Source organism: Membranihabitans marinus, assembly GCF_021729155.1.
GTDB classification, from domain to species: domain Bacteria; phylum Bacteroidota; class Bacteroidia; order Chitinophagales; family Saprospiraceae; genus Membranihabitans; species Membranihabitans marinus.
Window position 1 is genome coordinate 2,872 of sequence record NZ_JAJQYA010000039.1, and the last position, 47,999, is coordinate 50,870.

Below are 47,999 nucleotides of genomic sequence, written 5' to 3' on the forward strand. Positions count from 1 at the left end.
GCTCTAAGCGCATGCTGTAGGTCTGTGAAAGCATTCGTCCAGGAGGTACCATCGTTCGCACCGCTAGCAGAAATATCAACATAAGCCTTACCCATAAAAGAATTACAATCGATGACCGTCGAACACCCCATTACATTTAGGCCAATGGCCGCAGTATCAGTACACAGACTATTATCATCACTCACTACTACATAAATCGTCGTGCCATCCATCGCCGTATATGGACTGCTAATTCCTGAAGTGGCCATTGCATCGCTGTAATAATCATAACTGATGTCAGCATTGCCATTTACATCACTTACTGCATCTTCTAGATTAAATTCGCCATTCCCCCCTGAAGTCTCACATTCGGTCAACATCGCATCGTTGGCCGTTGGGGCCGCCGTCACATTCAGGGTAATGGCTGCAGTATCACTACACATACTATTATTATCACTCACTACCACATAGACCATAGTGCCATCCGTTGCTGTATAAGGATTACTAATCCCCGTCATGGCCAATGCATCACTATAATAGGCATAACTGATATCCATACCTCCATTCACATCACTTTCTGCATCTTCCAAGGTAAATTCTCCATTCCCTCCTGAAGTCTCACATACCGTCAACATCGCATTGTTAGCTATCGGGGCTGATGTTACATTTAGTGTAATGGCTGCTGTATCGGAACACATCGTAATATCATCCCTTACTACCACATAAATCGTTGTCCCTGTTGTCAAATAGGCTGAACTATTTACAATAGGTAAAGTAGCATCTTCATCGGTAAAATAGGCATAGGAGACGCCCATTCCTCCATGAACTGAAGATTCTGTGCTTTCTAGGTCAAATTCTGCTTCACTATTGGACAACTCACAGGCTGATAGCTGGGCATTGCTTGCTGTGATATTGCAACTTTCCATCTCATAAACCCCCATATCTATGATTATATTTTGCACACGTGGGTTTCCATCAAGATCAACGGGCCCAGCATTTTCCATAAAAAATCCGGACAAATCTGTTCCCGGATCACCCATATTTATGGCTGGTGAACTCGGCATCAAATGAAAATCTCCAGCTGTGGTCGGCGCAGAAGATGTGGGTGGCGCATTGACAAATTGTGGATCCGTCGAAAATTGATTATTCCCGTTATCGCTTACAATAGAAGCGTGATTAACCGTGATATAATCCACATCAAATATAGAATGGGATATACCAGGAACAGAAAATCCATTATTATAAAAAACTGGGCCATCAGGGGCATCGTTTTGATACAGGATGCAATTCGTCAATTGCGGTGAAGAATTAACATTATAAATAGAACCTCCAGCAGCAGTACCAGAAGATGAGACTGTATTACCCGAAATTACACAATTGATCAATAGTGATGAAGAATTTTTATAATATAAAGCGCCGCCAATAGCAAAAAAAGAATTAGAAGATGAAGCTATGTTGCCCGATAGCAGGCAATTTGTCAAAACCAATGAAGAATTATCATTAAATATAGCACCAGCAATAGCATCACCAGTAGATGAAGCCGCGTTGCCAGATATCACGCAATTTGTCAAAATAGGAGAAGAACCGGAATTATACATAGCACCACCATGAGAAGCACCAGTTGTACCAGAAGATGAAGCCGTGTTATTCAAAAATTCACAATTTGTCAAAATAGGAGAAGAACCGGAATTATATATAGCACCGCCAATAGCAGCAACAACAGAACTAGAAGATGAGACCGAATTGCCCAAAAATTTACAATCTGTTAAAACCGGAGAAGAACTAACATTATATATAGCACCACCATAAACACCGGAGGAAGAAGAAACCATATTATTCAAAAATTCACAATCCATCAACTCCATAAAAGAATGATCATTATATATAGCACCGCCATTAGTTAAAGCCGTGTTGTACGAGAAATCACAATTGCGAATCCTCGGGTTGGAGCTATTACCTGTACCTACTCCAATATTATACCAACCTCCACCTGAATTATTGGGGGTTGATCCATTCGCATTCCCCCCAGTGATAGTAAAGCCATCCACTAATGTAGCCGAGCTTACATTCTCCGTCCTTACCACATGATAGCTATTCCCGGTGGGCATATTATCTCCATTTATATCCCCGCTGAGTATGGTTTGATAAAGATCCCAATTCCGTGCTGATAACGGACTGCCTCCTGCGGGAAATCCACCCAAAACCACCACTCCGTCTGGAATCCAAAATGAAGTATCTCGGTTTATACCACCTGGTGTAGGATAATAAGTCCCCTCTGCCACAAAAATAGTATCGATAGCTCCGAGACAGTTTTCCCGGGCACGGAGAGCATGTTGCAAATTTGTAAAAGCATCAGTCCAGGAGGTGCCATCGTTTGCACCACTGGCAGAGATATCTACGTAGGCTTTACCACTATATAGATTACAATCTATGGCCCTCCATTCAAAAGCTCCTATATCAATCGTGGCGTTATATACCCTGGCAAAACCATCTAGGTCTGTAGCTTCCGTATTCACACCATTCTGCCCCATATCTATAGCTGGAGAAGTCGGCATCAAATGAAAATTACCAGCTGAGGTCGGTGCGGAGGAAGCGGGTGGCGCATTGACAAACTGGGGATTGGTAGAAAATTTATTATTTCCATAATCGATTACAAGAGAAGCGTGATTAACCGTGGCAAAATCTTCATCAAATATAGAATGGGAAATGGTGGGTATAGCCATTCCAACATTAAAAAAAACTGAACCATCTGACGCTTCATTCTGATACATGATGCAATTCGTCAATACCATAAAGCTTATACCTGAATGTGCCGAACTCATTATGGCACCACCATTGTTAGTTGCGGCATTCCCTGACAAAACACAATTATTCAATATCGGAGTGCTCTCTCCAGAATTATTAGCATCATTATAAATAGCACCACCATCGTTAGTTGCGGTATTTCCTGACAAAACACAATTATTCAATATCGGAGAGCTCTCTCCAGAATTATTAGCATCATTATAAATAGCACCACCATCGTTAGCTACGGTATTTCCTGACAAAACACAATTATTCAATATCGGAGAGCTTTCTCCAGAATTATTAGCATCATTATAAATAGCACCACCATTGATAGTTGCAGAATGCCCAGACAAAATACAATTATTCAATATCAGAGAACTCTCTCCAAAATTATTAGCATCATTATAAATAGCACCACCATTGCTAGTTGCGGTATTCCCTAATAAAACACAATTATCCAATATCAGAGAACTCTCTCCAAGACTAGTAGCATCAATATAAATAGCACCACCATTAGACGCAAAATTACCAGTAAATGAGCAATATCTTAATTTTTGCGAACTTTCTGTATAAAGACTAGAGGCATAATTATACAAGGCACCGCCCTTTAAAGTCGCAGAATTGCCCGAAAATAAACAATCATTTAATTGAATTCCTACAGAATTATGATTAAAAATCCCACCACCATTAAGATTAGCAAAGTTGTTCATAAATGCACAATCCGACAATTCAAGAGAATATTCTCCACCAAAATTATCATTATACATACCCCCTCCTTCACCAGCTTCATTGCCTATGAAATCACAATAAGTCAATTTAACAGAAAATTCTCCACCAAAATTATCATTATATATACCCCCTCCTTCACTAGCTTCATTGCCTATGAAATCACAATAAGTCAATTCAACAGAAAATTCTCCATCAAAATTATCATTATACATACCCCCTCCATAAAGATTAGCAAAGTTGTCCTTAAATGCACAATTCCGGATCGCCATGTTGGAGCTGCTTCCCAACCCAGAAGCAATATTCATCCATCCACCACCAGAATTATTCGGAGACGATCCATCTGCATTCCCCCCGGTGATGGTAAAGCCATCCACTACCGTAACCGAGCTTACATTCTCCGTCCTTACCACATGATAGCTATTCCCTGTGGGCATATTATCCCCGTCTATATCCCCGCTGAGTATGGTTTCATATAGATCCCAATCCCGAGCCGATAATGAACTGCCTCCTGCTGGAAAACCACCCAGTACCACCACTCCGTCCGGGAGCCAGAAAGAAGTATCCCGGTTTGTACCGCCCGGTGTAGGATAATAAGTTCCCTCCGCTACAAAAATAGTATCGATGCTTCCTGAACCGGGGCAATCCTCACGGGCACGGAGTGCATGCTGCAGGTCTGTAAAAGCATCCGTCCAGGAGGTACCATCGCTTGCACCGCTTGCGGATAAATCAACATAGGCTACACCGCTAAAGTTATTGCAATCAACAGTTGGCAGTAAATCCTTTGTATTTAATGATGTATTTGAAAACAATTGAGAAGTCGTAAACAAAAATAATAACAAACAAAAATTATGATATTTGGGGAATATAATTTTCATCAATATAAATATTACAGGGCTTAAAACTAAGACAAATATACCACCACGTGTAGGTTAAAACATACAATAAAAATAAAAATATAAAATAATTTATTTAATTAAATAGAACACAACTGATTAAAACACAGCATTTTACATTATTTTTAAAAATAAAAACTATAACAAAGCAAATTATTAATATGTAGAAAATAGAAAAATTTGATTAAAGTTAAATTTACACAAAACACATATTAAATATTTGTAATATCATTGACAAACAGGACATTCCACATAAAAAAAATAAATACAATCGAAAAAGAAGATGACTATTTAGGCAGCAATTGAAAAGCTATTCTATAATACAATAATGTATTTAATTATATTTTTTCATGATAATTAACATATAAGTATTAAGGCTATAGAAATATCATGACATATACAGCTAGTATATATACCACCGTCAATTATTACAAAATATAGTCAAGCTGCAGTGAGCATGTCGAGATTCCATAAATTTTGCTGTCGAATTAAAGTGCACGACTGAATAAAGTTACTCAAAGAGCAACCAGATGAACTAAATATGACCGAGCGAAGTGCGAAGCACCGATGGTCGTAAATCGACCTACGGAGAGAGAGCCGGAGCCACTGTGCTCCGGATGGGTATGCCAGGATGAAGGAGCCACGACCACTGTGTCGTGGGTGAACGACCAAAATGCAAAGCATCGTAGACCGTTAATCGGTCTACGGGGAGTGAAGTCGCAGCCACTGCGCTGCGACGAGATTCCATGAAATTCGCTATCGAATTACATTACTGTCACGCCGGAGCACAGTGGAAATCTGTATAAATCTTATTGATACCTAGCCGGAGCACAGTGGCCAACCCACCCGAAACACGGAGGTTTCGGTTCCTTCACCCAATCGACATTTAGTCGATTGGATACTTCGTATTTCGTTCAGTCATCCTCATCCGATGGACATTTAGTCCATCGGGTTGCTCTATAGAGCAACTGCATTCGGTCACCCCGCCAGCGGGGGACATAAGAGATACTGGGCAAAAAGTGTGACAAATCCGGAATCATCATAATCTCCCCCCCATTCAAATTATTCAATCTGTTCATGTCCGTGATTTAACCTGAGGTATGGATGATTCCTGCCGACAGAAATGAATTCCTTCGTCCCTTCAGGACTTTTTTCGTGGAAGGCATCCTTTTTATAGGGTTTCACCCTATGCTAATAGACTATGTCCACTTCGACCAAGCTCAGTGCGCCGCTTTCAGGACTTTTCTCTTGTTATATTAAATTGGTTTGCTCAAAGCCACTGGCTAAAAACCTATCTAATTACGTTGCAGTCATGCCGGACCACATAGATATTGGTGTAAAATAAAAAAAGACTGTCCCCAACACGGAAACAGTCTTCTATATTTATATCTAAAAGGCTTTTGCCTATCCAAAATCATCAAAGGCAATGTTCTCAGAAGGTACACCCAACTCATCAAACATCTTCATACATGCATCCAACATTGGTCCAGGTCCACAAAGATAGTACTCAATTTCTTCTGGCTCTGGGTGATTTTTTAAATAATTTTCATACAAAGCATTGTGGATGAATCCCGTAAATCCATCTCCTTCTTTGTCATCGATAGATTTCTTAACTTTCCAATTGTCTTCTTCCAAGGCTGCAGAAAGCGCAATATGATATTGGAAGTTATCGTATTCGTCTTCAATCTTTCTAAAGTGATCGGTATAGAACAACTCTCTTTTGGATCGACCACCATACCAGTATGAAATCTTTCTATCTCTTGTTTTCTCTGTGTGAAACAGATGGAATAAGTGAGATCTCAACGGTGCCATACCAGCTCCCCCACCAATGTAAATCATTTCTTTTTTAGTATTTTTAATAAAGAACTCTCCATAAGGACCGGAAATAGTTACCTTATCTCCAGGTTTCTGATTGAATACATAGGAAGAACAAAGTCCAGGATTAACGGCTTTCCAGTTATTAGTATTTCTATCCCATGGTGGAGTAGCAATACGAATATTTAACATCACTATATTTCCCTCTGCTGGGTGATTGGCCATTGAATAAGCTCTAAATTGAGGCTCAGGATTATGCATTTTCAAATCCCACAATTTCCAAGTATCCCACTCGCTTTTAAATTTCTCTGGACCAGCCGGATCATCGGGCAAAGGTGCAATATCGAAATTTTTGAAATCGACGTCGATTTTTGGTACATCAATTTGAATATATCCTCCTGATTCGAAATCCAGTGTTTCTCCCTCAGGCAATTTCACTACAAATTCTTTGATAAAGGTCGCCACATTGTAATTGGATACCACTTCGCATTCCCACTTCTTGATACCAAATATCTCTTCGGGAATACCAATCTCCATGTTGTCACGCACTTTGACTTGACAAGCCAATCTCTCATGGTTAGCCGCTTCTTTCTTTGACAAGTGATTCATTTCTGTAGGTAACACATCACCACCTCCTGTATACACCTTACACTTACACATGGCACAGGTACCACCACCTCCACAGGCCGAAGGCAAAAATATATTGCGATCAGATAAAGTAGACAAGAGTGAAGATCCAGGTTGAATTTCAATTGGATTTTCTTTGTCGCCATTGACAACAATAGAAACCAAACCCTGTGGCACCAATTTCTTTCTCGCAGCGATCAACATTATTGATAACAATAAAATGATGACGCTAAATACAATCACCGCATATACAATCGGCATAAAATCAAGCAAAATAAACATGTATTATACTTTTAAAATTTCTTAAAATGCATTTGGATCAATACCGAGCAAACTCAAAAACGCTATCCCCATCAAACCAGTCAACAAGAAAGCCATACCTAGACCTCTCATTGGAGCGGGAACCGCTGAATAGCTCATTTTTTCTCGAATAGCAGCAATTGCAATGATTGCTAAAAACCATCCAAAACCACCACCAAGACCAAAAGCCACAGACTCTCCAAAGTTATACTCACGAGTAACCATAAAGAGTGAACCTCCTAATATGGCACAGTTTACCGTAATCAACGGCAAGAATATACCTAGGGAATTATATAATGACGGTGAAAATTTTTCTATAACCATTTCGACCAATTGTACCATTGAAGCAATAACTGCTATAAATAATATCAATCTTAAAAATGTCAAATCAGTACCCAAAATACCATCGGGACTCAAAATATAATTGGCAATTAACCAGTTAACTGGCACGGTAAAACCCAATACAAAAATTACTGCCAATCCCAATCCAAAAGCCGTTTTTACAGATTTGGACACAGCTAGATAAGAACACATACCCAAGAAATAGGATAAGATTAGATTCTCAATAAAAGCCGATTTGATGAAAATATTAATATACTCCATAATATTCTTATTATTTATCGTTACGAAACGTCAATTAATTTCTTATTCCATGCTCTATGTACCCAAATCAAACCAGCAATTAAAAACATAGCTGCCGATGAAATAACCATTAGGTTGTTATTTTGATACCATGAAAACCATGTACCGATTCCTTCTGTAGCTGTTGTATTAATTAAATACTCAGGTGAGGCCCCAATTAACTTTAAAGTTCCAAAAGGACTTCCAGCAAACAATGTTCCCTTACCAAACAATTCTCTAAAAAAAGCAATGATTAATAAGATAGCACCATAGCCCAATCCATTACCAATACCATCCAAGAACGATCTCCATGGTTTATTGGCCATTGCAAAAGCTTCCAAACGTCCCATTACAATACAGTTGGTAATGATCAGTCCAATAAATACAGACAATTGTTTGTATACTGTATAATTCATTGCTTTTAAGGTAAGTTCCACAACAGTCACCAAAGCAGCTATTATCACTAATTGTACGATCATCCGTACAGCTTTGGGAATATAATTCCTCAACAATGAAGTCAATAAATTGGCGAATGCACATACGAAAACTACTGCCACTGACATAACCAAAGAAGGATAAATCAATGTAGTCACGGCCAATGCAGAACATATACCCAATACTTGAACTGTTATTGGATTGTCGTCATTGATAGGATCCGTTAATAATTTTCTTTCCTCCGCACCAAAAAGAGGTTTTTTCTCCTCTAAAGGCTTTTGTTTAACTACTGTTTCAGCCATAATATTAATTTTTCCCTAATGATTGCAAATAAGGTTCATAGTTTTTAATACCATCATATAGCATATCACTTACTCCGTTACAAGTAACGGTGGCACCAGATATACCATCTACTTCATGGTCAGGCTCTTTAATCACGCCTTTAATTACACTTACAGACTGATAGTTTCCAGCCTCATCATATATCTTTTTCCCTTGAAATTGTTTGGGGAATGCAGGATTATCTTTAATTTCTGCTCCCAAACCTGGTGTTTCACCTTGGTGATCAAAACTAGCACTTACGATGGTTGTTAGATCGTCTTCCACAGCGACATTAGCCCAAATAGCGTCCCATAGACCTTGACCGCGAATACTCATGATATAATATTTTTTCCCACCGTTGGTATAAATATACATCGGATACTCTTGATCGGCTGCTGGTTTTGCCAATTCATCTTTTAATTTTATACTCTCAGCCAACTTACCGTCAACCGTTTCTCCTGCACTATTGATAACAAAAGCATTAATCTTATTTTCAAAGATTTCCTGTACTTCATCATCGGTTAATTGATCAACCGGTTTATCTAAAACCGGATTTACAGCTAACAAAACACTTCTTTTATTATATACCGCTTCATTTTTGTCATGAATAGGCTTTAAAACCGTTTGCATACCTGCTAGAACAAATGCCACAATCACTGTCATGATTAGGACAAATTTTACAATGTAGTTAGTTGAATCACGCACGTTTCAATCTTTTTTGTATGTTACCAAGAACAGTATAATGATCAATAAGAGGAGCAAAAGTATTTAAAAATAATATTGCCAACATCCATCCTTCGGGATAAGCAGGGTTAATTACACGAATTATCATCCCTATCATCCCTATCATGATACCATAAATTACTTTTCCAAAATTTGTTGCAGAAGCTGTAACAGGATCGGTTGCCATAAACACGATAGCAAACCAAAAACTTCCCATTAACAACTGATTATACCAAGGAACTGTCATAAACTCAGTCGCTCCCCATGCATTGAATATCATGGACATAAGAGCCGCTCCAACGAGACCACTTAACATTATTCTCCAACTTCCTATTTTGGTTATTAAAAGAATAGCTGCACCAGCGATGATCAATGGTTTTGAGGTTTCACCCACTGATCCTGGTATTGATCCCCACAACATTTGTGCACTGGAATAAACATCGGTTACTGCAGACCAACCTCCCTCATAGGCCAAAGCCAAAGGAGTAGCTCCAGTAAATCCATCGACAATGGTGGCCCCGGGATCAAACTGAGCCCAGCCAAACCATTCAAATATTGTATTACAGAACGAAGTCTGCCACCATCCGTAATCCGTTACAGCTCCTGGCATTATTTGATCAAATCCAGCAACCCATACTTGATCACCTGATATGGTAGTAGGATAAGCAAAGAATACAAAAGCACGGGCCAACAAAGCCACATTCCATATATTCATACCTGTTCCTCCAAAAGCTTCTTTACCTAAAAATACGGCAAATGCCACAGCCAAACACAATATCCAAATCGGAAGATCTGGTGGCATAATTAATGGAATTAATGCTCCTGATACCAAGAATCCCTCTTCGATTGCGTGGCCTTTTTTCCATGCAAAATAAAACTCAATTCCAAGACCTACCAAGTGGGTCCAAATAAATAAGGGCAAGATTTTGGTCAAACCAAAAGCCAATTTCAAGTGAAATCCTTCAAAGAAAGATTCATACATTCCCAAAGCCACAAAATGTTGTTGACCGATATTATACATTCCGATCAAATAGCAGAATTGCAATGCTAAAACCACGATAACCATCGTCCTTTTTAGATCAATTCTATCTTTGATATGAACACCTCCATCAGCTGTCACTTCATTTGGAGCAAATAAGAATGTAAAAAGTCCATCATACAATGTATGACCCAGACTCCCCTTCTTTGGTTCTAAACTTTTAACAAAATTCAGCAGTTTTTTCATGCTTTACGTTAATTTCTTCTGACTATTTGTAAAAACTAATTTATTCCTAAACTTCCTTCATCATAAAATCCAGCCCTTCGCGCAAAATCTTCTGCAACGGCTGCTTTGATGTACACACAAACTCGCATAAGGCCACATCCTCTTCTACCAACTCATAAATACCTAATCCTTCCATATTCTCTACATGTCTAGTGATTATAGACTTAAATAAATATTGAGGATAAGTGTCTACTGGCAGTACAGATTCGTATTGACCTGTGACTACAAAAGCACGTTTCTCACCATGAGTATTGGTGTCTACTTGATATTTGAAATCCTTAAACAAGAAATTCGGATAGGTTCTAGACGCAGAAGGTCTCATAGTTTGTGGCAATAACCAACCAAACATTTCATAATCATCTCCTTCATCGATGCAAGTCACTTGATCTTTATAAAAATCTAAGAATGCATTGTCTTCGTTTTTAGCCAATCCATGGAGTACATTACCTGCTATTATACGTTTGCTTTTATCGGACAACTCTTCTCCGAGAATTTCCTTAAGATCAGCTCCACTATAACTTTGGTAGTAACCACCTTTTTCGGTAGCCAGACCTGCTATATTAAATACTCTTTCTGCTCTGTATTCATTCTTCAAGAACATATTACCTAAAGTAATCAATTCTTGTATTCCAATTGTCCAAACAACATCACCAGCATTAATTGGCTTGATATGGTGGATTTGAATACCGACTAAACCAGCGGGATGAGGTCCATCAAAATAGTGAATATCTACACCGTGCATATGATCCAACTCTGCTGGAATAGCAGCTCCTTCACGACCGTCTAAACTCATATACACCTTGCCATCAGTCAATTTATTCAACACATTGATACCTTCTTGAATAGCTTCAAATCGACCGTTTATTTTCATCGCCATATCTCCAGCCAAAGGGGCAGTATCAAAACCAGAAATAAAAATATCTCTTGGCTCTTCATCTACTCCAGGTAGAATATTAAATGGACGCTGTTTAAACAATGGCCATCCGCCATTGGCTTTTAAAAACTCTCTTAATTCAGCTCGATCTACTTCATCTATATTGGGGCTATTCAAAGCCTTGAACTCTACATCTTTATCAGCCAATATAACCACTTGAGCGATAGAACGCTTAGGTCCTCGCTTCACTTCTACCAGTTCTCCACTCACTGGAGCCACAAAATTGACATTGGGATGACCTTTATCGTAAAACAAGGGTTGACCTGCTTTTACTTCCTGTCCTACTTCTACAATCATTTTGGGGATAGGGGCAATATTGTTGAAGTTAAAAGGCATTACAGCATATCTACTGCTGTGAAACTTTTTGATTTCAGAACTACTCTCTCCTTTCAACTTAATGTTTAGACCTTTTTTCAAGACATGGTTCTTGGAAGCCAACAAATCTTCATCGACGACTTCGCCATTGGTGTGGTTTCCAACCTTAACTGATAATACTTGAACCATACTATTACCAACTACTGCCACAGCTCCCAATACTAAAGCCCCGAGAATTAAAATAACACCAATAGTAACCACGTTACCATCTTTGCCTGTCTGGGCTAGAGCCATCTGTGAACTAAGCACAACGATAGATAGTGCCGATAACATTTTGGTAAATAACTGAACGAAAGAGGATACAACCTTCATGAGCAATATTAAATTGACTATTTAATAAATTATTTCGCAAATATAGAAAGGATTGTACATACACCCCCTTCATTATTTCATGACAGATTTATTTTAGATTTAATCTAAATAACTGTCGCATTAATTCGTTTTTCTTTTCAGTCCGCAAATGTATATATTAACCTCCGGATATCATAGCATAATGGTAAACTTATATAATAAAAATAAATATATTAATATTGAAAATATATAAGTGATACTATATTCATGTAATACTGGTATTATTGCTCAATAGTCAATATTCAAGTCGGATATTGTCCAATAAAATTTCAGAAAACTTTCATCTCATCAATAGACAAGATGGAATATAATACGAAATACATTTAAAATTGAAGGTAATATTTGGACTTGTTTAAAGTTTTTACTTCGTTAAAATGATTAGGCTATTGGATAATACTTGAAAATTAAAATCCTCTGTCCTTATTTTAATACTATGAAAAAGTAGAAAAATCTGAAGGTAATTCAGTAATGCATTTTGAGGACGTAGAGACGCAATGCCTTGCGTCTCCCAAAACCACCTAATTGAGACGCAAGGCATTGCGTCTCTACGTTAAAACATGACTGGCCCTTAAATCAATAGGATTTTAGCCACTGGCCTCGGTTCCTTCATCATTGACCGATTTACGGTCAATGGCTCTCAGAGCTTCATTCAGTCATAATCAGTTATATCCGGTCTACTTTAGATCGATTAACTTTCACCTTGATAATTCGCGATAATATTTCCCTGCTTAATCGACCTCATAAACGGCCGATAGATTCATTTAATTGATCTGAACCTTGAATTGGATCGAAGTAATGGGAGGATTGGTATTGGCTAATACATCAATGGTTTTATCTTGCAAGCCTAAGGGTTGATCTGTGCTATCAAAAATGAGTTCAATCTTTCCGCTTTTACCGGGTAAAATCGGACTTCTCGTCCAATCAAGAGTAGAACATTCACAGCCACTAGCCACCTCAATCAACAATGGTGCATTTCCAGCATTGGTAAATGGAATTTCTGTAGTTATCTTATCCCCTAATTTCACCGAACCTAAATCATAGGATGGTTTTTCGAATTTCATTAAAGGTTGCCCTTTTTGAGGACTTAGACTTCCCTCATCCTCGTTGTCCCTTTTTCGAACTTTATCCTTTTCCTTTTTGATTTGGATGGTCTGCGGACCGGCAATGATCTTAAATTCCGTACGTCTGTTCAATAGATGTTCTTCATCGGAACAATCGACACCATTGGTACAGTGATTCAGTATTAGATTTTCCCCATAGCCGACTGCCTTAATCCGTCCCGACTCAATACCTTTTGCAACCAAATAAGATTTAGCAGAATTGGCTCTACGCTGAGACAAATCCAGATTATAAGAATCCGTTCCACGGCTATCTGTATGAGAGGACAACTCAATGACCATGGTTGGATATTCCAACAATAAATCATAGAGGAAATCTAAGTCAGCCTCAGCTTCCATCTTAATTTTATCATCGTCAAAATCGTAATAGATATTATTTAGCCTTATCGGTTCATTCATGGCAATAGAAGTACTTTCTTCAACTTCTGGCAATTTCTTTAGTTTAAACACACCGCGAAAATCTTTAGATTCCTTTACCCCCACAGTATTAAATGCCACAGTATCAGAAACATAACCCTCTCTACTTACCAAAACCTGATATGCTTTATCGGCGTCTATGGAAAAAGTAAATTCATGTCCATCGGCATTGTATTGCACATCAGGCGAACCCCATTCATTGTCCACAACTGGAAAAATGGATATGCTAGCTTGATTCAAAGGATTGTCTCCATCTTGAACACTGGCCAACAATCGAATGATAATTTCTTTGTTGTCCAATTGATAGATATCATCACAACAAGTAGAACTCTGCACCGACCTTGTACCCTCTCTATTAGAAACCAAATAGGCATGATTGCCATTGATAGAAGGGAAATAATAAGATTCATCTAATGTTGAATTTACCCCTTTGCCTATATTTTCCACTTTGGCCCAAGATTCTCCCGTCCACAAAGCACTATATATGTCGAATCCTCCAATACTGGGATGCCCATCTGTACTAAAATACAAGGTATTACTGTAAAAAATGGGAGATATTTCGTTACCGGAAGTATTGATTTCTTCCCCTAATGGCACAACTGAACTCGCTTCTGTAGGTGAGGCCAATGGGCTATAGAATATATCATAGCCACCTTTGCTACCTCCTCCGTTATAGGAGTAGAATAAAACTTCTTTACCCAATATGCTTCCCAAGGAAGGATTCTTTACTATACCATTGACCGGAAGGCCATTAACTCTCTTGGGTGAAGACCAACCTCGTCCGCTAGATGTAGAATGATAAACCGTACTCGATGCCAGTTTGGACCCGTGTAAGGTGAAATAGGTAAAATACATTCTGCGTCCATCTTCTGAAACGAATACATTCCCTATATGCCCCTCCTCTCCTTGCAATATGCCATCTACAGCTTGAGCTTTTTTGGTAAATTCTCCGCTGTCATTAATTTTAGAGGTAAATATTTTGGCTTGCATATTTAATTCATCATCTCCTCGCTGTAAGAGTTTATTTTCCCCAAAGGAAATAAAATACAATTGTCCGTTGGTTACTGGAACTGGACTGGTTTCAGAATTTCTAGTATTCAGTTTTGTCCCTACATTATTTACTTCAATATTATCTGGACGCTTCAAGGATTCGGCCAGGGTAATCCCTTTCAATTCCAATTTTGCTACCTGAAGTATGGAATCGGATTCAGGTTTGGCTTCGATTTCTTGAAATACGATGGCGGCCTCATTGTATTTGCCGTTGGCTTTTAAAATTTTGCCGTAATTCAATCGAGCGGTTTTATAAGAACCAGCTGCGTGTTTATCCAATAATCGTCTATGCCATTGTTCTCCTCGTTTGTAATCCCTAACCGTGTAATACAACTTAGCGATCAATGCCAAGTACTCATCCGACCTCGATTCACGGTATACTTCATTATACCATTCCAATGCATTGTAGTAATCGTGATTAGCATAAGCCGTATCTGCAGCTTCAATTTTAAATGCTAATGGTATTTCCGACAAAGGCTGTGCACTCACCGATAGAGCGCTAAAAAATAGACTACAAAAAAATAAATATTGAATACTTTTCATTTTTAAAGCTTTTCCACAAGAATTCAACGATAATTTTCCCCTCTTTTATATTCGTTTCGGTTATCGTTTTCCTTCTTATTTATATTATGATATCTTGAAAGCGTTTATTGAATTAAGAACATTTCTCAAAATCATTAAAATGGAGGACAGAAAATGACTTCCTTCACTTTAGGTCGCTTAAATATCTTTCCAATATAAGTTAAACCGATTTCAAAACTTTGCGCTGGTGAGAGTTGACTGGTGCCATAATCGTAAGCTATACCGAACCTCCAACTTTTATAATCTACTCCAGCTAATACCTGAACCGCATCTCCTACTCTATATCCCAATCCTCCTACCAATCGAAAATCACTCTCAGGAGTTACTTTGTATGCCAATCTAGCCTGACCGTATCCGAGGAATAAACTCTCTTTAACTTGAACCACAATAGCAGGTTCAATATCCATTTGTGGATTGACCATAAAAGACCCGTCTCCATGAATATTTATTTGCATGGATTCTTCTTCATTCCCATTGCTAGTCAATTGGTAATCAATCGGCAATATATGTCTTACCCCAAGTCCAAATCTCACCATGTCGGTTTTATTGACTTTTGAAGTAAACATTAAACCAGCTCCAAAATCTGTACCTCCAGAAGCATCAGTACTCAGACTTTGCTCTCCCTGACCTTGATCTTCAAAAATATATGAAGAAATATCTCCGATCTTTTTGCTGACAGATCCTCCACTTAAGCCGATGGTCAATACATTTTTTCTCTGTTTGTCAAGGGCTAGATGATAAGACAATGAACCACTAAACCCCGTAGTAGATAGTTTTCCTATCCCTGCTCTATCTTGATAAAAATTTACCCCTACTCCGATCCAATCCTCTTTTTTCAAACCTATCGCCAAAGGAGCATCCAAGGTAATGGCTGGTGTAGAAAACTGATTAGGTAGGATATTGGCCCATTGATCTCTGTAAATCGCCGTAACTCTTATCGAACCATTATAGGCACCAGTATGGGCAGGATTTAACATAACAGGTTGCAAATCATACCTGGTAAAATGAATATCTTGACCTTTAGAAGGTGTGATGATAAAAAGAAAAAGCGTAATAAAAACAAGTATAAATTTTAATTGCATACGATCATATATTACTTATAATTTCAAATATAGTATTTTACAGATTTATTCTATCCTCATTTATTCATAAAATTAAATCTTAACTAAGTAGACTCGGTTTTTAAGCCCTCTGCAAATTCCCTATTTCCAGTAAAATACTTGTTATTTCTGAAAATTTAATTAAAATAAAAAGATACGTTTTGTAATTTATGATTTGCTTTTGCTCAGTCGCTGGCCAATTGATCTAAAAAATCGATTCACCCTTGTCAAATCCAAAGACAACTTTGAATCATTAATAGCTTTGTACAACAGAAATATTGAAATGGGGAATAATATAAACAACGGTAGATAAGCCCCTAAGAAGGAAGAAATCCGGAAACTCTCTGCCGTCTTTCTAAAGGTTATACTCAACATGATAAAACTGATAAAAAATATAATGGCTATAAGCAAGGAATATCCAAATCCCCCCTTCCTCACAATAGACCCCATTGATCCACCGATCAATACAAATACAAGACAGGATAATGCCAATACAAACTTATAATGTAATTCATAGGTCGACTTTACGATCTTAATACGATCGGACGATAATTGCTTGGATCGGTATCCCAATTGATCTTTGGCGCTTTGAACACTGCTGCGCAAGGAACCTATCAAATCAACAGAATGTCGAGATGGTATAGTTTCTACCAGCAAACTATCCTTGGGTAGGCTGTCGATAAAACTAGGGGATAGATTTACCCATTTAAGTGCATACTCCGAAACAGTTCTTTTAGTGGAAGTAGCTTCTGACTTAGCTGATTTAGATGTTTTAACAGTTTTTGCATCCTCTTTCACTTCCTTATCGACCACTTTTTTAGCTTCATTCTGACTACTATCTCCGGTGTCGGTATCCACCACCATAGTGTTTAAAACTTCAGCCGTCGAAGTATCGAGATATTCCCCATTCATCTTTGTTCCATCGCGCTTAGCCAAACTATCTTCAGCCATCGCAGTACTATCCAATTTTTCCTCTGTATTTTGAGTTGAATCACTTTCCTCCAATGCTCTCTCCTTCAATATTCTAGACTCCAAAAATGGTAGATCATAAGACATTTCCAATTCTATGCGATCTTTTACAATTCGCATTCTGGATTCTGTAGAATCAATACTAGAGATTAACTCCCTAGTATTCATGGTTTTCTGATGATTTTTAAAATAACTTTCGTTTGTATTTTTTAATTCAAAAGCCGACAAATCAAAGACCTTTTGGTATTTATCAAAAGAGGTAACCATAAATGGTTCTTCAACTTGTTTTCCTCGGTTATATCTCTTTACTTCTTGGTATTGTTTTCCATCATTTAGGATTAAGACAAAATATTTTTGATCCGGGGTAATAATCATTTCCCCATCTTTGGCCAAGATCATATTCGAAGTTCCTTGGTATTGACTGTTGTAATCATAGAGAATGACATCTTTTATTTTTGAACCGTCTTCACTTTTTTCTTTTACTCTAATACCATAACCATCAAAAGCCGTGTTAAATATTCCCGCTTTGATATTTAAAGTGGGTTTCTTCTTAGAAATATCGTAGAGTCTACTTCTAGATTTGACATTGGCCACGGGAATAATGTACTCCGAGACAATAAAGGAAGAAATAGATACAAATAAAGCAAAGACGAAGGCAGGAAGCATCATGCGTTGAAAAGAGATGCCTGCGGACTTGGCGGTAGCCAATTCATATCGCTCGCCCAGTGCCCCGTAGACCATAACACTACTAATCAACACACTAATCGGCAATGCCATAGGCACAAAGGTGAGAGATAGATAGAATATCATTTCCAAAACCGTTAAAAACCCAACACCTTTCCCTGCAATTTCATCGATATATAAAAACATAAATTGCATCATCAAAACGAATACCGAGATGAGGAATGAAATTATAAATACCGGAAATATTTCAAATAATATAAGTCTATCTAACTTTTTCAAAAAAATACCTTTTTATTGTGTAACAAAAATAAGATAATGTTCGTCAAATTTATGTAAATGAATTACAACCAAATTTTTAATGAAGAAGTTTTTCCTCTTCGTGACAAATTATATCGATTTTCATTGGGCATCGTTAGAAAGAACGACATAGCCGAAGATGTAGTACAAGAGGTATTGATAAAGGTGTGGGACAAGCGTGAAGATTGGGTTAATTGGAAGAATATTAAAGCAATGACATATACCATCACAAGAAATTTGTCCTTGGACAAATTAAAAAGTAAGCACAATCAACTAAAACCCATGTTGGATGGTTTTGATACTGCAGCAGATGGAGACAGTCCAATGGGTGAATTGATATCGAAAGATGTCAATGCCATTGTCCAAAAAGCCATTTATCAATTAAACGATGTCCAGCGAATGGTCATCCAACTCAGAGATATGGAAGGCTATACCTATAATGAAATAGCCGACATAACCAATCTGACCTTGGCCCAGGTAAAAGTCAATCTGCACAGAGGTCGATTGGAATTGCGTAAAACACTACAAAATATTTTGTAATGACAACTAAAGAAATAGAACAAATCATCGAAAAATATCTCAACGCGGAATCTTCCATTCAAGAAGAAGAGTTATTGAGATCATGGATAAGTCAACAAAATGACCTCCCTGAAGAATACCGGTATTTAAAGGATATGTTTGGATATTTTGATGTTCAAAAAATAAATACATCTATACCTAATTTTGTAAATCCAAGTCAAGAAAGACCTGTTATTCAAAAAAATAAAAGAATAATAAATATACAATGGATAGGTATTGCCGCATCGATACTATTATTAATTGGTTATTTTACACTTTTTAATAATAGAAATCTACAACCATATACTAATGATACCTTTGAGGATCCAACTGTAGCCGCTGAAAATGCAGCAGAGGCATTGGAGTTAATTGCCTATCAACTCAACAAAGGCAGTGCGATAACCAAGGAAAATGTAAAAGATTTGGAAGTCATCAATAAATATATAAACATTTTTAAATAAAATTTTAATCCTAAAATAATGAAAAACAAGGTAATTGCTGTTTTTATTCTTCTTTTAAGTGTGGTATTTCTTCAAGCCCAAAATAAATCCGTCAACGATTTTTTTGAAAAATATAAAGCAGACTCCAGTTTCACCATCGTCAACATCAGTCCCAGCATGTTTTCCATCATTTCGGGAATGGATATAGAAAGTATGGATGCCGACGTCAAAGAATTGCTAAATAGCATTACAGGGTTAAAAATTCTGAGTAAAAATGATGGCAATAAATATTATAAAGAAGCACTACAAATGCTTAATAACAATCCTATGGAAGAATTAATGTCCATTAAAGAAGAGGATAGCGAAGTGCTGATCTATGGAAAAAACGATGGCAATCAGCATCTTTCCGAAGTTATTATGTTGACCTTAGAGAAAAACAACTTTGTATTAATGCAAATTATGGGTAAAATTTCATTGAGCCAACTTTCGAAATTAAGCTCTACCTTTAATCGTTAAAAATATTTAATTTTAATTTTCTATCTTAGATATACATTAGAATTCAGGAAAGCAAATCTATGGAATTTCAAAATTTAAAAGTTACTACACAGGATCAAATCGTTGTTTTAACCATATCTCGACCTCAACAATTGAATGCGTTAAATAATGTAACCATGAACGAATTAGAACAATTCGTCAACAGTATTGCATTGGATAAACAGATAAAAGGTTTGGTGATTACTGGCGACGGCAATAAAGCCTTTGTCGCTGGAGCAGATATCAAAGAGTTTACTGAATTGGATGTCAAAGGCGCTGAATCGATGGCTGAGAGAGGACAAAAAATTTTCCAATCCATTGAAGACCTCCCCTTCCCCGTAGTAGCAGCGATCAATGGATTTGCCCTAGGTGGCGGATTGGAGCTCGCCCTTGCTTGTCACATCAGAGTAGCTGGCAGCACGGTTCAAATGGGACTGCCAGAGGTAAAACTGGGAATCATTCCGGGCTATGGAGGCACGCAGAGGCTAACCAAAATCATCGGCAGAGCCAAGGCCATTGAATTTATTGCCTCGGGTGAAATGATTGAAGCCCGAAAAGCTAAAGAAATGGGTCTGATCTCCCATGTAACTATATTGGGAAATGAATTATTGAAATCTATTGAACTTATTCATTCCATCACAAAATATTCTCCCAATACCATGTCCAAAATCCTGAAGGCTACGGCTATAGCAGGTAGTAAAAACGGATATCAGTATGAAAGAGAAGCCTTTGGAGAACTTTTCAATACCCAAGATGCCAAAGAAGGTATTCAGGCTTTTATTGAAAAAAGAAAGCCGTCCTTTAAAGGATTTTAAAACTGGATATATGGTTGTGGATTAGCACCGACAACAATAATCTAGGTTATGCTATGTCATTCGGACGGCACCGTCGAGACGGATAACACTTCCATTGATCATGACATTGGTCAATATCGATATAACCAATTGACCGTATTCTGACGGCTTACCTAATCTATGTGGAAAGGGAATTTGTGCGGCTAAGTCGGCTTGAACCTTGTCGGGAAAACTATCCACCATGGCCGTCTTAAAAATCCCAGGAGCAATGGCATTTATCCTGATTCCGTGGCTAGCCAATTCTCTGGCTGCAGGAAGAATCATTGCATTGACTCCCCCCTTAGAGGCCGCATAAGCCACCTGACCTATCTGTCCTTCATAACTGGCAACACTAGATGTCAAAATAATACAACCCCGTTCTCCATCTGGGTATTCAGGCTCGTTCTCTAAAAGAATAGGGGTGATAGCATTTACAAAGTAAAAACTACCTAGGAGATTGATCGATATCACCTTTTCAAACAGAGAACCGGAATGAGAACCTTTAGTCTTGCTATAAATCTTGGCCGCTGGTGCTATTCCCGCACAGTGAATACCTCCGTGAATATGGCCCCAATGTTTCTGTCCCTGCCTTAAAGTTGTAGTCAATAAATCATTTTGAGATACATCACAGAGGTGTTTTGACAATACTCTAGGGGAGTGATCCAATAAATCGAGGCCTTCCTTAGAATGGTCTATTGCCATAACCATTCCTCCCCTACTCAATATATGTTCCACCGTTGCCATACCCAATCCAGATCCTGCTCCAGTAATGGCAAAAACTTTATTTTTAATCTCCATATTCCATGATTTTCGTATTGATCTAAGATAGGAAATAAAACAATGGATCTTTAGTTAAAATTGGACAATTGAAAAGATACAACTCCATTGGGAATAATAAATTCATCATGAGTGTCCCAAATATTCGTACTTAGGTAAAACAACATGAGTATCCAATATAAATGTAAAAGGCAAAGACCAGATATATGAAATGTATTCTGAATTACAATAAAATCAAAAATAATAGGATTAGAACATGGTTTTCACGGGAGATAAATAAGCCATTTTAATAGTAATAAATTCAGTCATGCTTATGATTACTCCTAGTATTTCACTATAACTATGTTTTTATTTTAATCGATTTAGCCATTGCGACCTCATAGTATTAGGATACATTGTAAAAATTCCGTCCTGGTATCACCGATTTATCTAATATGGCAAAATGCCATCCATAGTCAACGAACCATGGTTCCGATACTGATGGAAGACCATTCGTGTTCAATATCACCGGCATAGAATATCGCTTAAATCAATATTTTAGGTGAAAAAATAACTATTGTAACTGGCAATACTTTCCACTCAAAAATACCATAATGAAGGCTATGTTAATAAAAGGGGTTATACCAATTTCATTTATATTCTTTTTTACACCAATAGCTCCTGCTTAGTTTCATTACAGACGGGCCGACAATATATATACTTCAGTCTGATCAATTTTCAAACTAGTCCTAGATTATTGCTTCCCCTGCTTACTGCCATCTCTTTTGCCCCCATGCTTGGCGCTCTTCGGAGGACAAAAAGGTCCAGGCCACGATGCGGCTAGATTTGTTCCCTGTGCCCATGGCTATGGTTTTGAGTTGGAAGATGTCGGTTTTGTCCAAGAGTTTATAAATGCGTTCTACATTGGATTGTTTGGAGACCAGGGTGGTAAACCACAGACAATTTTTGCCTATAAACTCACTTTCTTTGATCATATTGATGATAAATTGGTATTCACCTCCAAAATAAATCAGTTCATTGTTGATTCCTGAAAAATTGAGGGTAGGCGTTTTTTCTCTTTTCCCTGAAAGGTTCTTTATTTTTCTTCTACTTCCTTTTTGAGCCTCCTTCTTGGACGAATGGAAGGGAGGATTGCAGATGGACAGATCGATCTTTTCATCTCTTTCTAAGATGCCTCTAAAGATGGATTTGGGATTGTTTTGCAATCTACAGCTGATCTTATTCTCTAATTGAGGATTGGAGTCGATAATTTGTTGGGCTGACTCCAGCGATTTCGAATTTACATCACAGCCTATGAATTGCCAATCGTATTCTGTGACTCCGATGATGGGATAGATACAACTGGCGCCCACACCTACATCGAGACAAGTAACACGATCACCTGTGGGAATAATTCCGTCGTTGTTCTCAGCCAGTAAATCGGCCATATGGTGAAGGTAATCGGCTCGTCCGGGAATGGGGGGACATAGATTCTCATCGGGAAAATCCCATTTTTCTATCCCATAATAATGGTGAAGTAGGGCTTGGTTGAGCAATTTAACCGCTCTGGGATTGGCAAAGTCTATGGAATCAGATCCTTGTTTGGAAGGTTTTACATGGTTTTTTAATTCCGGGATGGCTTGAATGAGGGCCTGTAGATCATATCTTTCTCGGTTCTTATTGCGAGGGTGCAGCCTGGTTTTGACTTGTTTATTGATTTCTTGGGACATGATATCTTGTATATAGACGGTGTATTATTCTTGACCACGGATTCGATAAGGCCTAATATATTAGGACAACGATAATGGTGTTGGCCAATGCTGAATTCTGAACCCTAAATGTAGTTCTTTTTTTTATAATAGTTGGATGACCGAATGAAGTTGCTCGAAGAGCAACCAAAGGTCGTAAATCGACCTTTGATGAGGGAACCGAGGCCTCCCGGCCGAGGCGTGACTGCCCCGTAATTCGAAAGATTTTTAGCCACTGGCTTCGGCGTGACTGCAATGTAAATCGTGAGGATTTCCCCTTAATCTTTTATGTCGTCCTTTCAGGACTTCTTTTCAAGATGACAATTAATTCATAGGGTTTCACCCTATGCTGACATATTTCGTCCTTTCAGGACTTTTTTATCAAGCTGATTTGGCGTAATTACACTTCAATTCGGCAGCGAATTTTCACTGCGTATACGCGTGATATTTTAATGCATTTGAGGACGTAGAGACATGACCGAATGAAGTTGCTCGAAGAGCAACCAAAGGTCGTAAATCGACCTTTGATGAGGATGACTGAGCGTAGTTGCTCTTTAGAGCAACCATTGATCCTTAATGGATCAATGGCGAGGATGACCGAATGAAGCTCGAAGAGCCAAATGCCTTAAATAGGCATTTGATGAGGGAACCGGAGCCACTGTGCTCCGGCGTGACTGCCCTGTAAATTGAAAGATTTTTAGCCACTGCACTCCGGCATGACTGCCCTGTAATTCGAAAGATTTTTAGCTCCGGCGTGAATGCCCTGAAAATTGTTAGGTATTTTACCACTGGCTCCGGCGTAGTATCAATAAAATTTCATGACAATCTTTACTGCGCTCCGGCGTGACTGCCCTGTAAATTGTTAGGTATTTTACCACCTCGCTCCGGCGTGATTACCCCGTAATTCGAAAGATTGCCGTTAATTTTAATATATTTCGTATAATACACTGTAAGTGATTCACATAGGTCCTACTTGATTCCTTATGATGGTAGGTAAATTTAAATACAATTGATTATGGTCAAAATAATATCAACTCCCAATTGTGGAAACTCACCCAAGATGGAATTTATCAAACAATTCAATATTGACTTTGCAGAAGGAAACATATCCTATTTAACCGACAGAGTGACAGATGATATAATATGGCAGATCATTGGCGATAAAATTATAGTGGGCAAAACCAATTTTGTAAAAGCAATGGAGGAAATGAAATCCATAAAAGTATCAGAATTAACCATCACCCAAGTTTTATCCCATGGAAAAGTAGGTGCTGCGCATGGAATAATAACCCTAGACAATGGAGAACAATATGGGTTTTCTGACTTTTATGATTTTCATGGAGCAAAAGCCATCAAAATAAAAAAAATCACTTCCTATAGTATAAAATGCAATGATAACAAATCAGTCTAGATACAGAGAAACAGAAGTCAGACCGATATAAACCAGAATCAAAATTTTGAATAGATTAAAAATTTTCACCATATCTGTTTTTTAGGTATCACAGACCTCGACATTCAAATATAATGCTAATATATAACGGTTTATATCAGTAAATTTCCTATAAAAACCTAAAATTTCTTAATTTTATATATTGTAATCTAATATTATTTGTAATCTTTACGTTTGAAAAATAAAATCTATTATGACATATAAATCAAAAAGCAAGACTTACCTCCTTTTAGCCGTAGTATTTATGGCATTCGTTTTTACAAGTTGCAATAGAGGTTATGGCTGTCCTGGTGAATTTTCTTTAAGCTTTATTTTAAACTTATTTTAGTATAGTTGGTTAGCCATATATGAAAAATATTAAAGAATTACAGTCCACTGAAGATTTGGATCTTTTGATTGAAAGATCTAAAGAAAAGCCACAAATTATTTTTAAACACAGTACGAGTTGTAGTATTAGTGCATTTGTAAAAAACCGTGTTTACAAACAGTTAAAATCAGATTCTCAAGATCTAGATTTCAATTACTTAGATCTTATTCAATATCGAAACATTAGCAATTTAATCGCCGATCGTTTTCAAGTGATTCATGAATCTCCACAAATTATTGTTGTTTCAAAAGGACAATCTATCTATAATGCCTCTCACTTAGATATTTCTATGGACGCCCTACCCGTTGTTCTAGAGAAAATATCATAACCAAAGTTTTACAAAAATATACATACCCAAGATATCTTTGGACGAAATTTTCACTGACTATCTTGGGTTTTTGCTCTTCATAGAACGACAGTGTCATAGTCATATTTACGTGACAATATTTTACAACTCCTCCCCCTTTCCTACAACCATATGAAATTATCAGACCAGTAACATAGAATTATTTTATGGCTACAGCGGCAGGTAAGCTACAACTATTGCACAGACACCTATACGATACTATCTCCCCTTACACACGAGGACTAATTATCAGTTACTTTGTTTCCCGTATTTTTAATAACACAGGTCCTATTGTACGAAATACACAGATATAAAACCAAGTAATATTATAGATTGCCTAGAATTGATATTTAAACTATGGAAAATATTATTCTTTCTATCGGTATGAATTTAGAAAAAACTAAACCTTCAGTCAATCTGCGATCAACGAAAAGAATCCAATCTTATCTAGTTTCAACTCACCTAGTTTCAACTCACCTAATTTTAACTCATCTTGTCTAACTCACCTAGTTTTAATTCTCCTAATTTTAACTCACCTAATTTCACCTCACTTAGTTTTAACTCCTCTAAGCTTAACTCACCTAATTTTAACTCATCTTGTTTTAGCTCATCTAGTTTCAACTCACCTAAATTCACCTCACTTAGTTTTAACTCCTCTAAGCTTAACTCACCTAATTTTAACTCACCTAATCTTATACAATGATATCCAACAGAAATTTCCTTATTCACGGCAGTGATCTTATGCTATGGATTATAGGACATTCTCTAAGATTGAATATAATTCGGTGAGCAAAAAAAGATACATTGATAATAGTTACCCTCTCCATCGATAAAGCAATCCCTTCCCAATAAATACAATCAAATCATTCGATTATTCTATAAAGTTTTTACATAATACTACAATAGAGAAATACAAACCTAAGTAATCAAGAAATAAGAAAGCCGCAGAGAAATAGTAGTAAGCCACAGTAATAGGTTATGCCTCATAGAATCTACGAAAATCTACATATTCTAAACTTACAATGAAAACAGTAAATCTCCCTTGTTTCCCCTGGTTTTCTCTAGTTTCCACAAGAGTTACTTGCGTCCACTTGAGTTAATCGAGCCCCCTAGAATCCAATAAGTCTAAATGCAACAAGTGCAACAAATCCTCTTGTTTCCCCTTCTATCGCCTTGTTTTCTCTTGTTTCCGCATGAGTTCCTTGCGTCCACTTGAGTTAACCGATCCACATAAAATCCAAAGAGTCCACATAGATCCACTTAAATCCAACGAATCATCTTATTTACTCTTGTATCACCTTGTTTTCTCTTCTTTCCACATGAGTTCCTTGTGTCCACTTGAGCTAATCGAGCCCCATAGAATCCAATAAGTCCACATAGATACACTTACGTCCAATGAATCCTTTTGTTTACTCTTGTATCACTTTGATTTCTCTTCTTTCCACAAGAGTTACTTGCGTCCACTTGAGTTAATCGAGCCCCCTAGAATCCAATGAGTCCACATAGATCCACTTAAATCCAACGAATCATCTTGTCTGTCCTTGTTTCACCTTATTTACCCTTGTATCACCTTGTTTTCTCTTCTTTCCACATGAATTCCTTGCGTCCACTTGAGTTAACCGATCCACATAAAATCCAAAGAATCCACATAGATCCACTTAAATCCAACGAATCATCTTGTTGTCCTTGTTTCACCTTATTTACTCTTGTATCACCTTCATTTCTCTTCTTTCCGCATGAGTTCCTTTCGTCCACTTGAGTTTATCGAGCCCCCTAAAATCCAAAGAGTCCACATAGATCCACTTGAGTCCAATAAATCCTCTTGGTTCCGCTTGGATTTAATAGAGACCAACGAATCCTTATGGTTCCGCTTGCTCCCCTTAAGCCCACCTATAATTCGACTGTATAATGTTATACACATTAATAAACTAAATACTTCAGTATAATATCAATTTCTTACTTTCCACTAATTAAACAAAATATATGGCATGAATTGGCTTCAATTTAAATTCGATAAATGACCAATGATATTGGCATCAATCAGTTATGTCATTCATAAAATAAATTTCAATTCTCAACCTTACAATACTTTTCATATCTTTCACATTGAAAAAAAGAAATAATGAAAAAAATAGCATTACACTGGCAAATTTTGATTGGAATGTTTGTAGGGATTCTAATTGGATTTGTGGCAGTACAAATTAATGGTGGAGATTTTATAGCGGATTGGATAAAGCCTTTTGGTGCTATATTTATCAACTTATTAAAACTCATCGCAGTACCATTAATTATTGTATCCCTACTCAATGGTATAGGTGACTTACAAGATATTTCTAAGTTATCCAAAATGGGGACAAGGACCATCCTTATTTATATATGTACCACAATAATAGCTGTTACCGTAGGTTTAATAACCGTAAATACTTTTGGACCGGGATATAAAATTAAAGAAGAGACCAGAAATAATCTTCTTGAAAATTACGCCTCTGATGCCAGTGGTAAAATCGAAATGGCCATGAGTCAAAAAGACCAAGGTCCTCTTCAACCTTTAGTTGACATTGTCCCCGACAATATTTTCAGAGCCATGACTGAAAATGGCAGTATGTTACAGGTAATATTTTTCATTATATTTTTTGGCATTGCATTAATTCTAATCGATCCCAAAGACGCAGCACCGGTCAAGGCATTTGTCAAAGGTGTCAATGAAGTCATCCTCAAACTCATTGACATCATCATGTTGGCAGCCCCCTATGGGGTATTGGCCTTAATGGCTTCATTAGTTGTCGAAGCACCGAGTTTAGATCTTTTTCAAGCATTGTTATGGTATGGATTCTGTGTAATTTTGGGCTTGGCCATTATGATATTTGTATTTTATCCTTTGGTTGCCAAAGCCTACACTGGCTTTAGTTATCGTTCTTTTTTCAATGGCATATCTCCAGCCCAACTCCTCGCCTTTTCTACGAGTTCTAGTGCAGCTACCTTACCTGTCACCATGGAGCGTGTCACAGAGCATATGGGAGTGGATGAAGAAGTCAGTAGTTTTGTACTGCCCATTGGTGCGACCATCAATATGGATGGCACCAGTCTATACCAAGCCGTAGCTGCTGTATTTATTGCCCAAGCACTGAATATCGATTTGACTTTTACAGATCAAATAATGATTGTAGTCACTGCCACTTTGGCTTCTATAGGTTCGGCCGCAGTTCCAGGTGCCGGTATGGTCATGTTGGTTATCGTCCTGGGTTCTGTAGGCATACCGGAGGCCGGTCTTGCATTGATATTTGCGGTAGATCGTCCCCTAGACATGGCTAGAACCGTAGTCAATGTTACAGGAGACGCCAGTGTGTCTATGATTGTCGCCAAATCACTGAATAAATTAGGCATACCACATCCAAAAGGTTTGAAAGATCACTATGTTCCCCCTTCAGAATAGTTTTCTAAAACAAATTTTTACGCCTAAAGAACAACAATAGGATAAGAGACAATCCTATAGACATGCCCACAATAATATAGAAGGCAAATGGATGATTGCTCAAGGGAAGACCTTCGACATTCATACCGTAAAAACTGGCTATAAGTGTGGGCAACAATAACACAACGGTAATTATAGTCAATCGATTTACAAATAAATTCAGGTTATTTGAAATGATAGAAGCATATGCCTCCATGGTACCATTTAAGATATTGGTGTGTATATTGGCCATCTCAAGGGCCTGAGAATTGTCGATAATAACATCTTCGAATAAGTCAGTCAATTCTTCGTCATCGCCAATACGCAAGAAGTCCGTCCTCTTCATTTTCATCTTTAACAATTCGTTGGAGCTTAAAGAATTTATAAAATATACCAAACTCTTTTCAATCCGAAGCAATTGCTTCAAATCCGAACTTTGACTACTGTTGTACAATTCCGACTCTACAAGGTGTCGCTTTAAATTCAATTTCTTCAAACAAGCCAAAAAACGAATCACAATTTGCTCGAATAATCGCAATACAAAAAGAGCCCCATTACTGGGATCCCAATCCTTTACTCGGCTTTCAATAAATCGTTGCAAAATAGGATCGTCTTGACCGGATATGGTAATAATATGATCATTGGTCAAGATAATGCCAATAGGGGCAGTAAAATATACGGCTTCGTTTTCTTGGTCTTTTTCATTGATAATGGCTGAATTCACCAAAATCAAACGAGCTTCTTCTTCACGCTCATATCTTGAACGTTCATCAATATCTAATGCATCGGTAAAAAAATCGATAGGCACTTCAAAAAAATCTGCCAGTTCGTTGAGCTCATTGGGAGCAAAGGGAGGCTTGATATTAATCCAGCAACCAGGCTGTATAGAATCCAGCTCTATGACTTTTCCGCTTTCTTTGATAAGGTATTGGATCATTGCTTGTCGATTCCATTATTTGAGTAAATTTTATTCAAGTACAAGTATAAAACATCTCGCTCACAAAAAAAATTTTAATTTCTAACGACGATGTAAATTTATATTTAATTCACATTTGACCTTTATCGAAAAATTTAATAATGCGAAGCGGAGCATTGAATTTGAAAAGGCAATTTATTATCGCCTAAATTCCCCTATCTCTATTTATGGACTTAGGTAAAACGCAAGGTTTTGGAAGGATTTATTTTGGACAATATCATGGCTGGTAAAAACATAAAAAGAAAACACATCAACAATGTCAGCACGTTGATAAACAATATGAATTCTAGGTTAAATTCTATTGGAACGGCGTCTATATAATAATCGGCTTCTTTTAGTTTAAACCATTTCCATTGCTGTTGAGCAAACCCCAATCCCAAGGCCACAAAGTTGCCAATTCCCAATCCAATTAAAAGTATTCTCAGCGCCAAATAAATGAAAATACGTCGAATTTTTGCATCGGTTGCTCCAATGGCTTTAAACAAACCTATCAATTGCACCTTTTCCATTACCAAGATAAAAAATACGGTGACCATATTGATAATACATACAATCAACAATAAGCCAATAATGATTTTTTCATTGGTTTCCTGCAAACGCACCCAATTAAAAATATCGCTAAATAGTTCTTCTATACTATAATTAAATAGTTCTGAAGGGATTATATTTTCATAAATAAAATTGTCGTATTCTGCAATATCTCTTGGGTCGTCCAGCACTATTTCATAACTGGTAAATTCTTTATCGCCAAAATTCAGCACTTCCGCTACATCTTTCCGCTGTACGAAAATTATTTTTTCATCATATTCCAATAACCCTGTATTATAAATACCAGCCACCTTAAACCGACGAGGAATTTCTTTACCGTCTCGTACAAAATTTAGAATTAAATATTGACCGATTTTAGTATTCAGTTTTCGATTGATTTCCTCAGACAACAATACAGATCGAGGCTGAACCATAAAACTATCTAGACTGCCCTCAACCACAAATTTTCTAAGAACGTCGTAGGGATAGTCATCGTCAATCCCTCTAAGGATACTCCCTTCCAACTCGGTATTATTTTGCAATATCACAGGATACTGTATAATCCCTGTCACTGATTTCACCGCACCTATACTGCCTTGTGAACGCAGGTCAACTCCTTTGATCTCGTCAATGGTTTGGTCCGAAAGATGAATGGCTTCGGCATCAAAAAAATCATTCATATAATTGGCGCTAATATGAATATGACCCCAAAAATTATATATTTTATTACTGATCTGATTTTGGAATCCATTGGTGATTGCACTGGTAAGTATCATCACTGTTACACTGAGGGCTACACTCAATATACCCAACAAGAGCATAAATCTTGTAAATCGCGCGCCTTGCCCAACGCCTATCTTTTTTGCTATATACCAAATGTGTTTCATAGAATGTTTTGCAATTTGGTAAATTCTTTAGATTTTTGGCAATTAAATGTGATATTGTTTTCAAATAGTAAAAATAAATAAAAATGACCTTTTTAGAAATAATGAAATGGCGAGGAATGATTCAAGATGTGACACCAGGTCTCGATGAGTATTTAGCCCAAAACAAAACCAAGGCTTATATTGGATTCGATCCTACTGCCCCTTCATTAACCATAGGCAACTATGTGCAAATAATGTCGCTTACCCATTTTCAACAAGCTGGACATATTCCAGTGGTTTTAATGGGAGGAGCCACCGGAAGGATTGGAGACCCCTCATTCAAGGACGAGGAGCGCAGTTTGAAGACTACAGAGGAAATCGAGCGCAACTTACAACATCAAAAAGAACAATTTTACCGCATTCTCAACTTTGAAAGCGGAGACAATAAAGCGATAATGGTCAACAATTATGATTTCTACAGCAATATGAATGTCTTAGATTTTCTAAGAGATGCTGGAAAAACATTAACGGTGAACTATATGATGGCCAAAGAAAGTGTAAAAAAGAGAATTGAGACCGGTCTCTCTTTTACCGAATTTAGTTATCAAATGCTTCAAGCCTATGATTTTCAATTGTTGTATCAAAACTATGGCATTCGACTGCAAATGGGAGGGTCTGACCAATGGGGCAATATCACATCGGGCACGGAATTTATTCGTCGCAATTTGGGAGAAAAGGCTTACGCACTAACATCTCCCCTATTGACCAAAGCAGATGGGTCCAAATTTGGAAAATCTACAGAGGGGAATATTTGGTTAGATCCAGAATTGACTTCACCGTACAAGTTTTATCAATTTTGGTTAAATGCCGACGATAGAGATATCGAAAAATACATTAAAATCTTTTCTCTCAAACCAATATCAGAATTGGATGAACTCCTCAAAACGGAAACTGATCCAAGAAATCTCAAACGCATTCTTGCTGAAGAATTGACGATTAGAATTCACGGTGAAGAAAACTTCAAAGGGGTGCAAAAAGTTTCGGAATTGTTATTTAACAACAAAGTCGATAAAGATTTTATCCACCAATTGACACCTTCCGAATTAAAAGCTATATCTGGTGAAATCCCATCATTTACCATAGCCAAAGAAGAATTAACCTCTACTGATCTTATCTCCTTGATCGTCGGTGAAGACAAAATTTTTAATAGCAATGGAGAAGCGAGAAGGGCCATTAAAGGAAAGGCCTTAGCCGTCAACAAAGAAAAAGTAACGGATAATGAATTTAAGTTGGATCTTTCCCATGTTCTCCAAGGAAAATTTGTATTATTGGAAAACGGTAAAAAGAATAAGTTTATCGTAGAAGTCCAATAACACTATGAGTAAAATCGGAAGAAAAAAATTCCTAAAACAACTAACTATTGCAGGCGCCACAGGTGGTCTTGCCCTAGCTTGTGATACAGATAAAAAACAGGTTGTCAATCAACCCAATATTATCACGGAGAAGAAATACAAATGGTACATGGTCACCACTTGGCCTCCAAATTTTCCCGTCATCGGTACAGCTTGTAATCGATTTGCCGACAAGGTAAGGGAGATGTCCAATGGCCAGCTCGATATTAGAGTTTACGGGGGCAATGAATTGATTCCACCATTGGAAGTCTTCGATGCCGTGAGCTCTGGAACATCTCATCTGGGACATGGAGCTTCATACTATTGGACGGGAAAGGTACAATCGGCACAGTTTTTCACCACTGTTCCCATGGGACTCAATGCATTGGAACAAACCACTTGGATCAATCACGGAGGTGGAATGCAACTCTGGCGAGATATATACGATCGATTCAATCTTATTCCCTTCGTTTCTGGGAATACAGCTCTTCAAATGGGAGGATGGTTTAACCGAGAAATCAACAGTGTAGATGATTTCAAATCACTGAAAATGCGTATTCCTGGTTTGGCGGGAAAAATATTGAAAGACTTAGGTGCAACCCCAGTTTTGGTAGCTGGAGGTGAAATATATACCAATTTGGAAAGAGGGGTTTTGGATGCCACAGAATGGCTAGGCCCATATCATGATCGATTAATGGGATTTCACCGTATCGCCAAATACTATTACACACCTGGTTGGCATGAACCGGGCAGCACTTTGGAAATGATCGTCAACAAGGAGGCCTACCAATCATTACCCAAACACCTTCAAACCATATTGGAGGTAGCCAATGGGTATTTGAATGATTGGATGACTACGGAGATGCTCTATAGAAATGCCCAATCCTACCATGAATTAATGAATGAATCCAATTTGGAAATAAGACAGTTTAACGACGATATTTTGGATTCACTGCGGCAAAAAACCGACGAAATCCTCGATCAAATGGCTGCAGAAGATGGTGAAATTAAAAAGGTCTACGATTCTTTCCTAGATTTTAAAAAGCAAATGAAAGCCTATAGTTCTATATCGGAAAAATTGTACTACAATAAAATAAATAGCTAGAATATGATACAGCGAATAATTCAATACACAGCCATTATTTTCATAGTTAACCTGTTTTATGGATGTTCTTCTAATGAAAATCAAAATCAATCTAATAATAGCGAAAACATGAACAATAAAAAATTTCACGCCTTTGTAGGCACTTACACTGCATTTGCCACCAATGGATTGGAAAAATCTAAGGGAATATATTCCATCTATACTTCACCGGAAGATGGATCTATCACTCTAGATACCTTGTCTTACGCCGTAGATAATCCCAATTTTTTGGCTTTATCTGCGGATGAAAAATATCTCTATGCTTCTGGGGACAACGACACAGCCGAAACGATTAAAGGTGTAATTCACGCCTTTGAAGTATTAGAAGACAATACCCTTCGATATATCAATACCCAATCTTCTTTGGGCAACTCAGCCTGTCATGTCGCTTTGGACAAAAATAATAAATTTGCCTTTGTAGCCAATTACAGCAGCGGAGTATCGGCAGTCTATAACATAGAAGCAAATGGTGGTTTATCTGCCCCAATACACAAGTTTGAATTTGAAGGTTCTGGTCCGCATAAAAATCAAAAATCTTCACACCCACATCAAACCACGATATCCCCTGACAATAAATTTGCCTACATCCCAGATTTGGGAACGGATAGAATCCATGCCTTTAGAATATTATCCGATGAAAACAAAGTTGTAAAAGCTGATATCGAAGACATCACCCTTCCTCCGGGATCGGGACCTAGACACATGACCTTTCACCCCAATGGCAAATTTGCCTATGTAATCAATGAACTCAACAGCACTTTGCAAAGCTTTGAATACGATGCAGAAACTGGATTTTTAAAGAAAATTGCCCTGTATTCCACCTTGCCTGAGGGTTACGAAGATGTAAGTTATTGTGCGGATATTCATATCGATCCTAGTGGCGAGTTTTTATATGGTAGCAATAGAGGACACAATTCCTTAGTCGGCTATAAAATCAACCAGAATACTGGAGAATTGGAGGTCATAGGACATTATTCGGTAGAGGGCAATTGGCCAAGAAATTTTGCCATCAGTCCGAATGGTGAATTCGTATATGTAGCCAATCGGAAAACTGGAAATATCACTACCTTAAAAAGAGATTTAACCACAGGACAATTGAGTTTGGTAGATTCCAGCTATCAAGATATAAATGAACCAGTCTGCGTATTATTTTCCAAATAAATGTTTTACTTTTAGGGTGATAGGATATTTATAGAGAATAAAAATCGATTACCCGATGACACAGAATAGAAGGAAGTTTTTAAAAACGACAGCGGCCACTTCACTGTCCCTCGGAATAACTATGCCTAATTTGTTTGCCAACCAACATCGGAAAAAGGAAAAGCGATTGGGTATAGCTATTTTGGGTTTAGGGGGGTATGGAGGAGGACAGGTGGCTCCAGCGCTGTTAGAGACAAAGTATTGTTACTTAGCTGGAATTGTCACAGGTAGTCCAGAAAAAATTCCCGAATGGCAGGAAAAGTATAATATACCAGATAAAAACGTATACAATTACGACAATTTCGATTCAATAGCCGACAACTCGGACATAGATATTGTCTATGTAGTCACTCCCAATGCCCTGCATATGCCTTTTGTTCTAAGGGCAGCTGCAGCTGGTAAACATGTGATATGTGAAAAGCCGATGGACATATCATCGGCAAATTGTCAAATAATGATGGATGCTTGTAAAAAAGCAAAGCGAAAATTACAGATTGGTTATCGTCTGCGATATGAGCCCAGACATTTAAAGTTAATGGAACTGGCTAAAACCAAACCTTTTGGCAAAATTCAATCCATAGATACCAATTTTTCATTTTACGGAATCAACAACAGCAATTGGAGATTTACCGACCCAGCTCTTTCGGGAGGAGGTCCATTAATGGATATAGGAATATATTGTTTAGACGCTTGCCGGTATGCCACAGGGTTGGAACCTTTATCTATTACTGCCCAAAAGTACAAGACCGTCATGGACAAATTGCCGGGAATGGAGGAATCCATATTTTGGCAAATGACATTTGATGACGGCATAGTCGCCAATTGCGGGACCAGCTATGTAGCGAGAAGAAATTATATCTGGATATCGGCAGAAAAGGGCAATTACGGTATAGAGCCGGCTTTCTCCTACAGAGGCCTTGTAGGCAAGATCAAAGATCAAGTGATGGAGGATACTTCTACCGTACGACAACAAGCCCTGCAAATGGATGCCTATGCCCAGAATATACTAATGGATACAGAGGTTGTTGCCTCTGGAGAACATGGCAAACAAGACATGATTTATATAGAAGCCATTTATGAAGCAGCGGAAACAGGAAAAACCATATTGTTTTAATTCCCGAATGATGACTGAACATGACCGAATGCAGTTGCACGAAGTGCAACCCAATTGATATTTAATGGATTGGGTACTTCGTACTTCATTAGGTCATATAATGTATTCGGTCGTACTAATAATATCCCCCGCTGGCGGGGGTGCCTGAAAGGCGGGGGTGGATAAATATTAGTAAATTAAATTGACTTCCGATGTAAATTGCTATCACTCCATAACGTAGAGACGCAATGCCTTGCGACTTAATTAGGTTGTTTCGGGAGACGCAAGGCATTGCGTCTCTACGATATGGCGTCATTGCACTTTAATTCGGCAGCAAAATTCCCCTCCATTGGAGGGGTGTCAGTTGAAAACTGACGGGGTGGTATAGATTTTAAAATGGACAGAATAAACCTATCAAGATTCTGATTTAGGATATTCGATTAATACCACAAACACCAGTTTTTCAAATAACCCATATACGAAATTTATATATCAAATATATATCATAACGCTGATAATCAACTCATTAAACACCCACAACTAAAATTTTTATTTAATCGATAATCATCATGTCGGATCATTAAATGCTTTGACATGATAAATCAACCATTGTCTATCAGAAAAATAATCTATTCAGCTAACCATGTCCACCGCTGAGCCCAGTCCATGAGAAAATCTTTTCTATACTTTGAAACGGTCTTAGCGCCTTGTTGGTCAGAAATAAAGTATTCCGCCTCTGGTCGATCTCCATACCAATGTTGCCCTAGCGAATAATCACTCGCCCCTCTTTCACCAGGCCAAGGAACGATACTCACAAATTGCCCTGTTAAATTATTTAATTCCTCAATTTGACTCTGAGTTTTATAGGAGGCTCTCTCTGGTTTCTTAGAAGAATATCGTACTCCATATTGTCCATTTCCCAAATAATATCCATGCCATATTTGCTTGGATATCTCCATTTTAAAACATACTGAATCTTGAGGTATATCTATTCTAGGTCCTGGAAAACGCCACTCAATAATGGCATAAGTAGAAAGCGTATCATCAACAGTTGTATTTCTGTAAAATACACTCCGAGAACTATAACCCATCCGGGTAAATTGACCACCCCAACTCCCCCCTGTTGCATCATCAGAATCACCATCCATAAGATAGGCCAGCGACGGTGTATCGCCCATTTTTATCTGACCATCATAATAGTTTTTAAAAGCCTTGCCCATCACTCCTTTACCTTGAATATAATGATCATAATATCCTTTACTCGATATATCGGAAGGAAAACCATCATCCATAAACCAGCCTCGATAAGTCGCATTGGCTTCTATAATCCAAAGATTGGGATGATGATCCGCTATATAGTTATAGGCATTAGCACTCCACTTTTTATTCGGCCCACCAATCCAATATACTTTTATACGATTTACAATCGTCGAATCATCGTGTAAAGCCTGAGCCAAATCTTCCAATCCGCCCCATACCAAAACCCAAAGAGGCTGATCACTCTCTTTATTGGCACAGTGAATAATATGGTTAGAGCCTTCAGTAGATTGGCCATATCCTTTATAATTAGCTAGTTCTGTGCCTCCTTGTTTACATACTTCTCTCAATGAAGTTGGAGAAGGAAAATCTTTAGAATGCTTTTTTAAGTTTGGGAAATCTTCCTCATATAAATCAATTATATCCAAAAAATCTTGTTTACGTCCCATTCCATAGGGTGAAGAAACCAAGCCTTCAATTTGAAATAAATCGGCATACATCAACAAATGAATCATTGATTGAAAATCATCAGGGTCTGTACCTCCAATATCACTACTTATTAAAATCCTCGGTTTTATCTCTTCATTTACTTTTGAACTACAGGAATACAATACCGATATGGAAGCAAATATGGGGATGAAAATAAATACAAAGATGTTTATATTTTTAAAAAGAACACTTTCTTTAATCATATCTAAATCATTCAATTTTAACTAAATATAGTTATAATTGAATGATTTTACTATCGTTCGCCAATAAAAATTTCGGGATTAACCAAAGGTTCTTTCTTATAATTCCAAAATAATAAAACTGCATATCAAGGCATACTAGGGTGATATCTACTCCATAATTATCCCTGAGATTGTATGACAAAGAACTTCCTATAAATAGGATATTCCACCTTTTAAAAATAATTCTGTCGCAGTCCGTAGACTGCAACAGTTTCAACCATTATCATTTTATCTCTAATCTCGGTCGCCACTGATCGTGACCAGAAATTTCTGGAGTATAAAAGGATTGTATCTTACTCCGAGGCATTACAAACTGACCAGACCGCACAACACCCAATTCATATTCCAAAACATGTTTACCTTTTGGTAAATGTCGAATAAAAAACATAGCCTTATCCGGATCAAAAGTTTGATATAGTGACAATCCATTAATCGTTTTGAATCCACTAAAGGCAATGCCTTCATCCAATCCAGGCACCAAAGGATCGGAAACATAGACATAATCCAAATCGCGATCGGTTTCCAATAAAAGTTGTACCATTATTTTATCCCCCATTACTATTGTATCTCGAGAGGAAGGTATAATAACGCTCTTTTTGATATCCAATGGGCTATCCTCCACGATAACAACATCCTCAGGTTGGACTTCTTCTATCCATTGAATACCTAGCCAAACTGGTTGTCCACCTAAGTTAACGGCGTGCAATGTAGATAAATCCCTTGTGGCAACATCAAAAATAGAACCTCCCCCCCTATTGGAATCGGAATAAGTCTTATGAGCAGATTGTAACACAACATTGCCTGGCATTGTTAAAGTTTGTGGCGTAGCTTTCATAGCAGCCAGCATTAAATCGAATACAGCTGGATTCTCGTGCCAATCATTTGTCATTTTTTGAACGACAATCCAATGAACCGCACCTTCATTGAGCTGACTAATTGAATTGAGATTTAAGAGATCCATTATACCAGCATGTAAGTATAAATAGTTGGCTTGAGAACCCCTGAAATTATAGCGCCAATACGTTCCCAATTTCTTGGACTGTATCGCATTGTCGACAAATGATTCTGCAATTTTTAAACTGAACTCGTGATCGTGTAAGTAATGGGCAGATTTCCCAATCTGTACTTGCTGCATCCAATCCACTGATGTCCATTCTGCATAGATTACCTTCTTAATTGAATCCCAAAAATCTTGATGAATGTCTTGGATTTCATACTCATCCATGTACTGGGATCTGACTTCAAAATAGTTTAAAAAACTGATTCCAATTTTATCTTTGCGTTCAGGATCTGCCTTCGTCAGTGTTGTCCATCTCTCAAAATTAACCTTGTCTAAATACGAAATGGCATTTTCTATAATACGGGGCTCAACATTATTATCAATATTCAAACTCTCAATTTTGGCCAGTGAGGCCAATAATCTCAAAGTGATATAAGGATCTGATGGCCACCCACTAATCCATGGAAATCCACCATCGGGATTGACTGCTACCATCCATTTATCAAAATTTTGACTAATGATATTTCTCATATGGTTGTCATCAAAATACAAAGCCATCATTTGCATTTGCTCCTCCATTGAAGCATTTTGTTTGACCCATGGCGTTTGTATAATAGGCTGATATTTGGCCATGGACTCATCGCCTAATCTCCCTTTTAACTGTCCCAATGACTTCCAAGATTGATACAATTCTTCAAATCCTGGAATTTTTTGCCCTATATACTGCCCCAGTGTAGCATATAAGTAATTTCGCAACATTTGATCCGTGGTCCGCGGTTGAGGATTATCCAGATATGGCAAAGACTTTAACAATTCCACATACATATTGTCAATAATTCGCAATTTTACTTGTTTAATTTTGGAATCAGTGGTAATTAATTGGTTAAACCTATAGGTTTCTCCAGGCTTCAACACCACCATATCACCGCTAATAATGTTTTCTTTCGAAGGCAAAATATCAATATAGTGTTCTACTTCATCCCATTGATGACCTGAAGTATTCATGAGTTTAGCAACCAAACGAAGAGCATCCTTGGCTTCTGCATCAGCTTCTATTGCAAAACTATAGGACTTACTGCCATTTGCCGGTATTTGATAAGATTGACTATCCATTTTATGATGGACTGAAGAATCTGGCCACATCCCCATCTGACTCAATTCTAATACCCCATTAATGGGCTTTGATGTAGTATTGAATATTGTGTAACGCACATTCACTAAATCCCCTTGACGCATATATTCTGGCAAATACGACTCTACGTATACATCTTTCTTGGTTATCAAATCAAATGAATAGGTTGCCGTAGCCAATGCGGTGTCGTGAGCCAAAACTAAAACTTTCCACCTCCCGATTTTATCATTGGTAGAAAAGGGAATGGATATACTGCCATCTTCAGCGGTATGAAGCTTGCCTACAAAAAGCAAATTCTCACTAAAATCACTGCGTTTCCCACCTTCTTCACCCCCTTCTACTTCAGGAGATGGTGGACTGGCAACCATGTCCGTTGCTGCAGCTTCACTAGCCACCTCCATTAATCCCCCATCATCATTTCTGCTCATGGATTTGGCCATATACATTGTACCGCGCACAGGGTATTGCAGCCCAATATTTGGCAATTGCGGTTTGTGAATCCGTGGCACATCGATCGGATTGTCCCAGTAATTATTCTCAAAACCAATAACTTGTGCCAAATTAGTGGACAGAATATTCGCATGGATGTAGGAATTAAATTTTCTGAAAAAATAATTCTCTGTAGTCCATTCATTGGCTTTGTAAGCATCCAATGATGCATCGTAAATAGCAATGGCAACTTCCGATGGTAGACCCTGGCCATACACATCTACAATATTGAAATCCAATGAATAATCCTTATTTACATCTAGGGAGTCCAAACCGTCATTTCTGATGATTTTCAAACTCTTTTCTCTCCATGGAATATCTATAAAATAGGACTCAATCTTGGTTCGGTTATACAACTGACCAATCACTTTAATAGGAATACCTCCCAAATCACTAGCCCGCAATTTTATCTTATAAGTCTGATTGCCTTTCAATGATATGATCTTCTCTTCGCCACTGGGACGCACATAGACCAATAGCAATTGTTTCAGTTTTTTGTGCGTATAAAAGCGCAATTCCACCTCATCACCTGGTTGGTATTGATCCTTATTAATATCAACTACAAATGGAGAATGCATTAGATCGAAATCTTCATCATCATAACCAAACAAATATTTTTGGTCAACTGATTTTCCGTCATCTTGAACCACTTCGATTTTATAATAACCCGGATTTTTGATCATGGCATCAATCATCAAATCCAAACTTCCATCCAGATCAATTCCCTCTTGATACACCACAGTTTCGATCTCCCATAGCTCCCATGTTTCCATACTGGGTTGGGGAACAGGCATTATATGGGAATCGTATTTTTCCAGTGACACTATAGGTTGATCGGGATTGGCCCATAATCTAGGTACCATATATTTCTCTGGAAGTCTAAGTGAAGACACTACGATTTTTCCACTCCACGGGGTTGGATTACCCAATCCATCTTTGGCCTTTAATTTTATAAGTCCACCACTATTCAATTTCACTTGATCACTGACATCAATTGACAGATACTTTTTATTTTCATCCACTGGTGTCAAAACCGATGTCTCTTGGATTTCTCCTGAGAGCGCGGTTGCAGATATTGAAAAATCATAATTATACGATGACCAACCATCATTTTTTAAGGGTATAATGGGTTCAAATTGGAATTCAAATCGCCCATTATCATCAGAATTCACCTCTGTACTAAACAACAAAATGGGTTTTTCATTTCCGGGATAATAAAACCATCGTTGCTGTTGCTTTAAATAAACCTCAATCTTCACCTTTCCTTCTTGTATAGGAAATCCCGCATACGTTTTAAGATATCCGAAACCATTGACCGACTTTGGAGTCATTTTAATATCTTCTGCGTTAAAATGGATCTCGTAATTAGGTCTTTTATATTCTTCTATTAAAATCGATTTTTGCCCTGACAAATTACTAGACAATGTCCAGTTCCCCTTTAATCCCTGATTGGGAATGGGAATAATAGCGGTGTAAGAACCCCATTCATCGGTGGTCAAACTCTTTTTCCAAACTTCTTGACCATTGGCATCTCTCAAATACAAATCGATGGCCTTATTTTTTAATAAATCACTTGTCAAACGATTTGAAGAGACGACTAGCCCCTTTACAAATATTTTTTGACCGGGTTGATAGATGGCTCTATCCGTATACATTACCGTTTTTGTATCTTCGTAGTTTTCAGAAGGATACCTTCTTCCGGTATAATATCTAGGACTGAAATAGATATCTTTTTTACGCACTACTTTTACGTAGGTAGATTTGCCCAATCCTTTGTCATTGATAATAAATCTGCCACCATCGACCTTGGAATGCATCATGGGCACTGGTCGCCCTAGGTCACCATAATTGGATTCGAATAATGCAAGTTCAGCATTCTTTATAGCCGATCCTGAAGTCCGATCCAATATGTGCATCTCTTTTTTCTCTTCCAATTGGATATCGATAACATTGATATTGGATATTTGAAATAACTGACAACCAGCAATGCGAAATCCGGAGGATTCGGTATAATAGTATAAACCATATTGGCCATAAGATAGATTTTTATCCAATATATATTCACTGGAATGACTGTCATAGTCGCCAAGGTTATTGAGTTTCACGGCTTTCTCCCAAATGACTTTCTTGCCTTTTAGATCACTTATTATTTGATTTTCATTATTCCTTCTCTGATAATTATATTGCACAAATTCCTCTGGTGTCAACTTAAATAGCTGAAAATTAACATCATCAATATTTCGATAATTAATATTGAATAACACCGAAAGTTTTTTGGGATAGGCGTACTCCATTTCTATCTGAAGTTCTTTGGCCAAAATACTCTTTAACACCTGCTGCAATGCAGCTACATCTGAAGGCAAGGCAGTATTAGAAAACAAAGAAAGTCCCGAATCAACTATAGACTTAGCGGTTATATAATCTCCTTTACCCTGAAACAAAATTGCTTTTAGATAATAGGCTTTTAATATATGAGGCTCTTCTTTATAGGTAGTCATTAATCCATCCAACAAGTTGACATATGGAGTATCACTATTAGTAGCGAATTGACCATGAACTAGCTCTGCTCGTTGTAAGACAATCTCTAGATATACCTTGTAGTCTTTTCGGCTGAGGTGAAATTGCTCCCAATCGCTATAAGCTTGAAGTAAATCGATGTCTGCGGAAGGATATTTGTTGTCGGATTCAAGAACAGATTGCAGATCTTCACTGAAATAAGAGGCTTTTCCATCTTCTCCCATGGAAATTTCAGACGGAATACCGGAATACCGTTTATTTTGTAAAAATTGAATGTTTCTATCCATTAATAAATCGTATAGGGTAGGTAACCAGGTATAATCTAATGCTTCGTCATCGGGATAAACAGATTGGAATTTAGAAGATTCAATGGTTTTTAGTCCTTGAGGCTGCACACTCCTCATGTACAGAGATTTCATCTTATCGATAAAGTTTGCCTCAGACCACAGCGACAGATCATCGCTCGAAATCGATGAAGTATCCGTACGATTACTGATTTTATATCGATGTCTTTCAAAATACAGACTATACATCTCGGCTGTGTAACTATCCAAAATAGCTTGCAAAATGGAAGAAGTTGGTTTCTTAGATTCTACTGCCTGGATCATGCTTAGCAGAGCTTCATCATCTATATAATAGCTACTATTGACCATGACAATTAGAGATTTTATCACAGCGGGCACATTCTGAGACTGAATAGCTTTATCAAAAATCGCTTGAGACAGTGTATAACGACTTCCTTGTTTGCCTTCTTTGGATAATTCCTCCAGTTTTTGCCAATCAGAAGAAAAAACATCGTCCCAATGCAAGTCATCTGTTTGCTGGGCCATGAGTGAACAAAGGGAGAACATCATGATGGAGGAAATATATATTTTTACTAATTTCATAGACTGGGTTTTGACTTATATACCAAATGCATTTAGTATTATACGTATTACATTCTAAAAGATCAAGATAATTATATAAAAAACGAAATTATCACATAGGATAATATAGCCATTTTAATGGATATTATATCTTGACACAATCACCTTTAAGATGGAATGAAACAAGAAAAAAATCAAAATAAAAACACAATTAACAAGATGATAACAATATAGTGTTTTTAATAGAATCTCTGTATATCGACTTCTGTGGGTAATTCTTGATTTTTAAATACAAATTGATAAAATACATTGGCGAAATAAGGAATTAAACTGGTTCCTTTTGAGCCAAATCCATTAAATATAGCAATAGAATGGTTGCTAGGATGATACCCCATAATTGGTCGACGATCTTCGGTGGCAGGTCTAAAAGCAGCTAGATGACTCCGTACTTCGTAGGGTGATTTCATCATCAAGTCGAGATGTTTTATTAAGTATTTTTTGCCTCCAGCTGTAGGTTCTTCGTTGTCACATTCCCATGTATTATAACTTCCCACCCAAAATTCTTCCCCCTCAGGAATAAGAAATAATCGCTGTTTCAGAATAGAATCCAGAGGTAATTGAGGACTGGACAATTTGAGAACCTCCCCTTTATTTATATTAAAGCCAGGCCATGTAAACCCCCTACTATCAGTCGAATGTGCTCCTCGAGCTAATATAACTTTATTTGTAATATAATCTTTGTAACGGTGAGAGGATTGACTTTCATCTAGAGATTCAATCTCAAAATTATCTTCATACCATATACCTTTTGATTTCAAAAAATCTATACCTCGATCCAAAAAAGTAATCGTGTCTAATTGATATCCTTTAAAAACATAGCCCAAATCAGGGAAGGAAGTCAAAGTCTGAAACAAGGTCAATTCATCTGCTGTCATTGGTCTACATAATTCGCCATAATCACTCAGTTTGGCATCGAGATCATTGACCAATCGATGATCGGTAATCGCCCGGTATATATCAATGGACTTAAAAAAACGAGAGTTAAATATTTTCTCCCAATACTGATATTCTGACACAAAAACAGGCTGCAATTCATCGTATAGCCAAGTCTTGACAAAGCGCCGTCCAGTAATGGGATTGATCAAACCAGAGGCAATCCTCGAAGACGAATGTTCTTTGTATTTATCTATAACAATAAAAGAGAGTCCCTCTTTATAAAATTTTAGCGCAAGATGTAGACCAGCTAATCCTCCACCGACTATGATGACATCAATGTTATTCTTCACTCGTGGATAATATCTGTGGATCGTATTTTACATAGATGTGAATCCATACTGATCGAGCCAATCTGAAAAAATAGACAAAAGTAAGTGCTCCAACAGCAATAATAATCATCATAGCCTTGTTAAATTCCATGCCCATGACGAAAATCAAAATGGCACCAATGGCAAAGAACAACCAGGCCGTCATACCATAGCCAATAAACATTGCTCCATAGAAAAATCCGGGCTCAGGAAAATAATTTTGATTACATGTAGGACATCTTTCAGGCATATCGAAAGATTTGGATAGACTAAAAGGCTGCACAAACAACTTGCCTTTTCTACATTTTGGGCAGGTCATTTTAAATATAGAACGTAATAATCCCATTATTATTAATTAATTAAACAGTAAAAAATTGATATGCAAAATTAACTATTTAAGCCGATTCAAATAGTAATACAGTATAAATATTCTATATTGATAAGAAATAGACCAGCATTTAGGTAAATATGAAAAAAATCAAAAAAGTACTAATTGCCAATAGAGGAGAAATTGTATCAAGAATTATCTCAACCTGTCGTAAAATGGGCATCACTTCCGTCGCTGTATACACAGAAACCGATGCGGAATTGCCCTATGTCGGTGAAGCTGATGAGAAATATTTGTTGCAGGGCAATAGTATCGCCGACACCTATTTGTCTATAGAGACCATTATATCTATTGCTGTACTCTGTAATGCCGATGCCATACACCCCGGATATGGATTTTTAAGCGAGAATCCAAGATTTGCGACTGCTATCGAGGAAGCCGGATTAATGTTCATTGGTCCATCGGCTCAAAGTATGGAATGGATGGGCAATAAAATTTCAGCTAAAAAATTGGCTCTTGATGCCGAAGTCCCATTAGTACCTGGTGATGCTTCTACCATAATCCATCATCAACACGCACGAAATGTGGCCAATCAGATCGGCTATCCAGTACTCATAAAAGCAGCAGCTGGAGGTGGCGGCAAAGGTATGAGGAAGGCGAATGATGAAACTGAATTAATCCATTACATTGATTTGGTAAAAAGTGAAGCAGAAAACGCATTCGGCAATGGTGAAATATTCATTGAAAAATTTATTGAAAATCCGAAACACATAGAGATTCAAATATTTGGTGACTGTGATGGCAATATTGTCCATCTATACGAAAGGGATTGCAGCATACAACGAAGACATCAAAAAGTAATAGAAGAAGCACCCGCAATGGTTCTGTCCAAGGATACAAAAGCTAAATTGTATAAATCTGCTATTGAACTAGCCAGAAAATGTAATTATTTCAGTAGTGGAACCGTAGAATTCTTAGTAGATAAATATCAAAATTTCTACTTTTTAGAAATGAATACCAGATTACAGGTTGAACATCCAGTCACAGAAATGATCACCGGTATTGACTTAGTAGAATGGCAAATAAAAGTGGCTGAAGGAAAACCTCTTCCTCTGTCTCAGGAAGAAATATCTTCAACCGGTCATGCCATTCAATTGAGAATCTATGCAGAAGATTATACTGATGGCTTTACACCATCACCAGGGGAAATTATACATTTTGAAATTCCAACTTCTGACAGGGTTCGCTTAGACAGTGGATTCAAATCCGGTAATTCGGTTTCTCTTTATTACGATCCAATGATAGCCAAACTCATAGTTTGGGGTAATACGAGAGCAGAAGCCATATCGACCATGCAAAAAACCATAGCCTCCAGTCGAATCCAAGGCATAATGACAACTATGGCCTTTGGAGATTATGTACTGACGGATGAAGAGTTTATCACTGGAGAATACACCATAGAATACATATCATCTGTCTCCGTAGATCAACTTACGGCTAAAGAAAAGCAATTGGGTAAAATAGCAGCTTTATTCTGCCAGGAATACCTAGCCAACCACAATAAAAAGGCTTTTTTAGGTTGAGTAATGCCCTAATTATCTGATTCAAGCGATGGATTTTATGATTCAGCAGTGAATTAATTGTGTCGTAATCTTTGTCATACCATCTGTCATTGATTGAATTCAAATACAATTGTAAGTGACCAAGCAACTATGTCTTTGTGCTATAATTAATCGAGATGAAGCTTTTGCAAAATGAACAGCTTAATTTATTGGTTTTATCATAGAATACGAGGTCATGCTCATTCACACCCACGACACTATGGTCGTGGCTCCCTCATCAGATGAACATTTAGTTCATCGACTTGCTCTTTCCTCACCCACCCAATGCGCAGAGGCATAGGTGCCTTCATCCTATGTAACTTCATTCAGTTATATTCGGTTGTGAACTTCATTCAGTCATGTTCGGCCACCTTAATCGTTGATTATATTTCAAACACAGGCAGAAATACTACTTAGTTTTCCTCTTAAACACCTTCATATTTTTCTACTTTTTCATTGTATTAAAAAGGAAATATTAAATTTTATTTATCAAACATCATCAAAAAGCTAAATACTTAAATCGAAGTACATCTTCTAGTAAATCCAAAGATGACCGTGATCTGTAAATGTAATTGGTCTTACATCCACGGTCAGATTTATTCACCACTACGGCTACATAGATTTGCACAAAGGACACAAATAGTTTGTAAGCGACCAAGCAACTACGTCTTTATGCAGTAATCAATCGAGATGAACCTTTTGTAAAATGAACAGCTTAATTA

Annotated in this window: 32 protein-coding genes; 12 read left to right on the forward strand and 20 right to left on the reverse strand. The window is 37.5% G+C overall.

Annotated elements, in window-relative coordinates:
• From LVD51_RS17455 to LVD51_RS17505, 11 genes are all read right to left on the reverse strand, one after another.
• The coding region (locus tag LVD51_RS17455) for a choice-of-anchor Q domain-containing protein (RefSeq protein WP_236972653.1) at positions 1 to 4,370 on the reverse strand (4,370 nt) is incomplete at its 3' end.
• Between the two features lie 932 nt (positions 4,371 to 5,302).
• On the reverse strand, positions 5,303 to 5,467 hold the full coding sequence (locus tag LVD51_RS17460; protein ID WP_236972654.1) for a hypothetical protein: 165 nt from the start codon (positions 5,465 to 5,467) through the stop codon (positions 5,303 to 5,305).
• A 325-nt stretch (positions 5,468 to 5,792) separates the two neighbouring features.
• Positions 5,793 to 7,112 (reverse strand): NADH:ubiquinone reductase (Na(+)-transporting) subunit F, encoded by a 1,320-nt coding sequence (gene nqrF, locus LVD51_RS17465; protein ID WP_236972655.1) that lies wholly within the window; start codon positions 7,110 to 7,112, stop codon positions 5,793 to 5,795.
• A 21-nt stretch (positions 7,113 to 7,133) separates the two neighbouring features.
• Complete coding sequence (gene nqrE, locus LVD51_RS17470) at positions 7,134 to 7,733, reverse strand: NADH:ubiquinone reductase (Na(+)-transporting) subunit E (protein WP_236972656.1); 600 nt, start codon at positions 7,731 to 7,733, stop codon at positions 7,134 to 7,136.
• A 20-nt stretch (positions 7,734 to 7,753) separates the two neighbouring features.
• A complete protein-coding gene (locus LVD51_RS17475; RefSeq protein ID WP_236972657.1) occupies positions 7,754 to 8,488 on the reverse strand; it encodes an NADH:ubiquinone reductase (Na(+)-transporting) subunit D in 735 nt (244 codons plus the stop codon).
• Between the two features lie 4 nt (positions 8,489 to 8,492).
• A complete protein-coding gene (gene nqrC, locus LVD51_RS17480) occupies positions 8,493 to 9,212 on the reverse strand; it encodes an NADH:ubiquinone reductase (Na(+)-transporting) subunit C (RefSeq protein WP_317207905.1) in 720 nt (239 codons plus the stop codon).
• Positions 9,205 to 10,455 (reverse strand): NADH:ubiquinone reductase (Na(+)-transporting) subunit B, encoded by a 1,251-nt coding sequence (locus LVD51_RS17485; protein WP_236972659.1) that lies wholly within the window; start codon positions 10,453 to 10,455, stop codon positions 9,205 to 9,207. The genes nqrC and LVD51_RS17485 overlap by 8 nt, the downstream gene beginning before the upstream one ends.
• Positions 10,456 to 10,501: 46 nt before the next feature.
• On the reverse strand, positions 10,502 to 12,115 hold the full coding sequence (locus LVD51_RS17490; RefSeq protein ID WP_236972660.1) for a Na(+)-translocating NADH-quinone reductase subunit A: 1,614 nt from the start codon (positions 12,113 to 12,115) through the stop codon (positions 10,502 to 10,504).
• A gap of 800 nt (positions 12,116 to 12,915) precedes the next feature.
• On the reverse strand, positions 12,916 to 15,282 hold the full coding sequence (locus tag LVD51_RS17495; RefSeq protein ID WP_236972661.1) for a DUF1573 domain-containing protein: 2,367 nt from the start codon (positions 15,280 to 15,282) through the stop codon (positions 12,916 to 12,918).
• 134 nt (positions 15,283 to 15,416) lie between these two features.
• Complete coding sequence (locus LVD51_RS17500) at positions 15,417 to 16,403, reverse strand: PorP/SprF family type IX secretion system membrane protein (protein WP_236972662.1); 987 nt, start codon at positions 16,401 to 16,403, stop codon at positions 15,417 to 15,419.
• A gap of 186 nt (positions 16,404 to 16,589) precedes the next feature.
• Positions 16,590 to 18,353 (reverse strand): LptF/LptG family permease, encoded by a 1,764-nt coding sequence (locus LVD51_RS17505; protein ID WP_236972663.1) that lies wholly within the window; start codon positions 18,351 to 18,353, stop codon positions 16,590 to 16,592.
• Between the two features lie 57 nt (positions 18,354 to 18,410).
• On the opposite strand from LVD51_RS17505, the gene LVD51_RS17510 reads away from it, so the two are divergent.
• Genes LVD51_RS17510 through LVD51_RS17525 form a run of 4 tightly spaced genes read left to right on the forward strand, consistent with a single transcriptional unit; the run spans position 18,411 to position 20,718 of the window.
• Entirely contained in the window at positions 18,411 to 18,911 is a 501-nt protein-coding gene (locus tag LVD51_RS17510) for an RNA polymerase sigma factor (protein WP_236972664.1), read from the forward strand.
• Positions 18,911 to 19,390 carry a hypothetical protein gene (locus LVD51_RS17515; protein WP_236972665.1) on the forward strand — a complete coding sequence of 160 codons (480 nt, stop codon included), beginning with the start codon at positions 18,911 to 18,913 and terminating at the stop codon, positions 19,388 to 19,390. The genes LVD51_RS17510 and LVD51_RS17515 overlap by 1 nt, the downstream gene beginning before the upstream one ends.
• 18 nt (positions 19,391 to 19,408) lie before the next feature.
• A complete protein-coding gene (locus tag LVD51_RS17520) occupies positions 19,409 to 19,885 on the forward strand; it encodes a DUF4252 domain-containing protein (RefSeq protein ID WP_236972666.1) in 477 nt (158 codons plus the stop codon).
• A 59-nt stretch (positions 19,886 to 19,944) separates the two neighbouring features.
• Positions 19,945 to 20,718: an enoyl-CoA hydratase/isomerase family protein gene (locus tag LVD51_RS17525; RefSeq protein ID WP_236972667.1), complete on the forward strand. Its 774-nt coding sequence runs from the start codon at positions 19,945 to 19,947 to the stop codon at positions 20,716 to 20,718.
• A gap of 51 nt (positions 20,719 to 20,769) precedes the next feature.
• On the opposite strand, the gene LVD51_RS17530 is transcribed toward LVD51_RS17525, so the two are convergent.
• Together LVD51_RS17530 and rlmF are read right to left on the reverse strand one after the other, a co-directional pair.
• A complete protein-coding gene (locus LVD51_RS17530; RefSeq protein ID WP_236972668.1) occupies positions 20,770 to 21,534 on the reverse strand; it encodes an SDR family NAD(P)-dependent oxidoreductase in 765 nt (254 codons plus the stop codon).
• 728 nt (positions 21,535 to 22,262) lie between these two features.
• Positions 22,263 to 23,222 carry a 23S rRNA (adenine(1618)-N(6))-methyltransferase RlmF gene (gene rlmF, locus LVD51_RS17535; protein WP_236972669.1) on the reverse strand — a complete coding sequence of 320 codons (960 nt, stop codon included), beginning with the start codon at positions 23,220 to 23,222 and terminating at the stop codon, positions 22,263 to 22,265.
• A gap of 1,033 nt (positions 23,223 to 24,255) precedes the next feature.
• On the opposite strand from rlmF, the gene LVD51_RS17540 reads away from it, so the two are divergent.
• Together LVD51_RS17540 and ytxJ are read left to right on the forward strand one after the other, a co-directional pair.
• Complete coding sequence (locus LVD51_RS17540; protein WP_236972670.1) at positions 24,256 to 24,651, forward strand: nuclear transport factor 2-like protein; 396 nt, start codon at positions 24,256 to 24,258, stop codon at positions 24,649 to 24,651.
• A gap of 386 nt (positions 24,652 to 25,037) precedes the next feature.
• Entirely contained in the window at positions 25,038 to 25,385 is a 348-nt protein-coding gene (ytxJ, locus tag LVD51_RS17545) for a bacillithiol system redox-active protein YtxJ (protein ID WP_236972671.1), read from the forward strand.
• Positions 25,386 to 25,886: 501 nt separating this feature from the next.
• On the opposite strand, the gene LVD51_RS17550 is transcribed toward ytxJ, so the two are convergent.
• The gene (locus tag LVD51_RS17550) at positions 25,887 to 26,132 is read right to left on the reverse strand and encodes a hypothetical protein (RefSeq protein ID WP_236972672.1); all 246 of its coding nucleotides are present in this window, start codon (positions 26,130 to 26,132) and stop codon (positions 25,887 to 25,889) included.
• Positions 26,133 to 27,525: 1,393 nt separating this feature from the next.
• On the opposite strand from LVD51_RS17550, the gene LVD51_RS17555 reads away from it, so the two are divergent.
• The gene (locus LVD51_RS17555) at positions 27,526 to 28,836 is read left to right on the forward strand and encodes a dicarboxylate/amino acid:cation symporter (RefSeq protein WP_236972673.1); all 1,311 of its coding nucleotides are present in this window, start codon (positions 27,526 to 27,528) and stop codon (positions 28,834 to 28,836) included.
• Positions 28,837 to 28,840: 4 nt separating this feature from the next.
• Here the strand turns inward: LVD51_RS17555 and LVD51_RS17560 are convergent, their stop codons facing one another.
• Positions 28,841 to 29,791, reverse strand: a complete 951-nt coding sequence (locus LVD51_RS17560) for a magnesium transporter CorA family protein (protein WP_236972674.1) — start codon at positions 29,789 to 29,791, stop codon at positions 28,841 to 28,843.
• A gap of 212 nt (positions 29,792 to 30,003) precedes the next feature.
• Positions 30,004 to 31,245, reverse strand: coding sequence for an ABC transporter permease (locus LVD51_RS17565; RefSeq protein ID WP_236972675.1), 1,242 nt, complete (start codon positions 31,243 to 31,245; stop codon positions 30,004 to 30,006).
• Between the two features lie 83 nt (positions 31,246 to 31,328).
• Between LVD51_RS17565 and tyrS the strand changes: the two genes are divergently transcribed.
• From tyrS to LVD51_RS17585, 4 genes are read left to right on the forward strand one after another with little or no spacing between them, the layout of a single operon-like run.
• The gene (gene tyrS / locus LVD51_RS17570) at positions 31,329 to 32,597 is read left to right on the forward strand and encodes a tyrosine--tRNA ligase (protein ID WP_236972676.1); all 1,269 of its coding nucleotides are present in this window, start codon (positions 31,329 to 31,331) and stop codon (positions 32,595 to 32,597) included.
• A gap of 4 nt (positions 32,598 to 32,601) precedes the next feature.
• Positions 32,602 to 33,720: a TRAP transporter substrate-binding protein gene (locus LVD51_RS17575; RefSeq protein WP_236972677.1), complete on the forward strand. Its 1,119-nt coding sequence runs from the start codon at positions 32,602 to 32,604 to the stop codon at positions 33,718 to 33,720.
• 3 nt (positions 33,721 to 33,723) lie between these two features.
• Entirely contained in the window at positions 33,724 to 34,920 is a 1,197-nt protein-coding gene (locus LVD51_RS17580; RefSeq protein WP_236972678.1) for a lactonase family protein, read from the forward strand.
• A gap of 55 nt (positions 34,921 to 34,975) precedes the next feature.
• Complete coding sequence (locus LVD51_RS17585) at positions 34,976 to 36,073, forward strand: Gfo/Idh/MocA family protein (RefSeq protein ID WP_236972679.1); 1,098 nt, start codon at positions 34,976 to 34,978, stop codon at positions 36,071 to 36,073.
• 608 nt (positions 36,074 to 36,681) lie between these two features.
• Here LVD51_RS17585 and LVD51_RS17590 read toward each other — a convergent pair.
• From LVD51_RS17590 to LVD51_RS17605, 4 genes are all read right to left on the reverse strand, one after another.
• Positions 36,682 to 38,001 (reverse strand): nucleoside hydrolase-like domain-containing protein, encoded by a 1,320-nt coding sequence (locus tag LVD51_RS17590; protein ID WP_236972680.1) that lies wholly within the window; start codon positions 37,999 to 38,001, stop codon positions 36,682 to 36,684.
• Between the two features lie 262 nt (positions 38,002 to 38,263).
• Positions 38,264 to 44,065, reverse strand: coding sequence for an alpha-2-macroglobulin family protein (locus tag LVD51_RS17595; protein WP_236972681.1), 5,802 nt, complete (start codon positions 44,063 to 44,065; stop codon positions 38,264 to 38,266).
• Between the two features lie 218 nt (positions 44,066 to 44,283).
• Positions 44,284 to 45,330 (reverse strand): NAD(P)/FAD-dependent oxidoreductase, encoded by a 1,047-nt coding sequence (locus tag LVD51_RS17600; protein ID WP_236972682.1) that lies wholly within the window; start codon positions 45,328 to 45,330, stop codon positions 44,284 to 44,286.
• The gene (locus tag LVD51_RS17605; RefSeq protein WP_236972683.1) at positions 45,320 to 45,694 is read right to left on the reverse strand and encodes a DUF983 domain-containing protein; all 375 of its coding nucleotides are present in this window, start codon (positions 45,692 to 45,694) and stop codon (positions 45,320 to 45,322) included. Before LVD51_RS17605 ends, LVD51_RS17600 begins: the two co-directional genes overlap by 11 nt.
• Before the next feature lie 122 nt (positions 45,695 to 45,816).
• On the opposite strand from LVD51_RS17605, the gene LVD51_RS17610 reads away from it, so the two are divergent.
• Positions 45,817 to 47,259: an acetyl-CoA carboxylase biotin carboxylase subunit gene (locus tag LVD51_RS17610; RefSeq protein WP_236972684.1), complete on the forward strand. Its 1,443-nt coding sequence runs from the start codon at positions 45,817 to 45,819 to the stop codon at positions 47,257 to 47,259.
• The last annotated feature ends 740 nt before the right edge of the window (positions 47,260 to 47,999 follow it).

Bases quoted from the DNA above. Each gene is read 5' to 3' on its own strand.
- LVD51_RS17460 (WP_236972654.1), bottom strand. From the start codon at position 5,467: ATGAACAGATTGAATAATTTGAATGGGGGGGAGATTATGATGATTCCG.
- nqrF (WP_236972655.1), bottom strand. From the start codon at position 7,112: ATGTTTATTTTGCTTGATTTTATGCCGATTGTATATGCGGTGATTGTA.
- nqrE (WP_236972656.1), bottom strand. From the start codon at position 7,733: ATGGAGTATATTAATATTTTCATCAAATCGGCTTTTATTGAGAATCTA.
- LVD51_RS17475 (WP_236972657.1), bottom strand. From the start codon at position 8,488: ATGGCTGAAACAGTAGTTAAACAAAAGCCTTTAGAGGAGAAAAAACCT.
- LVD51_RS17485 (WP_236972659.1), bottom strand. From the start codon at position 10,455: ATGAAAAAACTGCTGAATTTTGTTAAAAGTTTAGAACCAAAGAAGGGG.
- LVD51_RS17490 (WP_236972660.1), bottom strand. From the start codon at position 12,115: ATGAAGGTTGTATCCTCTTTCGTTCAGTTATTTACCAAAATGTTATCG.
- LVD51_RS17495 (WP_236972661.1), bottom strand. From the start codon at position 15,282: ATGAAAAGTATTCAATATTTATTTTTTTGTAGTCTATTTTTTAGCGCT.
- LVD51_RS17500 (WP_236972662.1), bottom strand. From the start codon at position 16,403: ATGCAATTAAAATTTATACTTGTTTTTATTACGCTTTTTCTTTTTATC.
- LVD51_RS17510 (WP_236972664.1), top strand. From the start codon at position 18,411: ATGAATTACAACCAAATTTTTAATGAAGAAGTTTTTCCTCTTCGTGAC.
- LVD51_RS17515 (WP_236972665.1), top strand. From the start codon at position 18,911: ATGACAACTAAAGAAATAGAACAAATCATCGAAAAATATCTCAACGCG.
- LVD51_RS17520 (WP_236972666.1), top strand. From the start codon at position 19,409: ATGAAAAACAAGGTAATTGCTGTTTTTATTCTTCTTTTAAGTGTGGTA.
- LVD51_RS17525 (WP_236972667.1), top strand. From the start codon at position 19,945: ATGGAATTTCAAAATTTAAAAGTTACTACACAGGATCAAATCGTTGTT.
- LVD51_RS17530 (WP_236972668.1), bottom strand. From the start codon at position 21,534: ATGGAGATTAAAAATAAAGTTTTTGCCATTACTGGAGCAGGATCTGGA.
- rlmF (WP_236972669.1), bottom strand. From the start codon at position 23,222: ATGTCCCAAGAAATCAATAAACAAGTCAAAACCAGGCTGCACCCTCGC.
- LVD51_RS17540 (WP_236972670.1), top strand. From the start codon at position 24,256: ATGGTCAAAATAATATCAACTCCCAATTGTGGAAACTCACCCAAGATG.
- ytxJ (WP_236972671.1), top strand. From the start codon at position 25,038: ATGAAAAATATTAAAGAATTACAGTCCACTGAAGATTTGGATCTTTTG.
- LVD51_RS17555 (WP_236972673.1), top strand. From the start codon at position 27,526: ATGAAAAAAATAGCATTACACTGGCAAATTTTGATTGGAATGTTTGTA.
- LVD51_RS17560 (WP_236972674.1), bottom strand. From the start codon at position 29,791: ATGATCCAATACCTTATCAAAGAAAGCGGAAAAGTCATAGAGCTGGAT.
- LVD51_RS17565 (WP_236972675.1), bottom strand. From the start codon at position 31,245: ATGAAACACATTTGGTATATAGCAAAAAAGATAGGCGTTGGGCAAGGC.
- tyrS (WP_236972676.1), top strand. From the start codon at position 31,329: ATGACCTTTTTAGAAATAATGAAATGGCGAGGAATGATTCAAGATGTG.
- LVD51_RS17575 (WP_236972677.1), top strand. From the start codon at position 32,602: ATGAGTAAAATCGGAAGAAAAAAATTCCTAAAACAACTAACTATTGCA.
- LVD51_RS17580 (WP_236972678.1), top strand. From the start codon at position 33,724: ATGATACAGCGAATAATTCAATACACAGCCATTATTTTCATAGTTAAC.
- LVD51_RS17585 (WP_236972679.1), top strand. From the start codon at position 34,976: ATGACACAGAATAGAAGGAAGTTTTTAAAAACGACAGCGGCCACTTCA.
- LVD51_RS17590 (WP_236972680.1), bottom strand. From the start codon at position 38,001: ATGATTAAAGAAAGTGTTCTTTTTAAAAATATAAACATCTTTGTATTT.
- LVD51_RS17595 (WP_236972681.1), bottom strand. From the start codon at position 44,065: ATGAAATTAGTAAAAATATATATTTCCTCCATCATGATGTTCTCCCTT.
- LVD51_RS17605 (WP_236972683.1), bottom strand. From the start codon at position 45,694: ATGGGATTATTACGTTCTATATTTAAAATGACCTGCCCAAAATGTAGA.
- LVD51_RS17610 (WP_236972684.1), top strand. From the start codon at position 45,817: ATGAAAAAAATCAAAAAAGTACTAATTGCCAATAGAGGAGAAATTGTA.